Origin of the sequence: Apibacter sp. wkB309 (assembly GCF_002964915.1) — a bacterium.
Classification (GTDB): domain Bacteria; phylum Bacteroidota; class Bacteroidia; order Flavobacteriales; family Weeksellaceae; genus Apibacter.
This window is the reverse complement of record NZ_PSZL01000022.1, coordinates 403701-461371: the sequence shown is the minus strand read 5'-3', so window position 1 is coordinate 461371 and position 57671 is coordinate 403701. Positions and strand designations below refer to the sequence as shown.

The 57671-nt window shown below is 31.1% G+C and carries 50 protein-coding genes (2 of these 50 cut by a window edge); 37 read left to right on the top strand and 13 right to left on the bottom strand.

The genetic code is table 11. The annotated features are described in order from the left end of the window. The 15 genes from C4S75_RS07945 to C4S75_RS07875 form a co-directional block, all read left to right on the top strand. A protein-coding gene (locus C4S75_RS07945) for a UDP-3-O-(3-hydroxymyristoyl)glucosamine N-acyltransferase (protein ID WP_105297764.1) crosses the window boundary here: on the top strand, positions 1-66 show its 3' portion. 846 nt of this gene lie to the left of the window's left edge; only the last 66 of its 912 coding nucleotides appear in the window; the start codon falls outside the window, past its left edge; its stop codon occupies positions 64-66. Positions 67-101: 35 nt separating this feature from the next. Further along, positions 102-974, top strand: a complete 873-nt coding sequence (gene sucD / locus C4S75_RS07940; RefSeq protein ID WP_105297763.1) for a succinate--CoA ligase subunit alpha — start codon at positions 102-104, stop codon at positions 972-974. A gap of 40 nt (positions 975-1014) precedes the next feature. After that, positions 1015-1596, top strand: coding sequence for a porin family protein (locus tag C4S75_RS07935; RefSeq protein ID WP_105297762.1), 582 nt, complete (start codon positions 1015-1017; stop codon positions 1594-1596). A 528-nt stretch (positions 1597-2124) separates the two neighbouring features. Next, positions 2125-2346, top strand: coding sequence for a DUF2795 domain-containing protein (locus C4S75_RS07930; RefSeq protein WP_055424695.1), 222 nt, complete (start codon positions 2125-2127; stop codon positions 2344-2346). A gap of 97 nt (positions 2347-2443) precedes the next feature. After that, positions 2444-5776, top strand: a complete 3333-nt coding sequence (gene secA / locus C4S75_RS07925) for a preprotein translocase subunit SecA (RefSeq protein WP_105297761.1) — start codon at positions 2444-2446, stop codon at positions 5774-5776. Between the two features lie 92 nt (positions 5777-5868). Next, positions 5869-6738, top strand: a complete 870-nt coding sequence (gene prmC, locus C4S75_RS07920; RefSeq protein ID WP_105297760.1) for a peptide chain release factor N(5)-glutamine methyltransferase — start codon at positions 5869-5871, stop codon at positions 6736-6738. 346 nt (positions 6739-7084) lie between these two features. Then, complete coding sequence (bshC, locus tag C4S75_RS07915; RefSeq protein WP_158254236.1) at positions 7085-8683, top strand: bacillithiol biosynthesis cysteine-adding enzyme BshC; 1599 nt, start codon at positions 7085-7087, stop codon at positions 8681-8683. Positions 8684-8719: 36 nt separating this feature from the next. Beyond that, complete coding sequence (locus C4S75_RS07910; protein ID WP_105297758.1) at positions 8720-10453, top strand: LysM peptidoglycan-binding domain-containing protein; 1734 nt, start codon at positions 8720-8722, stop codon at positions 10451-10453. Between the two features lie 56 nt (positions 10454-10509). Further along, the gene (gene fabD / locus C4S75_RS07905; RefSeq protein ID WP_105297757.1) at positions 10510-11397 is read left to right on the top strand and encodes an ACP S-malonyltransferase; all 888 of its coding nucleotides are present in this window, start codon (positions 10510-10512) and stop codon (positions 11395-11397) included. A gap of 376 nt (positions 11398-11773) precedes the next feature. After that, positions 11774-12469, top strand: a complete 696-nt coding sequence (locus C4S75_RS07900) for an ABC transporter ATP-binding protein (protein ID WP_105297756.1) — start codon at positions 11774-11776, stop codon at positions 12467-12469. 10 nt (positions 12470-12479) lie between these two features. Beyond that, complete coding sequence (locus tag C4S75_RS07895; protein WP_105297755.1) at positions 12480-13709, top strand: ABC transporter permease; 1230 nt, start codon at positions 12480-12482, stop codon at positions 13707-13709. Between the two features lie 31 nt (positions 13710-13740). Then, the gene (locus tag C4S75_RS07890; protein WP_105297754.1) at positions 13741-14991 is read left to right on the top strand and encodes an ABC transporter permease; all 1251 of its coding nucleotides are present in this window, start codon (positions 13741-13743) and stop codon (positions 14989-14991) included. Positions 14992-15184: 193 nt separating this feature from the next. Then, complete coding sequence (locus tag C4S75_RS07885) at positions 15185-17809, top strand: valine--tRNA ligase (RefSeq protein WP_105297753.1); 2625 nt, start codon at positions 15185-15187, stop codon at positions 17807-17809. A gap of 117 nt (positions 17810-17926) precedes the next feature. After that, positions 17927-18820 carry a hypothetical protein gene (locus C4S75_RS07880; RefSeq protein ID WP_158254235.1) on the top strand — a complete coding sequence of 298 codons (894 nt, stop codon included), beginning with the start codon at positions 17927-17929 and terminating at the stop codon, positions 18818-18820. A gap of 341 nt (positions 18821-19161) precedes the next feature. Next, positions 19162-19299: a multidrug transporter gene (locus C4S75_RS07875; RefSeq protein ID WP_105297751.1), complete on the top strand. Its 138-nt coding sequence runs from the start codon at positions 19162-19164 to the stop codon at positions 19297-19299. Between the two features lie 560 nt (positions 19300-19859). Here the strand turns inward: C4S75_RS07875 and hemN are convergent. From hemN to C4S75_RS07855, 4 genes are all read right to left on the bottom strand, one after another. Continuing rightward, positions 19860-21224 (bottom strand): oxygen-independent coproporphyrinogen III oxidase, encoded by a 1365-nt coding sequence (gene hemN, locus C4S75_RS07870; protein WP_105297750.1) that lies wholly within the window; start codon positions 21222-21224, stop codon positions 19860-19862. A 236-nt stretch (positions 21225-21460) separates the two neighbouring features. Further along, the gene (gene kdsA / locus C4S75_RS07865; RefSeq protein ID WP_105297749.1) at positions 21461-22279 is read right to left on the bottom strand and encodes a 3-deoxy-8-phosphooctulonate synthase; all 819 of its coding nucleotides are present in this window, start codon (positions 22277-22279) and stop codon (positions 21461-21463) included. A gap of 214 nt (positions 22280-22493) precedes the next feature. Beyond that, positions 22494-23546, bottom strand: a complete 1053-nt coding sequence (locus tag C4S75_RS07860; RefSeq protein WP_105297748.1) for an RluA family pseudouridine synthase — start codon at positions 23544-23546, stop codon at positions 22494-22496. A gap of 22 nt (positions 23547-23568) precedes the next feature. Continuing rightward, on the bottom strand, positions 23569-24573 hold the full coding sequence (locus C4S75_RS07855) for a PASTA domain-containing protein (RefSeq protein ID WP_105297747.1): 1005 nt from the start codon (positions 24571-24573) through the stop codon (positions 23569-23571). 137 nt (positions 24574-24710) lie between these two features. Here C4S75_RS07855 and C4S75_RS07850 point away from each other — a divergent pair, with 137 nt between their 5' ends. The 9 genes from C4S75_RS07850 to C4S75_RS07810 all read left to right on the top strand — a co-directional run bounded on the left by C4S75_RS07850 (position 24711) and on the right by C4S75_RS07810 (position 33023). Further along, a complete protein-coding gene (locus C4S75_RS07850; protein ID WP_105297746.1) occupies positions 24711-25691 on the top strand; it encodes a D-alanine--D-alanine ligase in 981 nt (326 codons plus the stop codon). Positions 25692-25693: 2 nt separating this feature from the next. Continuing rightward, positions 25694-26155: a pantetheine-phosphate adenylyltransferase gene (gene coaD / locus C4S75_RS07845; RefSeq protein WP_105297745.1), complete on the top strand. Its 462-nt coding sequence runs from the start codon at positions 25694-25696 to the stop codon at positions 26153-26155. 210 nt (positions 26156-26365) lie between these two features. Then, on the top strand, positions 26366-27181 hold the full coding sequence (locus tag C4S75_RS07840; RefSeq protein WP_105297744.1) for a MotA/TolQ/ExbB proton channel family protein: 816 nt from the start codon (positions 26366-26368) through the stop codon (positions 27179-27181). Between the two features lie 81 nt (positions 27182-27262). Next, the gene (locus C4S75_RS07835; RefSeq protein ID WP_105297743.1) at positions 27263-27874 is read left to right on the top strand and encodes a biopolymer transporter ExbD; all 612 of its coding nucleotides are present in this window, start codon (positions 27263-27265) and stop codon (positions 27872-27874) included. A 36-nt stretch (positions 27875-27910) separates the two neighbouring features. Continuing rightward, entirely contained in the window at positions 27911-28447 is a 537-nt protein-coding gene (locus C4S75_RS07830; RefSeq protein ID WP_105297742.1) for a biopolymer transporter ExbD, read from the top strand. Positions 28448-28462: 15 nt separating this feature from the next. Continuing rightward, the gene (locus C4S75_RS07825; protein ID WP_105297741.1) at positions 28463-29305 is read left to right on the top strand and encodes an energy transducer TonB; all 843 of its coding nucleotides are present in this window, start codon (positions 28463-28465) and stop codon (positions 29303-29305) included. A gap of 195 nt (positions 29306-29500) precedes the next feature. After that, positions 29501-30187, top strand: coding sequence for a succinate dehydrogenase cytochrome b subunit (locus C4S75_RS07820; RefSeq protein WP_105297740.1), 687 nt, complete (start codon positions 29501-29503; stop codon positions 30185-30187). A 22-nt stretch (positions 30188-30209) separates the two neighbouring features. Then, entirely contained in the window at positions 30210-32225 is a 2016-nt protein-coding gene (locus tag C4S75_RS07815) for a fumarate reductase/succinate dehydrogenase flavoprotein subunit (RefSeq protein WP_185116743.1), read from the top strand. A gap of 21 nt (positions 32226-32246) precedes the next feature. After that, the gene (locus C4S75_RS07810) at positions 32247-33023 is read left to right on the top strand and encodes a succinate dehydrogenase/fumarate reductase iron-sulfur subunit (protein WP_105297739.1); all 777 of its coding nucleotides are present in this window, start codon (positions 32247-32249) and stop codon (positions 33021-33023) included. Positions 33024-33245: 222 nt separating this feature from the next. On the opposite strand, the gene C4S75_RS07805 is transcribed toward C4S75_RS07810, so the two are convergent. Beyond that, positions 33246-34370: a GNAT family N-acetyltransferase gene (locus tag C4S75_RS07805; protein ID WP_105297738.1), complete on the bottom strand. Its 1125-nt coding sequence runs from the start codon at positions 34368-34370 to the stop codon at positions 33246-33248. Positions 34371-34496: 126 nt separating this feature from the next. Here C4S75_RS07805 and C4S75_RS07800 point away from each other — a divergent pair, with 126 nt between their 5' ends. From C4S75_RS07800 to cysK, 9 genes are all read left to right on the top strand, one after another. Continuing rightward, positions 34497-35201 (top strand): zinc metallopeptidase, encoded by a 705-nt coding sequence (locus C4S75_RS07800; protein WP_105297737.1) that lies wholly within the window; start codon positions 34497-34499, stop codon positions 35199-35201. A 24-nt stretch (positions 35202-35225) separates the two neighbouring features. After that, a complete protein-coding gene (aroB, locus tag C4S75_RS07795; protein ID WP_105297736.1) occupies positions 35226-36275 on the top strand; it encodes a 3-dehydroquinate synthase in 1050 nt (349 codons plus the stop codon). Positions 36276-36445: 170 nt separating this feature from the next. Next, positions 36446-36787, top strand: coding sequence for a 30S ribosomal protein S6 (rpsF, locus tag C4S75_RS07790; protein WP_105297735.1), 342 nt, complete (start codon positions 36446-36448; stop codon positions 36785-36787). A 3-nt stretch (positions 36788-36790) separates the two neighbouring features. Then, complete coding sequence (rpsR, locus tag C4S75_RS07785; RefSeq protein WP_055425972.1) at positions 36791-37096, top strand: 30S ribosomal protein S18; 306 nt, start codon at positions 36791-36793, stop codon at positions 37094-37096. 20 nt (positions 37097-37116) lie between these two features. Next, a complete protein-coding gene (gene rplI, locus C4S75_RS07780) occupies positions 37117-37581 on the top strand; it encodes a 50S ribosomal protein L9 (RefSeq protein WP_105297734.1) in 465 nt (154 codons plus the stop codon). A gap of 123 nt (positions 37582-37704) precedes the next feature. Next, a complete protein-coding gene (locus tag C4S75_RS07775) occupies positions 37705-38805 on the top strand; it encodes a Nif3-like dinuclear metal center hexameric protein (RefSeq protein WP_105297733.1) in 1101 nt (366 codons plus the stop codon). Between the two features lie 307 nt (positions 38806-39112). After that, the gene (locus C4S75_RS07770; RefSeq protein ID WP_105298147.1) at positions 39113-39889 is read left to right on the top strand and encodes a zinc ribbon domain-containing protein; all 777 of its coding nucleotides are present in this window, start codon (positions 39113-39115) and stop codon (positions 39887-39889) included. A 322-nt stretch (positions 39890-40211) separates the two neighbouring features. Beyond that, positions 40212-41033: a serine O-acetyltransferase EpsC gene (gene epsC, locus C4S75_RS07765; protein ID WP_105297732.1), complete on the top strand. Its 822-nt coding sequence runs from the start codon at positions 40212-40214 to the stop codon at positions 41031-41033. 38 nt (positions 41034-41071) lie between these two features. Then, complete coding sequence (gene cysK / locus C4S75_RS07760; RefSeq protein ID WP_105297731.1) at positions 41072-41986, top strand: cysteine synthase A; 915 nt, start codon at positions 41072-41074, stop codon at positions 41984-41986. A 72-nt stretch (positions 41987-42058) separates the two neighbouring features. Here cysK and C4S75_RS07755 read toward each other — a convergent pair whose 3' ends face one another. The 8 genes from C4S75_RS07755 to C4S75_RS07720 all read right to left on the bottom strand — a co-directional run bounded on the left by C4S75_RS07755 (position 42059) and on the right by C4S75_RS07720 (position 52546). Next, positions 42059-43765: a phospho-sugar mutase gene (locus C4S75_RS07755; protein ID WP_105297730.1), complete on the bottom strand. Its 1707-nt coding sequence runs from the start codon at positions 43763-43765 to the stop codon at positions 42059-42061. A 24-nt stretch (positions 43766-43789) separates the two neighbouring features. Beyond that, positions 43790-44500: a GIN domain-containing protein gene (locus C4S75_RS07750; protein ID WP_105297729.1), complete on the bottom strand. Its 711-nt coding sequence runs from the start codon at positions 44498-44500 to the stop codon at positions 43790-43792. A gap of 2 nt (positions 44501-44502) precedes the next feature. Continuing rightward, complete coding sequence (locus C4S75_RS07745; RefSeq protein ID WP_105297728.1) at positions 44503-45465, bottom strand: glycosyltransferase family 2 protein; 963 nt, start codon at positions 45463-45465, stop codon at positions 44503-44505. Further along, positions 45431-46018 (bottom strand): DUF4199 family protein, encoded by a 588-nt coding sequence (locus C4S75_RS07740; protein WP_105297727.1) that lies wholly within the window; start codon positions 46016-46018, stop codon positions 45431-45433. The genes C4S75_RS07745 and C4S75_RS07740 overlap by 35 nt, the downstream gene beginning before the upstream one ends. A 185-nt stretch (positions 46019-46203) precedes the next feature. Beyond that, on the bottom strand, positions 46204-47382 hold the full coding sequence (locus C4S75_RS07735) for a carcinine hydrolase/isopenicillin-N N-acyltransferase family protein (RefSeq protein WP_105297726.1): 1179 nt from the start codon (positions 47380-47382) through the stop codon (positions 46204-46206). Positions 47383-47392: 10 nt separating this feature from the next. After that, entirely contained in the window at positions 47393-48085 is a 693-nt protein-coding gene (locus tag C4S75_RS07730) for a thioredoxin domain-containing protein (protein WP_105297725.1), read from the bottom strand. 13 nt (positions 48086-48098) lie between these two features. Beyond that, positions 48099-50867 carry a TonB-dependent receptor gene (locus tag C4S75_RS07725; RefSeq protein ID WP_105297724.1) on the bottom strand — a complete coding sequence of 923 codons (2769 nt, stop codon included), beginning with the start codon at positions 50865-50867 and terminating at the stop codon, positions 48099-48101. Between the two features lie 671 nt (positions 50868-51538). Continuing rightward, positions 51539-52546, bottom strand: coding sequence for a peptidylprolyl isomerase (locus C4S75_RS07720; protein WP_255410611.1), 1008 nt, complete (start codon positions 52544-52546; stop codon positions 51539-51541). Between the two features lie 740 nt (positions 52547-53286). On the opposite strand from C4S75_RS07720, the gene pheS reads away from it, so the two are divergent. The 4 genes from pheS to C4S75_RS07700 all read left to right on the top strand — a co-directional run. After that, the gene (gene pheS, locus C4S75_RS07715) at positions 53287-54303 is read left to right on the top strand and encodes a phenylalanine--tRNA ligase subunit alpha (RefSeq protein ID WP_105297723.1); all 1017 of its coding nucleotides are present in this window, start codon (positions 53287-53289) and stop codon (positions 54301-54303) included. Between the two features lie 136 nt (positions 54304-54439). Then, on the top strand, positions 54440-56176 hold the full coding sequence (locus C4S75_RS07710; RefSeq protein ID WP_105297722.1) for a thiamine pyrophosphate-dependent enzyme: 1737 nt from the start codon (positions 54440-54442) through the stop codon (positions 56174-56176). A 109-nt stretch (positions 56177-56285) separates the two neighbouring features. Next, the gene (gene aroC, locus C4S75_RS07705; protein WP_105297721.1) at positions 56286-57347 is read left to right on the top strand and encodes a chorismate synthase; all 1062 of its coding nucleotides are present in this window, start codon (positions 56286-56288) and stop codon (positions 57345-57347) included. Between the two features lie 228 nt (positions 57348-57575). Next, a protein-coding gene (locus tag C4S75_RS07700) for a thioredoxin family protein (protein ID WP_105297720.1) crosses the window boundary here: on the top strand, positions 57576-57671 show its 5' end (the start). 507 nt of this gene lie beyond the right edge of the window; only the first 96 of its 603 coding nucleotides appear in the window; it begins with the start codon at positions 57576-57578; its stop codon lies beyond the right edge, outside the window.

Genomic DNA, 57671 nt, shown 5'->3' with positions numbered 1-57671 from the left:
TATCCTGCCGAAGAAGCTAAAAAGAAATTAAAAGAAATGGCTACACTCAAAAGATTAGCCAAATAAAAATTGAATTAATTATTCATCTTTAAATTATAAATATGTCTGTTTTGGTTGATAAAAATTCCAAAGTAATTGTTCAAGGATTTACAGGTAAAGAAGGTTCTTTTCATGCAGAACAAATGATTGAATACGGAACCCAAGTGGTTGGAGGAGTAACTCCGGGAAAAGGAGGAACTACCCATTTGGATAGACCTGTTTTCAATACAGTTAAGGAAGCCATCGACCAAACAGGGGCTAATACCTCCATCATATTTGTTCCCCCTGCGTTTGCTTCTGATTCGATAATGGAAGCAGCACAAGCCGGAATAAAAGTTATTATATGCATTACAGAAGGTATTCCCGTTGAAGACATGGTTCAAGTTAAAAATTATCTTAAATCGTACGATTGCACATTAATAGGCCCTAATTGTCCGGGAATTATTTCAGCGGAAGAGGCAAAAGTTGGAATCATGCCCGGTTTTATTTTTAAAAAAGGAAAAGTCGGTATAGTTTCTAAATCAGGTACACTAACCTATGAAGCTGCTGACCAAGTGGTTAAAGCCGGGTATGGCATTTCAACCGCAATTGGAATTGGTGGAGATCCTATCGTAGGAACATCTATTAAAGATGCCTTGCAACTACTTATCGAAGATAAAGATACAGAATGTATAGTTATGATAGGAGAAATTGGAGGTCAACTGGAAGTAGATGCTGCATTATGGTATAAATCAAATAATATAACTAAGCCTATTGTCGGATTTATTGCAGGAATTACTGCTCCTAAAGGAAGAACTATGGGTCATGCCGGGGCTATTGTTGGAGGAGAAAATGATACAGCACAATCAAAAATGAAAATTATGGCTGAATGCGGTATCCATGTTGTTAACTCTCCTGCAGATATAGGAAAAACAGTTGGCAAAATATTCGTTTAGGCATTTTTTGCTCAGCAACAAACCAAAAAATTATATATTTATGAAAAAAAGCGTTCTTTTATTATTATTAATTCCGATTTTGTCTTATTCGCAAGTAAGATTTGGTGTAAGAGGAACACTTCAAAATACAAGTGTTTCCAATATACATAAAGAATCCAGCAGTAGAAATGCTGCATCTATCGGTGTTTTAGCCCAAATTCAATTAGACTCTTATAATCGGTTTTTCATACAGCCTGAGATATCATATTCCATGCAAGGGGAAAAAGATAAGATTAAGCTGTCAGGAAGTCATACGAAAGCTAAATTTTTTCAAAATTATATAAACATACCGATTTATTTTAGGGCGTATTTATCAGAATCCGAAAGCGAATTTTTTGCAGAAGTTGGACCTCAATTAGGAATATTAATATCCCAAAAAGATAAAGACTTAGAAAAAAAGCGATACGGCTCTAACCCTAAGAATCTTGATACATCCATATCTGTAGGGTTAGGATATAGTATTGTTAGAAAATCAGAAATTTTCGTTCGTTATAATTACGGTTTTATGGATATTTATGATAAATTCTACCAAAAACAAAATACATCAGTAATTGCTTTAGGTTTTGCCTATATTTTTGATTAACAAAATATAAATAAAATATATTCATGGGATTAATTTGTTTAATCCCATTTTTTTATGGTTATAACTCTCTGTGTTTTTTAAATATTTGATCTAAAATACCGACAGTTTTAAGCTTTATCTATGAAAAATTGTCAGTTATAATATATGACATTTGTGACAGAAAATTTTCAGCCATTATTTTTTTAAGATAGCAACATTTATTTTTATAATATGTATTATTTAAACTAATGACACTTTTTATAAAAATAATATTAATATTTTTATTAATAATATTTCAATAATTTATATTTTAAATACAAAAATTATCACTTTTATATATTGTCTGGCCTATATAATAATCAACTTAATAAAAATTATTAACGATAATAATCCAATAAACTAAGTGAACAAATTATCTCAAATACTATAATAATTAGATTAAAAATTGAGACAATTTGTATTAAATAGAAATAAAAAATGGGATTAAAAAATTTGGCTTGAAGTTTGATGTGTGGAAGGAAAAATTAATCATAATATAAATTTTACCTTATGTATTGGACCTTAGAATTAGCGTCTTATTTAAGTGATGCGCCGTGGCCCGCCACAAAAGATGAATTAATTGATTATGCTATCAGAACCGGCGCCCCTTTGGAAGTAGTTGAAAATCTACAGGCAATTGAAGATGAGGGCGAGATTTACGATAGCATTGAAGAAATATGGGCGGATTATCCGACTGATGATGACTTCCTCTGGAACGAAGATGAATACTAATTTATAAGCCCTAGCTCGTTTAGGGCTTTACTTTTCATAGTTCATACTAAAAAAGCTTTTTTTTAGTACATTTGTACGTACAAATTAATTACATATAATGAATATATTAAATTCAGTCCTCAAATTATTTATTGGGGATAAACATAAAAAAGATCTTGCACAATTAAATAAATATCTGGACAAAATTAAAAAGGAAGAAGAAAGTATTTCTTCTTTATCTTTTGATGATCTAAGATTTAAAACCATTGAGTTTAAAGAAAAAATATCTCAAGCAACTTTTGATCTTAAAAATAAAATTGCAGAATTAAAAGAACAAACTCAAAATGTTGATAATATAGACGAAAAAGAGCGATTATACAGCGAGATTGAGAAATTTGAGAAGGAATCCTACGAAGTAGAAGAAAAAATATTGGAAGAAATACTTCCTCAAGCATATGCTTTAATTAAAGAAACAGCCCGACGATTTGCTGAAAACAACACTATTACCGTTACAGCCACTGAGTTTGATAAAACATTGGCATTAACTAAAGATTATGTTACCATTGAAGGAGATAAAGCATTATGGAGAAATTATTGGAATGCGGCGGGTAAAGAAGTAAAATGGGACATGATTCATTATGATGTTCAGTACATAGGGGGAACCGTATTACATCAAGGAAAAATTGCTGAAATGGCAACCGGAGAGGGAAAAACCTTAGTAGGAACGCTTCCTATGTATTTAAATGCTCTACCGGGACGTGGAGTTCATGTGGTAACAGTTAATGATTATTTAGCAAAAAGGGACTCCGCATGGATGGCACCTTTGTTTGAATTTCATGGATTAAAAGTAGATTGTATTGATAATCATCAACCCAATTCGGAATCTCGAAGACAAGCTTATCTTGCAGATATTACTTACGGAACCAATAATGAATTTGGATTCGATTATTTACGTGACAATATGGCAAATTCACCAAATGACTTAGTTCAAAGAGAACTTAATTATGCCATTGTCGATGAGGTAGATTCCGTTTTAGTAGATGATGCGCGTACGCCATTGATTATATCCGGACCGGTACCTCAAGGAGATAAACAAGAATATCAGGAATTAAAACCGGTTGTTGAAACCATTTTTACGGCTCAAAAAAATGAAATTTCAAAATTATTTCAGGAAGCAAAACAATTAATAGCTTCAGGAGATAAAAAAGAAGGAGGTTATAAATTATATCAAGTATATAGAGGATTACCTAAACATAAGCCTTTAATTAAATACCTTTCAGAAGAAGGGAACAAAGCTATTTTGTTAAAAGCTGAAGCTTATTTTATATCGGATAATAACCGAATGATGCCTGAGGCAGATAAAGATTTATATTTTTCAATTGATGAAAAAAATAATCAGGTGGAACTTACCGATAAAGGAATTGAATTTTTGTCAAAAGGAAATTCCGATCCTAACTTTTTTGTATTAGAAGATTTAGGAACTGTATTTGCCGATATTGAAAATAAAAACTTATCCAAAGAAGAAGAACATAAAGAAAAAGAAGAATTCTTACGATACTTTGCCATCAAATCCGAACGTATTCATTCTTTAAGTCAGTTGCTCAAGGCATATACTTTGTTTGAGAAAGATGTAGAATATGTTGTAATTGACGGACAAGTTAAGATTGTTGACGAGCAGACCGGACGTATTATGGAAGGGCGTCGTTATTCTGATGGATTGCATCAAGCTTTAGAAGCTAAAGAAAATGTAAAAGTCGAAGCAGCAACACAAACGTTTGCTACAATTACTTTACAGAATTACTTTAGAATGTACAATAAATTGGCAGGTATGACCGGTACTGCCGAAACGGAAGCCGGAGAATTTTGGGAAATATATAAATTAGATGTAGTGGTTATTCCTACCAACAAACCTGTAATTAGAAACGACCAACAAGATTTAGTTTATAAAACCAACAGAGAAAAATTCAATGCCGTTTTAAATGAGGTGATACGTTTATCTCAAGAAGATAAAAGACCGGTATTGGTGGGAACTACTTCTGTAGAAATTTCCGAATTATTAAGCAAAGCTTTAAAATTAAGAAAAATACCGCATAATGTATTAAATGCAAAATTACATAAAAAAGAAGCAGACATCGTTGCAGAAGCGGGAAATCCGGGAGTAGTAACTATTGCTACCAATATGGCCGGAAGGGGTACCGACATTAAGTTAACAGACGAAGTTAAAGCCGCAGGAGGGTTGGCTATCATTGGTACGGAAAGACACGATTCTAGACGGGTAGACAGACAGTTAAGAGGTCGTGCCGGTCGTCAGGGAGATCCGGGATCTTCTCAATTCTATGTTTCTCTAGAGGATAATTTAATGCGTTTATTCGGTTCTGATCGAATAGCTAAAATGATGGATCGATTAGGGCATAAGGAAGGAGATGTAATTCAACATTCCATGATCACTAATTCCATTGAAAGAGCTCAGAAAAAAGTTGAAGAAAATAACTTTGGAATTCGTAAAAGATTGTTGGAATATGACGATGTAATGAATAAACAAAGGGAAGTAATTTACAGCAGACGTAAAAATGCTCTTTTTGGTGAGAAGTTAAGTATCGATATCGCTAACATGATTTATGATACGGCTGCTTTATTAGTAAGAGATAATAAACAAGATAAAAACTATAAAAATTTTGAATTTGAGTTAGCAACAGTGTTTGCTATGGATACTCCTGTAGATGAAGCAGAGTTTAACAGATTATCTGAAAAAGAACTTGTTGATAAAGTTTTTGAACAAGCAGAAGCTTATTATAAAGAAAAATTAGAAAATACGGCACAACAGTTGTATCCTATCATATCTAACGTCTTTTTAGCAAGAGGAAACACATTTAAAAATATTTCCGTTCCTTTTACTGACGGTACAAAAGTATTAAATGTAACCACCAATTTAGAAGATGCTTACAATTCTGAAGGAAAAGCTTTATTAAAAGACTTTGAAAAAGGAATTACCTTAGCATTAATAGATGAAAATTGGAAAGAACATTTAAGAGAGATGGATGAATTAAGAAAGTCTGTACAATCAGCCGTTTACGAACAAAAAGACCCGTTGGTTATTTATAAACAAGAATCCTTTGCTTTATTTAGAGATATGCTAGATAAAACCAATAAAGAAATTATCTCTTTCTTGTTCAAAGGAGGTTTACCATCTGAACCTGAAGAATCAAAAATAGAACAAGCTCGTGAAGTAAAACAAAAAGTGGTTGAGAGCAGAGAATTTGTTGAAAATGATGAAAAACAGACTCAAGAAAAGCCGGTTTCCGAACCATTACGTGTAAACAAGATCGGAAGAAATGAAATGGTACATGTGCGTAATTTGAGAACCGGAGAAGTTAAATCTTTGAAATTTAAACAAGCGCAAAGTCTTATAGAGGAGGGAAGTTGGATATTGGTTGATCAAGAGGATGAATAACCTCTAAAAAATATTAGAAATTTGAGCCGGAATAATAAAAAATTATTATTCCGGTTTTTTATAAAAAAAATTAAAACCTAAATGCATTTAGTATGAAATCATTAGCAGAAATTAGAAACCAGTTTATTAAAAATCTTTCTTCGCAATATACACTTAAAGAAATAGATATTATTTTTTATGCGTTGGCAGAAACTTATTTGCATAAAGATAAAATTACCTTAAAATTAGGATTGGATGAAATGCAAGAAGATTCTCAAATAAAGCCTACACTTTTTCAAACAGCCTTATTTCATTTAATTAGCGGTATGCCTTATCAATATGTGGTAGGTTATACGGAATTTTACGGCTGTAAAATTTCTGTAAATCCCCATGTGTTGATTCCCAGACCGGAAACAGAAGAATTGGTATCTTGGATTTGTAATGACTTTGAAAATAAAAACGAAGAGTTGAATATCATCGATTTATGTTCCGGAAGTGGATGTATTGCTATTGCATTAGCTAAAAACTTAAAAGCAAAGGTATCTGCTCTTGAAATTGATGAAAAGGCGATAAATTTGGCCAAAAAAAATGCAGAAAGCAATCAAGTTCAGGTAGATTTTATACAGTCTGATTTACTTAATACGGGGCACCTAATAAAGAATACTGAAAAGTATGATATTATTGTATCCAATCCTCCCTATATCAGAGAATATGAAAAAAAAGGTATGGAGAGTAGGGTAGTCAATTATGAACCATCCAAGGCTTTATTTGTGCCGAATGATGATCCATTGGTTTTTTACAGGAGTATAATAGATTTTTCTCTAAAAAACATGAAGCCACAAGGAAGAGTATATGTTGAAATTAATCAAGATTTAGGAGAAAAAACCAGACAACTGTTTTTGGAATACTTTAATTACGTAGAATTAAAACAAGATATATCCGGTAATTTTAGGATGATTAAGGCTAAAGAAATAGCTTTTTAAACATGTAAGTATATTGTGTGTAATTGTATTAAAAAAAATTAAAATATCTATTTTTGAAGTAGTTTTTCATTTCCCGTCAAAATTCATCATCTCAGGTTCTTAGTCAGCCAAAGTCATAGAACGTTCTTTTTCTTAAAAAGTAATATTAGATCCTCCTGCCTTTTGCAAGCCTTTCTTTTATAAGAATATAATATTAATAATTAATATATATTAATATAGATAGTGTAAATGTTTGGCACAATTATTTTATTTACAGTAAATATGGTTAAAAACTTAATCTTTGTCATTACTATTTAGATACAAAAGTGTAGTTTTTATCTGACAAAAATTATTGTAAATTTGAATTGTGAAAAATCAGATTAACATTGCCGATATTCCCGGAAATTCTCAATTAATTAAAGATTATGTTACTAAGGAGGAAAAAATCGCATCTCTTTATGGAAGAAATTTATCACCTAAATCTTTACTTAAACAAGCTAGAGAAAAAATTTCCAATTATAAACATAGGGAAAAGTTAATTGATGAATTGCAACGTCAGTTAAAAAATTTACAATTGTCTGAAAAGCAAACAATCAATCTAAAAAATCTTAGTTTAGCGAATTCAATGACCATCACAACCGGACATCAACTAAATTTAATGACCGGTCCGTTATATTTCATCTATAAAATTTTACAGGTAATAAAATTATGTGATACGATGAATGAAAGACAAGAGGAATTTAAATTTATTCCAATTTTCTGGATGGCTACGGAAGATCATGATTTTGAGGAAATAAATCATTTTAACTTTAATAGGGAATTTATAAGTTGGAATGAGAAACATCATGATTATGTAGGTGAAATTTCAACCGGTGGATTAAAAACTGTCCTATCAGATTTTTATGAAGAATTGAAATATTATCCTTTTGGAAATGATTTAAGAAAGATTATTGAAAAATCCTATTATACCGCGGATAATCTTTCAAATGCCACTCGAATTTTAGTTCATGAATTGTTTAAAGAATATGGTCTATTGTTTATAGATGGTAATACAGAGACTTTAAAAAAATTGTTTATACCGTTTATTAAAGATGATATCAAGGAAAAAAAATCTTACCGAATCATTTCAAAAACAATCGAAAAATTAAAATCGGATCATTATAAAATACAAGTAAATCCGAGAAAAATTAATTTTTTTTATCATAAAAATAAAGAAAGAAACCGTATAGATGAAACCAATGGTAAATATTATATTTTAGGAAGCTGTAAAAATTTTAGTGAAGTTGAAATACTGGAAGAAATAGATAAACATCCTGAAAATTTCAGTCCCAATGCATTAATGAGACCGGTGTATCAGGAAGTCATATTGCCTAACGTTGCCTATATTGGTGGAAATGCAGAAATTGCATATTGGATGGAACTTAAAGATTATTTTTCAGCACAAAATATTCCTTTTCCTATATTGGTGCCAAGAAATTCCTTTTTATTGATTAATGACAATCAAGAAAAAAGAATGAAAAGACTTTCTTTGAATATCAATCATTTATTTCTACCTAAAGAACAAACTATTAATACCCTAGTAACTCAAAATTCATCCTATATATTTGATTTTGCAAAGTACGAAAGTCGTTTAAAAGATATGTTTGATGATTTATTAAAAGAATCTGCTAATACAGATCCTAGTTGGGAAAATATGATTATGGCACAAAAGAAAAAGCAACTCAATGGGTTAGAAAAAATAAACAAACGTTTTTATAAAGCAAATAGATTAAAGCATAAAGAAATTGTGTACAATTTTGAAAAATTATACGAAGAACTATTTCCTAAAGGTAGTTGGCAGGAAAGGGTCTATAATTTTTCATTTTATTATGCCACAATGGGATCTGAATTTTTAGCTCGAATATATAATGAAATCAATGAATTTCAAAATATTGTAACAGTATTTAATTTAGAAAAAGGGAAATAAATAATTTAATTACATTTGCAACAAAGTTATTTAGAAATGAAAAAGCAATTTAATACGCTGCTATTATTATTTATAAGTTCCTTGATGCTTTCGCAACAGCAAAAACATACTGTTATGGCGAAAGAAACGCTTTATGGGTTAAGTAAAAAATACAATGTTTCCATTGATGATTTAAAAAAAATAAATCCTCAATTAAATAGCCGTACGCTACAGATAGGGGAAATACTTATTATACCGGATAAAAAAGCTTCTTCCAAAGCGAATGAATATTTAACTTCCAACACTGTTAATAACACACAAAATATAGAAAATACACAAAACTTGGATTACTTTTATATTACCGTTGAGCCAAAACAAACGTTGTACGGATTAAGTAAAAAGTATCATACTACAATTAAAAGCATAATAGCTCTTAATCCGGCTATGGATAAGAACGGTCCCAAAATTGGTGAAATTTTAAAAATTCCTGCCAATTCCTCATTGGAAAATTCAAATGCTTATAATCATGTTTATAGTGAAGATAAAAAGGATCAGGAAGATTTAAAAATAAATAATTCAGATTCAAAAGAAGAAATCAACATAAAAGATAAAAAAGAGTTAACTTCGGCAAAAGATGATCCAATAGAAACTAATAAAAAAGAAAATATTGAAAAACAGAATGATAAGGAATCAGATATCTTAAGTAAAAATAAATTACCTGAAAATGATTTACAGAATGATGCTAAAGATCAATCAACAAGTCAAGCCGATAGTGAATTTAGAAAAGACGGAGTAAATGTGGTTTTATTTTTACCTTTCCATACCGGAGAATCGTCCGTTAATGCGGAAAGACGTATAGCTACTCAATTTTATTCAGGAGTTAAACTTGCTCTGGATTCTTTGACCCATAGAGGAAAAAGAGTTCATGTAAAGATATTTGACACAAGTAATGATAATAAATTCAGAGAAATTGTAAATACCTATGATTTTTCGAATACCAATCTTATAATAGGACCTTTATTTAAATCGAACTTATTGACCCTAGCAGATAAAATTAAAAAAATTCCAATTATTTCTCCATTTTCTTCCAGCGATGATCTAGATGAACACGAAAATTTAATTTTATATAATACAAAAGATCAAATATTAGCTGAGAAAGTAACTGATGAAATGTTAAAAAAATATTCCAACGAAAAAATATATATAGTATATGATGAGGAACATTTTAAAACGGCTCAATTTATTCAATCATTAATTAAAGATAGAAAAAATAATGCGGAAATAATTTTAACTAAAAATGCAGAAGATATTAAACCGGATCAGAATTTAGTTACTGAAGAATATAATAAAATTTATGCCCTATTAATTTCAAATCAAGATCCGGTAATAAATAAATATTTGGATACGATAACTAGTTTTGAAACTAATCAAGTACAACCTATTTCTTTATTTTACTCTTCTTTGTTTGATAATAAAAAATACGAAGAAAAACTTATAAATTTCGGATTGTTATATTTAGATACAAATTATGTAAATGAATTTGGTTTTAATGAACAAAAAATGATGAATTTATATAAGAAAAAATATTGTCATATGCCGGATAAATACGCCATTACCGGTTTTGATGTAACATATGATATTTTAAGTCGTGTTGATGAAAAAGGGAATTTATCTAACTCAATTATGAAAGCTGAAAGCAAACAAGTCAGCAATAAATATTCTTTTAGAAGAATAAATAAAAATGGAGCTTGGGTTAATCAAGAAGCTAGAATTATTCAATTATTAAAATAACTTAAAACAAACAAAATTATATATAACAATAAAATACTTAATATTAAAAAAAATTAATGAATTCATTAGTATTTCCCGGACAGGGTTCTCAGTTCCCAGGCATGGGAAAAGAAATATATGAGAGCAGAGCTGATATTAAAGAAATGATGAACTCTGCTAATGATATATTAGGGTTTAATATCATTGATATCATGTTTAAGGGAACCGAAGAACAACTAAAACAAACAAAAGTAACACAACCTGCAATTTTTATCTATTCTATAGCTTCTGCTAAAGTTAATGAAAATGCCCGAATCGAAATGGTAGCAGGGCATTCCTTAGGAGAATTTTCTGCATTAGTTGGAAATGGAGTCCTGTCTTTTGATAACGGTTTAAAATTAGTATACGAAAGAGCCTTGGCGATGCAAGAAGCTTGTGAAGAAAATCCTTCTTCGATGGCAGCGGTTATAGGTTTAGATGATGAAACTGTCGAAAAGGTATGTCAGGAGATTTCCTCTGAAAATAATATTGTAGTTCCCGCAAATTATAATTGTCCTGGGCAATTGGTTATATCAGGGCACACAGAGGCAGTTAAACAAGCTTGTGAAACTTTAAAAGAAAAAGGGGCTAAAAGAGCAATTTTGCTGCCTGTTAGCGGGGCTTTCCATTCACCACTTATGAAGAGTGCCGAGAAAAGATTAGAAGAAGTTATTCTTAAAACTAAATTTAATACACCTAGTGTCCCAATATATCAGAATTATACCAGTAAAGCTGTTACCAATATTGAGGAAATAAAAGAAAATCTTATTAAACAATTGACCTCTCCGGTAAACTGGACAAAAATAATTCGTAACATGATACAGGATAATTGTTCGGTATTTACAGAAACAGGTCCCGGAAAGGTTTTACAAGGATTAATTAAAAAAATTGACAGTTCCGTTGAAGTTTCCTCACTTTCCAACTAAAAAAAATTTAATATAATAAAAAAAAGAGATCTTATTTAAGATCTCTTTTTTTTATGACGAATATTTTTTAATGATAAATCATTAACTTTTTTTAAACAATAAGATTTTGAATCTGTCTATAATATCACCATTTAGAATTTATGTTTATAAAAATTTTTAAAACAGATTAAACATAAATTAATTAAAGGTTTATACAGATATAATTAATTTGCTTTAGTAAAAGCTATAACTAACTAAACATTTAATTTAATTTATCGATCATTTTTAGTTTATATAGAATGTTAAACATATATTAAATAAACTGTTTCGATTTTGCGGTAATCTGTAACATTTAGTAGTTAAATTATACAAATTAGTAACTACAATTGCAAACGACATGATTTCATTGAAAAACATACATAAGTATTATGACATAGGTCATAATAAATTACATGTATTAAAAGGAATTAATCTGGAAATAGGAGAAGGAGAAATGGTTGCTATTATGGGATCTTCCGGATCAGGTAAATCTACCTTATTAAATATTCTTGGAATATTGGATTACGCTGACGAAGGAGAATATCTATTAGATGGGGTTAAAATTGAAAAAGATTTAAGCGAATCAAAAGCAGCAGATTACAGAAATAAATTTTTAGGCTTTGTTTTCCAGTCCTTTAACTTGATAAGCTTTAAAAATGCTATGGAAAATGTCGCACTTCCTTTATATTATCAAAAAGTAAAACGTTCTCAAAGAAATTCCAGGGCTATGGAATATTTAAAAAGGGTAGGATTGGATGATAGAGCAGATCATATGCCTAATGAATTGTCGGGTGGACAAAAACAAAGGGTGGCAATTGCTCGCGCATTAGTAACACATCCTAAAGTTATTTTAGCCGATGAACCTACAGGAGCGCTTGACAGTCAAACCACATATGATGTAATAAAATTTTTACAAAAAATTAATAACGAAGGAAAAACTATTTTAATAGTTACACATGAACCCGATGTGGCAAAACAATGCAAAAGGGTAGTTCATTTAAAAGATGGTATAATTGAAAGGGATGAATTTATTAATCAAGAAGTTTTAGTATAATTTATTAACTATGTTTAATATAGATCGCTGGCAGGAAATATTTTATTCCATCAAGCAAAATAAATTAAGAACTTTTCTTTCGGGTTTTACAATATCATTAGGATTATTTATCTTCATTATACTTTTCGGTTTTGGAAATGGGTTAAAAAATGGCTTTTCACAAGCCTTCATATTGGATTCCTCCAGTACAATTAATATTATTCCGGGAAAAACAACCGAAGCATATTTAGGTTTACAACAAAACAGGGATGTTACTCTTAAAAATGAAGATCTTGAACTCGTAAAAAAAGAATTTGATGAAAATTTAGAATTTAAAACGGCAACCATCACACAGCCTGAAAATGTTTCTTACAGAACATCCTCAGGAATCTATACAGTTCAAGCAACTTATCCGGATAAGCAATATATTGAAAAAGCCATTATAACATCAGGACGTTTTTTAAATCAATCAGACATTATAAACAAAACTAAATTTGCCGTTATAGGTCGATTGGTAGAAAAAGATCTTTTTAAAAATGAAAAAGCCTTAGGAAAATACATAAATATAGGCGGAATCAATTATAAAGTTGTCGGTGTTTTTTATGATGAAGGAGGAGATAATGATGAACGAATAATCTACATCCCTATATCCACTTTACAAAGTCTCAAAAAAAGTACGGATCATGTAAGCCAGATAGATGTGGCTTATCTATCGGATATGAAACCTAGCGTAGCTGTAAAATTAGGAGATGAGATTGAAAGAACTTTACGCTCCAAACTTAAAATTTCCCCTACGGATAAAACCGGTTTGGTTATTCGAAACCGAGCCCAAAATATGGAAGATACCTACTCGTTTTTCACGGTGATTTCTTCTTTAGTTATGTTTATAGGATTTGGTACCATTATGGCCGGAATTATCGGTATTAGTAATATTATGGTTTATATCGTAAAAGAAAGAACAAAAGAAATAGGAATTAGAAAAGCCTTAGGAGCAAAACCATTCAGTATTGTTTGGCTTATATTGCAAGAATCTATTTTTATTACAGTTATTTCCGGAATATCGGGTGTTATTTTAGGTAGTCTGGCTCTTTATTTTATAGGTAATAACCTTTCCACCTATCTTATAGTAGATCCTTCGGTAAGTAAAGAATTATTAATTTTTGCAACGGTATCCTTAATAACTTTTGGTACGGTAGCAGGATTTATTCCGGCAAGAAAAGCTGCAAAAATAAAACCTATAGAAGCCTTAAGTTCAGATTAAACTATTTATTGAAATTTAATATCTTATACAAATGCAAATTTTAGATAGAGAAACATGGGTTGAAATTTACCATACTCTCAGCAAAAATAAGTTGCGTACCATTTTAACAATGATCGGTGTGGCATGGGGAATGTTTTTGTATGTATTTCTTTTAGGAGCTGCTAAAGGAGCAGAAAATGGTTTTTATAAAATATTTGACGGATATGCAACCAACAGTATATTTCTTTGGGGAGGATCTACAGGCGAACCTTATAAAGGATACCCAAGAGGAAGGGACTTAGCCATACATTTGGATGATGTAGAATATTTGAAAAAACAGGTTCCTGAAATTGATTTTGTAGTACCTAGAAATGCTGCGTCTTCAGAACAAAGTGTTATAAACAGAAAAAATAAAAGTAAAAATTTTACCGTATTTGGTGATTTTGCTTCGGTATCCAAAGTACAAAAGAAACAATTGATTACAGGAAGATTACTTAATGAAGAAGATGATGTTCAGAAAAAAAAGGTTGCGATAATCGGTAAAGAGGTGTATGAACAATTATTCAATAATAAAGAAAATGCTATAGGTGAATATATCAAAATTAACGGAATTTATTTTCAAGTAGTAGGAGTTTACAGAAATCCAAATTCTGGATTTTTACAGGAAGATGTCGTATATATTCCTTTCAATACCTATCAGAAAATATACAATCAAGGAAATAAAGTAAATTGGATGGTAATTTCCATTAAGCCACAGTTCAATGTTAATGTGGTAGAAGAAAAGATCAAAATAGCTTTAAGAAAAAAATACGATGTAGCTCCTACAGATGAAAAGGCTTTCGGTGCTTGGAATTTTGCTGAGAACTTTAGAAAATTAACCAATTTCTTAAAAGGATTGCAAATACTTACTTGGTTTGTGGGAGGATTAACCATTCTTGCCGGAGTAGTTGCTATTTCCAATATTTTATTGATAACAGTGAAAGAAAGAACCTTGGAAATAGGTATCCGTAGAGCATTAGGAGCTAAACCGGGTGAGATTAGATCACAAATACTTATGGAAAGTGTGTTTTTAACTGTATTTTCCGGTCTACTCGGTTTCATATTAGGAGTGTTACTTTTAATAGGGATGAGTTCATTTATGGGCGATGCCAATCCTAAATTTCCGTTCTATAATCCAACTGTAAATATTTGGAACGTATTAGCAGCCTTGTTTTTAATGGTAAGTTTAGGTTTGTTTATTGGACTTATACCCGCTCAAAGAGCAGTACAAATAAAACCGATTGAGGCTTTGCGAACAGAATAACAGTCATATAAATTAGTTTAATTTTGGAAATTATGACTTTATCTAAAAAATCAGATAAGTGATAAAACACAAAAGCAAATGCAATGGGATTTTCAAATTTTGAAAATCCTATTTTTATATCTAGTGATATAATTTTTTTAAAAAATTTTAATAAAATACTACCTTTGTAGTCATTCTCAAAAAATAAGAATACATGTCAGAAATTACAGCAAAATATTCTCCTAAAAATGTTGAAGATAAATGGTATAAATTTTGGATGGATAACCACTTTTTTCATTCGGAACCGAATGAGAAAAAACCGTATACTATTGTAATTCCTCCACCTAATGTAACCGGTGTATTACACATGGGGCATATGCTTAATAATACAATTCAGGATGTATTAATAAGACGTGCCCGAATGTTGGGATATAATGCTTGCTGGGTTCCCGGAACAGATCATGCTTCCATAGCCACTGAGGCCAAAGTAGTTAACAAGCTAAAAGAACAGGGAATTAGTAAATTTGACATAGGAAGAGAAAAGTTTTTAGAACATGCATGGGAATGGACTCACACACATGGTGGAATCATATTAGAACAATTAAAAAAATTAGGTTGTTCTTGTGATTGGGATCGTACAAAATTCACCCTTGACGGCGATCTATATAATTCAGTAATTAAATGTTTCGTGGATCTTTATAATAGAGGATATATTTATAAAGGGAACAAGATGATTAATTGGGATCCGGAAGCGAAAACCAATATTTCAGATGAAGAAGTAATTTATAAAGAACATAACGGAAAATTATATTTTTTGAGATATAAAGTAACTCATGAAGACCATTATGTAATCGTAGCTACCACAAGGCCGGAAACTATATTCGGTGACACCGCTCTTTGTATAAATCCCAATGATGAGCGTTATCAATTTTTAAAAGGAAAGAAAGTTATAGTACCGATCTGTAATCGAGAAATACCGGTCATTGAGGATGAATACGTAGATATGGAATTTGGAACGGGAGTTTTAAAAATAACTCCAGCTCATGATGTAAATGATTATAACTTGGGTAAGAAGCACCAATTAGCTACTATTGATATTTTTAATGATAATGCTACCCTAAATGATAATGGATTGCATTATAAAGGAAAAGACAGATTCATAGTTCGTAAGGAAATAACTAAAGAGCTTAAAGAAAAAAACCTACTTGAAAAAGAAGAAAATTATGTAAACAAAGTGGGAACTTCTGAACGAACCGGTGCAGTTATTGAGCCTAAAATATCGGTACAGTGGTTCATGAAAATGAAGGATTTTGCTAAACCGGCTCTTGATGCAGTATTAAATGAAGAGCTTAAACTGTATCCGGATAAGTTTGTTACTACTTACAAAAATTGGTTGGAAGACATTCATGATTGGAATATCTCTCGTCAGCTTTGGTGGGGACATAGAATACCTGCTTATTATTATGGAGAAGGCGAAAATGATTTTGTAATTGCAGAAACAAAAGAAGAAGCTCTAAAGTTAGCTCAAGAAAAAAACTCATCCATTACACCCGAATCCTTACGACAAGAAGAAGACGTATTAGATACCTGGTTTTCTTCCTGGTTATGGCCTATTTCGGTTTTCAACGGAATCAATGAACCGGACAATAAGGAAATTAATTATTATTATCCTACCCAAGATTTAGTTACCGGGCCGGATATTATATTTTTCTGGGTTGCCAGAATGGTAATGGCAGGATATGCTTTCAGAAATGAAAAACCTTTTTCTAACGTTTATTTCACCGGAATTGTACGAGATAAATTAAGAAGGAAAATGTCTAAGCAGCTAGGAAATTCTCCGGATCCTTTAAAATTGATTGAAGAATACGGAGCAGATGGTGTACGAGTAGGGGTATTATTAAGTTCATCTGCCGGAAATGATCTTATGTTTGATGAAGATTTATGTTTACAAGGAAGAAACTTTTCAAATAAAATTTGGAATTCTTTCCGTTTAGTACAATCTTGGAATGTAGATTCGTCAAAACCTCAAACCATTGAAAGCAAAGAAGCTATATCTTGGCTAAAAAATAAAATAGCTAAAACAGTTACTTTAATAAATGGAGATTTTGAAAAATATCGAATTTCCGATGCTTTAATGAATATTTATAAACTCATTTGGGATGACTATTGCTCTTGGTATCTAGAAGCTGTTAAACCCCCATTTGGTGAAGATATTGATGAAAAAACTTATATAGAAACAATAGCGATTTTAGAAGACCTGTTAAAATTGCTTCATCCATTCATGCCATTTATTTCTGAAGAGATTTGGCAAACAATTAAAAAAAGAGAAATACAAGAAAGCCTTATTATAACTTCATCAGTCTCTGAAAACGCATATAATGAATCCATTATATCCGATTTTGAAGTAACCAAAGAAATTATTTCAAGTATTAGAAATTTCCGTTCTGAAAAAGGCCTTTCACCCAAAGAATCGTTAACGCTTATAGTTAAATCATCCGATAAATTGGAAAATATTGCTACCATAAAAAAATTAGCTAATATTTCACAAATAAAGGATCAACTGAATGAAAATGAGCCTTCATATACTTTTTTAGTTGGTAAATTGGAATTTGCCATACCTTTTACACAAACAATCGATACAGAAGCAGAAAAAGCAAAAATATTGGAAGATATAGCTTATTTAGAAGGATTTTTAAAAAGCGTAAATGCAAAACTGTCTAATGAAAAATTTGTGAATGGAGCTCCTCAAAAAGTAGTCGAAATGGAAAGAAAGAAGCAATCCGATACACTGGAAAAATTAACTATTTTAAAAGAGAGCTTGAAAAAGTTATCAGACTAGCTATTTTTATCAAATTTTAGTTTATAGAAAGAAATAAAACTATTGAAACATTTCTAAATGATTTATTTGAATTAATAAGTAAGTAGGAATAATCCTATCCATTAAATCTGAGAACGTATGATGAAACTACCTAGACTTATTTTTTGTTTTGTTTCAATAGTTTTATATAGTCAGGTAGAGAAAAATATATTAGACTTATCCGAATATCCCGAAAAATATATATTATCGTCTCAAATCAATGAAACTTCTGCACTTGAGTTTTATAATGATTTCCTATATACCTGTAACGACAGCGGAGGAGAAGCCGAAATATATAAATTAAGCACTCAGGATGGAAAAATAGTAGAAACAATAAAAATCAAAGGAGTTAAAAATGTTGATTGGGAAGAATTGGCACGTAAAGGAGATACTCTTTATATTGGTGATTTTGGAAATAATTTAGGCATTCGCAAAGATTTAACCGTATATCAAGTAGTTTTGCCTACCAATTCAACAAATATTAATGAATTAGCTATAGTCGATCAGTTTCAATTTACGTTCGAAGATCAAATAGATTATGAAAACAAAGGAAACTTTAAGACAAACTTTGATTGCGAAGCATTTATCTATTATAAAAATAAGCTACATTTATTTACAAAACGGTGGGGAGATTTTCATACCGCACATTACGAATTAGATTTAACTTCTGTATCAAAAACTAAAATTGCAAAAAAGATAGAAACTTTTAATACGGAATGTTTAATAACCGGAGCGGACATACACCATGATACATTATATTTGATAGGATATATCAAAGAAGCAGCCTATGTATGGAAATTTTATGATTTCAAAGATCATAATTTTTTTAAAGGTAAATACAAACAAACCTTGATCGGTTTAACTGCTGCTATCGGTCAAACAGAAGGTATTGCCGTAACAGATTCCAAAATATATATAACCGCTGAAGAAATGAATTATTCGCTCTTCCACGTTAACCCCACGCTCTATATTCTCAATAAAGATGAACTTTAGTTTAAATAATATTTTTTTGATTTAAATTTTTAACTTAAGATGGTTTTATTTAATATCATTTTATAGTCTATAATTTTATATCTTTTAAATTAAATAGGAGGTTACTAATGCTCAAATTAATAATTCTCAAAGTTATACCTTCATAAAAAAATAGATGTTTCTATCTGTATTTATCCTTATAATCAGTTTTTTCATTTTATATTAAAAATAAAATCTAATACTATATTTAGTGAAAATAAATATCTTTATTTTCAAAGTAATAGAAGATAAAAAAATGAAAATATATACTTTATTTTTAAAAATTATTTTATCTTTGCTTATAAATCACAAAAATTAATACTATGGCTAAAGAAAAAAAAATAGTAAGGTACAGAGATGCCGAAACTGGACACTACACCACTAAAAAATATGCTGAAGAAAATCCTAAGACTACAGTAAGGGAGACTGATCGGGTTAGACCCAGAACTAAGAAAAAATAATAGTTAATTTTGCCTTTATCTTTTTTGACATCTTATTAATAAACTATGCAAATGCTGCATTTATTAAACGAAAGTTTATTCATTTTTCCTTACTAACGTGGAAAAATCAAACCTTTGTACATTGAAAGTTATCTGATTATTATAAAATTTAATTAACAGTTAGTTTGCATAATTAGTAATGGCAAAAGTAATAGATAAAATAAAAATTAGTAGTATTCCAATACTATAATCTTAAAATCTTCGAATCTAGTTATAGTACAGTTTAAAGCTCACATTTCCTAATGTGAGCTATTTTATTTCTATTATCAACATTCTAAAAATAAGGATTTCTTATTTTAAATTTACTATGTATGTAGCTATTTTTTTACATACTTTATTTGCTAATATATAGTTTGGAACTAATTATAATTTAATCAATTAAAATATATAGAATAATGCTTGACTTAAATATGAGCCCTTTAAAAATAAATTTTACTCAATTTAACTATATATTGAATTCATATATATATTTACTTAAAATTCGTATATATTATAATAAATCAAATCAAAAGATTTAAAGATTAAACCGTCATAGAAAATAATTTGGTTTGAGGTGCATTTTTCATCATTCTCAGATCAAAAGCCATACAAATATTACGAATAAACGAACGCCCATTTTCTTTTATAACTAAAGAATTTTCCGATAATTCTATAAGACCGTCTGCTTCAAACTCTCGTAATCTTTCGATGATTTCAGGATAATTTTTTTGAATAATACCATCTTCCCAACGGGTTTCCAACAAACACATTAAATTAAGAATGTGTCTTCTAATAAACAAATCTTCCTCGCTTAAGATATGCCCTCTAAAAACAGGAAGCTCTTTATTATTAACTTTTTGGTAGTATTCTTCTATAGTTTTTACATTTTGAGCAAATGCATACCAATTATCTGAAATCGAAGAAACTCCTAATCCGATCATTACTTGAGTGGAAGAGGAGGTATATCCCATAAAATTTCTATGTATTTTTCTATTTAGCATGGATTGGTACAAAGAATCTGATTTTAAGGAAAAATGATCCATTCCGATTTCAAAATATCCCATATTTTCCAATAACTCTTTACCTTTTTCATACAATTCTCTTTTTTCCTCACCGCTTGGCAAATCTCCATCTTTGAAACCCCTTTGTCCTACACCTTTAATCCACGGAACATGAGCATATGAATAAAATGCAATTCTATCGGGTTGCATTACTTCGGTCATCTTTATGGTATGCTTCACTTTATTTAAATCTTGAAAAGGCAAACCAAAGACTAAATCATGACTTATACTTTCATATCCTATTTCACGAGCAATATCGGTTACTTTTTTAACGTTTTCAAGGGGTTGAATACGGTGTATCGCTTGTTGTACTTTAGGATCGTAATCTTGAACTCCAAAACTTACTCTTCTAAATCCTAGATTGTATAAGGATTGAAGATGTTCACGGGTGGTATTATTCGGATGCCCTTCAAAACTAAATTCTTTTTCCGAATGAATTTCTGCTTTTGAGAAAATATTTTCTAATAAATACGTTAGATTTTCAGGAGAAAAAAACGAGGGAGTTCCACCTCCTAAATGTAATTCTTTTATAATGGGTTTTTCAGGCAGTAAAGCTAGATACAACTGCCATTCTTTTAAAAGAGTTTCTATATATACTAATTCAACATTATGCTGTTTAGTAATACGCTTATTGCACGCACAAAAAGTACATAAACTTTCACAAAAAGGAAGGTGAATATACAAACTAATGCCTTCTCTTTTATTACTTTCTTTAAAAGATTTTTGTAGCGTTTGAATCCATTTTTCAGAAGAAAAATTTTTTTCATCCCAATAGGGTACCGTAGGATAACTGGTATATCTGGGACCGGGTACATTATATTTTTGTATAAGAGTATTATTTTGCATATTTCGTTTCGTTACTGCAAATTTATTGATAACAAAATATATGACTTACATAATTCAATTACTTTGAATTATGTATTTATAGATCAAACCAATAAAGTTATTTTAAATTTAATTAAGATGGTAAACCCAGGATAAAAAATTAATTAAAAAACAAAGTCAAATTCAATAACTATCAATAAAGGAATATGAAATGATTGATTTATATTGAATTAAATTAAAACATTTTCTACAAAATACTAACTGATGGCTTTTCTTATTTTTACCAATTTTTCCAACAAGTTTTCCAGTAAATCCAGTTTTAACATATTTGCACCATCGGAAAGGGCAATTTCTGGATTCGGATGAGTTTCAATGAAAATTCCATCAGCACCAACGGCAATACCTGCTTTAGCAATAGTTTCAATCATATCGGGTCTTCCTCCCGTTACACCGGTTGTTTGATTCGGCTGTTGTAACGAATGCGTAACATCTAATATTACAGGAGCATAGTTCCTCATAGTAGGTATTCCTCTATAATCTACAATTAAATCATGATATCCAAAAGAAGTTCCTCTATCAATAATTGCATAGTTGGAATTTCCTGAATCTTTTATTTTTTGAGCGGCAAATTGCATGGCTTCTGGAGACAAAAATTGACCTTTTTTTAAGGTAATATACTTTCCGGTTTTTGCAGCCGCAACTAACAAATCGGTTTGTCTTACCAAAAAAGCAGGAATTTGTAATACATCCACATATTTTGCAGCCCATTGAGCGTGTTCGTTTTCGTGAATATCGGTAGTGGTGGGTATTGAAAACGTATCACCAACTTTTTTTAATATTTCTAACGATTTTTGTTCTCCAATCGTTGTAAAGCTGTCGACTCTTGATCGATTTGCCTTTTTGAAAGAGCCTTTAAAGATATAAGGAATACCTAATTTATCTGTTATTTCAACAATTTTTCCGGCAATATCCATAGCCATTTGCTCACCTTCAATAATACAAGGTCCTGCAATTAAAGTGAAATTGTTAGTAATTGTATTTTTTATTTTTGGAATTGAATATAAGCTGTTTTTCATGAAGAATCTTTTTTACAAATTTACTATATATTTATGATCCATAGAAATTACCGATAGATCTCTTTTATAAAAGTTTGAAATTAAATTGTTTACCAATAAAAAATGATTATTTATAAAAAATATATACTAATTAAAAGACGTAAAATTGTATAAAAACATTTATAATTTTTATGAAAGTGAGTTAAAAGTACCAATTTAACAATTTACCTAAAATTTATTGCGGTGTGTTGAAATGAATATATGATCTCCATTTTTCAATCACCTGTTTCATATCCTCAGGTAAATCAGTTTCAAAAAACATTTCTTTTTTTGTTCTTGGATGAACGAAACCTAAGGTACGAGCATGCAAAGCTTGTCGCGGAAGAACTTGAAAGCAATTTTCAACAAATTGTTTATATTTTGTGAAAGTAGTTCCTTTTAGAACAATGTTTCCTCCGTATCTTTCATCATTAAAAAGAATATGCCCTAAGTATTTCATATGGGCCCTAATTTGGTGAGTTCTTCCGGTCTCAAGTTGACATTCAACCAATGTAACATAACGGAATCTTTCTAAAACTTTGTAATGGGTTACCGCATGTTTACCATGAGAACCATCAGGAAAAACAGCCATTTGCATACGGTCCCTCAAATCGCGTCCTATATGACCGTTTATAGTTCCTTCATCTTCCTCAAAATTACCCCAAACTAATGCATTATACACCCTTTTAGTAGTCTTATTAAAAAATTGCTTAGCTAAATGATTCATCGCAAATTCATTTTTTGCAATTACCAATAATCCCGAAGTATCTTTATCAATCCTGTGAACTAGTCCGGGACGCTTGTCTAAGTCTGTTTGAAAATAGGGGAGAGTACTAAAATGGTAAGCCAAAGCATTAACTAGGGTGCCTTCAAAATTTCCAAATCCGGGATGAACCACCATTCCGGCTTTCTTATTAACCACCAACAAATCTTCATCTTCATAGATAATATCAATAGGAATATTTTGTGGAACAATACTCGTATCACGAGGAGGATGTGCTAAGACAATGGAAACGATATCATTAGGCTTAACCTTATAGTTAGATTTTACAGGTATATTATTAACTAAAACATTACCGGCAAGAGCAGCCTTTTGAATTTTATTTCTTGTTGAATTTTCTATTAAATTTACAAGATATTTATCAATACGTACGGAACCTTGACCTTTGTCTACAGTGATTTTAAAATGTTCATATAATTCATCCGCATCATTATTCTGATCAGTATCTAATATATCTTGCTTTTCCATAATATTTATACATCTATCCTAACTATTCCAATATTACTCTTTTAGGTTTTTTCGGAGCATCATCTTTTGGAAGATGAACAGGTTGAGCCGAATTTTCTTGAATGTTAGAATTATTATTAATAGTGTTAGTAGTTTCGTTAGAAGAAGGAATATTTTGATGATGGTTAGAAGAATTACTAATATCATGAGAATAATTAACAGAGTTCAAAGAATCGGAATATTTATGAATGTTAAATGTTTGATCCAATTCTTTAATTTTTTCTCGTAAACTACTCAAAGGTTTATCACTAAGATATAAATCTATGGGTTGGCCTTGATCATAAATAAATGAAGGAGCAGGAACTTGATAATAAACACGATTGTTTTCTGTTTTAGCAGGATCATCATAGGTTATATTACCAATTGAAAACAGGTTTTCTGTAATCAGTTTCTTAGCTGTTTCTTCATTTAAACCAATAAAATTAGGTACGGAAACATTTTTAGCAAGACTTTTTGCCAATACAATAGTTAAAGGAGAAAAACGGGGTAAAGTTAGACCCGGTTGTACTTCTTTACCTTTATATAATAATTTTAGAACCGTATTAGTTGCCAAACTTGGTTCATAAATCGTATCGGTAACTTTTAATCCGACTAAGTCTAATTGGCTGAAAGCTAAGTATTTATATTTTCCGATAACATTGGGTACCGTTACAGGTTTCCATGTTTTGGCATTGGCTCGAATAAATATTCTTCTACCTTTTTTAACATGCGAACCTATTAGTGGATATATATCTAAAATTTGATATGATTTATATTTAGGATCATACTTAGAAGTATCAATTTCATATTCCAAGTCATTATCTTCAAGCTTAACCACCGCTTGATCCAGAGTTAAATTATTTAAATTAGGAACTTCCACTTGAACACCGTGATTTGTGTAAGCATTCAACCATAGAAAGGTTCCTTGTAAAAGTCCAAAAAATATTACTATAGCTAGAATTATGCTGACCCAAAATTGCCAAGATCCTAACAGTTTTAAGAATTTCATACTTACATTTTACAAAGCAAATATATAAATAATAAAAATATTATGGTTTATTAGTTAAAAATATGTTTAATTTTGTACGTTCTAACTCTAAATAACAATAAATAATTAATTACTATTATAATAATTGAAATTTTATGATGACAGTCGGAATTGTAATGGGAGGCTATTCTGAAGAAAGTAACGTTTCTTTAAAAAGCGGTGATTATTTTTATTCTCAAATAAATAAATCAAAATATACTGTCTTTAAAATAACCATTTTAAAAGACGGATGGAATGTCATTATAAATGATCAATCATATCCTATAAATAAAGGAGATTTTAGTTTTCAGTTAAATGAAAAAAAAATCCATTTTGATGTGTTGTTAAATACAATACATGGAAATCCGGGTGAAAATGGATTGATGCAAGCTTATTGGGAATTGCTGAATATTCCCTATTCAGGATGCTCTTTTTATAATTCTGCATTAACATTTAACAAAAGAGATACTTTATCCGTGCTTAAGAAATTTAATGTATCGGTAGCCAACTCAGTTTATTTAAATCAAGGAGATCATATTGATGTTGATTCGATTATTAAAGAAGTAGGTTTACCTTGTTTTGTTAAACCCAATCAGTCGGGATCAAGTTTAGGAGTTTCAAAAGTGAAAAAAAAGGAAGATTTCTTAACAGCCTTAGATTTTGCATTTAAAGAAGATAAAGCCGTATTAGTAGAAAGTTATTTAGAAGGAAGAGAAGTTCAAGTAGGAGTATTTAAAAATCAAGGGGAAGTGGTTGTAGTAAATACAACCGAAATAATTTCCAAAAATGAATTTTTTGATTACGAAGCCAAATATTTGGGAGCATCAGAAGAAATAACTCCCGCTCCTATTTCTGAAGAAGAAGATAAACGAATAAGAGAGGCTGCTGCCCACATATACAGATCTTTAGATATGACCGGGTTTTCAAGATTAGATTTCATAATAGTTAATGGAACACCCTATTTCTTAGAAATTAATACAACTCCCGGATGCTCACCGGCAAGTATATTTCCACAACAAGTTAAACAAGCAGGGTTGGATTTTTCGAAATTATTAGACAACGAAATTTCAATTGCATTACAAAGATTTGAAAATAAATAAACATGGAAAGAGTAGCAGTATTTCCTGGTTCTTTTGATCCAATTACCTTAGGACATTCAAATATTATTGAAAGAGCTGTCCCATTATTTGATAAAATTATTGTTGCCATAGGAAATAATTCCAATAAACAATATATGTTTCCCTTAGAAAAAAGAATGGAATGGATCCGTGAGACAGTTAAAATATTTCCTAATGTAGAAGTTGACTCTTTTGATGGACTTACGATTGATTATTGTGCAAAAAGAAAAGCTCCTTATATTATTAGAGGACTTAGAAATCCTGCAGATTTTGAATTTGAAAAAGCAATAGCACATACCAATCGTACATTGGCAAAAAAATCTGTAGAAACCGTATTCTTTTTAACATCATCCGGAAAATCTTTCATAAGTTCAAGCATTGTAAGAGAAATAATGAGATATAACGGAGATTATGAAATATTAGTGCCAAAAGCAGTTAGAATATGAATTTATTATTAAAATAATATATAACTAAGAACGGTTGCTAAGATTTTTTGTGAAATCAATATTCTTAAAATAAATATAGTTCGATTAATGAAGGAAGAATGTTAATAATATCTAGTAAAACTTAGATAAAAATTATTGCTTAGTTAATTTTTTTGTATTTATTTTACGTGATATTTTTACGAATAGTTAAAAAATTAATTTATATATCAGATGGAAAAACAACAATTACCCCAAACAAATTCAACGACTAGAATAGGAGGATTAAATCCTTTTATTACGATCATTATTTTAATAGCTATAGGAGAATGCATTTATCACTTTGTACTAGGTGCACCTTCAAATTTTAAAGGTGATACCACAGATAGCGACCCTAAAACATTTATGGGTATTATCCATAAAGGGGGTGTGATTGTTCCTTTTTTGATTTCCTTTTTACTTATGGTTATCGTATTTTCAATTGAAAGATTTTTTATCATTGGAAAAGCGGAAGGAACAGACAGCTTAACCAAATTTGTAAATGATATCCGTGTATTATTAGATAAAAACGATATCAATAATGCCATTTCATTATGTGATAAACAAAAAGGTTCTATAGGAAATGTAGTAAAAGAAGGGTTAATTTCATATAGAGCATTAGCTAATGATACAACTTTAGATAAAGAACAAAAATTAGTTTCATTAAACAAAACTTTAGAAGAAGCTACCTCATTGGAAATGCCAATGCTTGAGAAAAATATGACTATTTTAGCAACGATAGCATCAATCGGTACGTTAGTTGCCCTAATGGGGACCGTAATCGGTATGATCAAAGCATTCTTTGCTTTAGGTGAAGGAGGTGGGTCTCCGGATGCAGCTGCTTTATCAGTAGGTATATCTGAAGCGTTAGTAAATACTGCATTAGGTATTGGTACTTCAGCACTTGCTATAGTTGCTTATAACTATTTTACATCAAGAATAGATACTTTAACTTTCAAAATTGATGAAATAGGTTTAAGTATTCAACAGTCTTTTTCTGCTCACCATTAATTAAGTTTCTAATTTTCTTTAAAGAGTAAAGAAAATTAAAAAGATAAGATTAAAAATTATTTTAAAAACTTAAAAAATAATATGGCAAGAGTTAAACCAAAAAGACACGGGATACACATAGATATGACGCCAATGAGTGATTTGGCGTGGTTGCTGTTAACGTTCTTTATCTTGACAACACAATTTAAGCCTAAAGAAACGGTAACCATTGATCCGCCTTCATCTATATCTCAAATTAAAGTCAGAGATCATGGAATGATGAAGATATCTATAACTTCAGATGGAAAATACTATTTCTCAATGGATGAGGAAAAATACAAAGTTCAATTGCTCGATGCAATGGGAAAGAAGTATGGCATCAATTTTACGGATAGAGAAAAAAGCGAATTTAAAAAATTAACGGATTTCGGGGTATCAATAACCGGTCTTAAGCAATATTTAAATATTCCGGAAGGACAAAGAGAATCTGTAAAAGTTCAGGGAATACCGGCAGACAGTGCAAAACCTGAAATTACCGATTGGGTTTTTGAAGCTAGAGAAATAGCTAAGAAAAATGGCGATTCATTAGACTTAGGGATCAAAGGTGATGTTAATACGCAATATCCTGTATTTAAAAATCTTTTATCAAGATTACAGGAGAAGAATATGAATAAATTTCAATTAATTACGTCAGCCGAAAGTAAACCGGAATAATGTAATTAAATTAACCCATTAACGAAAAAGAAAAATATGTCAGCAGGCGTAGATACAAGTAATAGTGGAAAAGGGGATGGAAAGGTAAGGGCTAAAAAAATGAACCTTAATGTGGATATGGCACCGATGTGTGATTTAGGTTTCCTTTTAATTACATTTTTCATGTTTACAACCACATTCAGTAAACCCAATATCATGCATTTAAACATGCCACCCAAGGTTGAAATTCCCCCTTCTAATATTCCTGAAATTAAAACAAAGAATTCGTTAACTATAATTTTAGGAAAAGACGATAAAATATATTGGCATCAACAGGAACAACAGGATTTAAATGCTTCCACTCTGATAGAATCCGATTATTCAAAAGAAGGAATACGTAAAGAAATATTACGAGCTCAGAAACAAGCAGATCAAAATAAATTCACTGTGATTATAAAACCTACCGATGATTCAAGTTATAAGAACTTGGTGGATATATTAGATGAAATGGAAATTACTAATTCTGATCGATACGGAATTAAAGAGCTTTCTTCAAAAGAAAAAGCAGTATATAAAGAAAAAGTTAATAACTAACGAAAAATTAAAAGAATGGCAGAAAATAATATGAAGTCCTTAGACGACATAGTTTTTGAACATAAAAATAAAGACTATGGAGCCTATTGGATAAGAAATACAGAGAGAAAATATCTGACAAGAGCATTTATTATAGGAACGGCTATCTTTATTGCATTCGTTTTGTTATTATATTTTTATAACAGATGGCAAGCTAACAGCGGAGAAGTACAAAAGGCGGTGAATATTGAATTAACGGATATACAAACTCCTGAAGAGGAAAAAGAAGAAATCTTTGAACCCAAAGATGAACCGCCACCGCCACCACCGGTACAGCAAGATGAAGTAGCTCAAGTAAAAATGGTTATCCCTGAACCTAAAAAGGTTGTGGTTAAAGAAGAAACCGTTCCTAAAGTTCAAGATACCAAAGACAAGGCAATTGGATTGGAAGATAAAGAGGGAAAAAATACAACAGATGCAGCCATATCTCATGGACCTAAAAATGATGTACCTCCGGCACCACCACCGCCAATCCCTGCAGCAGATCCTAACAAAGTATTTACTCAAGTAGATCAAGAAGCCGAATTTAAAGGAGGAGGATTGAAAGAAGTAAGTAAATTTATTGCCCGTTATATGGAATATACAGATCGAGCAATTGATAATGGAACTGAAGGGAAAATAACCGTACGTTTCGTGGTAGAAAAAGACGGTAGCGTAACCGATGTTCAGGTTGCCGGTAAAAAATTGGGTGACGGATTAGATGAAGTAGCTATTGCAGCTATTAAGAAAACCAGTAAAATGTGGACTCCGGCCAAAGTAAACAATCAACCGGTAAGATCTTATTTTAGAGTACCCGTAGCATTCAGATTACCACAATAATTTTATAATTATTTACAATAATAGTAAAACTATCTCTTTCTAAAAGAGATAGTTTTTTTGTTTTTATATACAATTATATACGGATGAAATAAATTATTTAGATGCATTCTAAAAGAACGAAAGGTGATATAAGTCATAACACACAGGGTTAGACGTTTTTTAAATTTGTATTCCAAAATTAAACATTAAAGTATTATGACAAGATTTTACTCTTCCTCCATAGGAAGAAAGTTTATGATGGCTTTAACAGGCTTTTTTCTCATGATTTTTTTACTGGTGCATTTAGGAATAAATTTAACTCTATTTGCAGGTAATACAGATAATCAAGGAAAATTATTGCCTAAAGAAGAAGTGATTTTTAATCAGGCGTCACATTTTATGGCAACTAATCCCTTAATTCAGGTCATGCAATATGTACTGGCTTTTGGCTTTATCTATCACATCTTCTTAGGTATTATATTAACTTCCAGAAATCAAAAAGCAAGAGGAAAAGAACGTTATGCCGTAAATCAGTTTTCAGCAAACACTCCTTTTAATTCAAGAACTATGATTTATACAGGGTTGTTAATTTTAATATTTTTATTATTACACCTTTATAATTATTTTGTTCCCATTAAATTCGGTACGGTAGGAGATGATTATTTATTAGTGACAGAATTATTTAAAAGTCCAGTATATACCTTAATATACGTCATGGCTTTTATCTTTTTAGGTTTGCATTTAAGTCACGGATTTGCATCTTCTTTCCAGTCAGTAGGATTTAATCATAAAATTTATACTCCTGTTATTAAAATACTGGGAAAAGCATATTTTATATTTATCGCAGTTGGATTTGCCGCAATTGCAATTTATTTTTACTTCAAAGGCAATGGTTTAATTTAAATTATTTTAAGAAAATACTATTATGGGTATAAAATTAGAATCAAAAATACCGGAAGGAGATATCCATGAAAAATGGAAAAATCATAAAGATCATATGCGTTTGGTTGCGCCCAATAACCGAGGAAAAATAGATGTAATTGTAATAGGTACAGGATTAGCGGGAGGTGCAGCAGCAGCATCATTAGCAGAGATGGGGTATAATGTAAAAGCTTTCTGTTATCAAGATTCTCCGCGACGTGCGCACTCCATTGCAGCTCAAGGAGGGATCAATGCAGCTAAAAATTATCAAAATGATGGCGACAGCGTTTACAGATTATTTTATGATACAATTAAAGGAGGAGATTACAGAGCGAGAGAAGCAAACGTATACAGACTAGCTGAAGTTTCCAATTCAATCATAGACCAATGTGTGGCACAAGGAGTACCTTTTGCAAGAGAATACGGAGGATTATTAGATAACCGATCATTCGGGGGTACACAGGTACAAAGAACCTTTTATGCAGCAGGACAAACCGGACAGCAACTATTATTAGGCGCTTATTCCGCAATGAACAGACAAATAGGTAAAGGGCGTTTACAAATGTTTAATAGACATGAAATGCTTGATCTGGTAGTGGTTGATGGAAAAGCTCGTGGAATTATAGCCAGAGATCTGGTAACCGGAGAAATTCAAAGACACTCTGCTCACGCAGTTGTTATTGGTTCAGGAGGATACGGAAATGTATTTTTCTTATCAACCAACGCCATGGGATCGAATGGAACAGCAGTTTGGAAAATACATAAAAAAGGAGCTGCCTTTGGTAATCCTTGTTTTACACAAATTCACCCAACTTGTATTCCGGTTCATGGTGATCAACAATCCAAATTAACCCTAATGTCAGAATCTTTAAGAAATGACGGGCGAATTTGGGTACCTAAAAAAATTGAAGATTCACAAGCTATACGTGCAGGAAAATTGAAACCTACTGAAATAGCTGAAGAAGACAGGGATTACTATTTGGAAAGAAGATATCCGGCATTTGGAAATTTAGTACCGAGAGATGTGGCTTCACGTGCAGCCAAAGAACGATGTGATGCAGGATACGGAATCGAAAATAATGCTACAGGAGAAGGAGTTTATTTGGATTTTTCATCATCTTTTGTAAAATACGGTAAAGAAAAAGCAAATGAGTTGGATATTCACAATCCATCACAAGAAGAAATTATTAAATTAGGAAAAAAAGTAGTTGAAGAAAAATATGGAAACTTATTTACCATGTATGAAAAAATTACGGGTGATAATCCATACGAAACTCCAATGAAAATATATCCTGCAGTGCACTATACTATGGGAGGAATTTGGGTTGATTATAACCTAATGAGTACCATTCCGGGATGTTTTGTAACCGGTGAAGCTAATTTCTCTGATCATGGAGCTAACCGCTTAGGAGCGTCTGCCTTAATGCAAGGGTTAGCCGATGGGTATTTTGTTTTGCCGTATACTATTGCTGACTATTTAGCCGATGATATACGTACCGGACCGATATCAACAGACTTACCGGAATTCGTAGAAGCTGAAAAACAAGTCAAAGATCGAATTCAACATTTCCTTACCAATAAAGGAACTAAAACCGTTGATTATTTCCATAAAAAATTAGGTCGTGTCATGTGGAACAAAGTAGGTATGGCTCGGGATGAAAAAGGATTGAAAGAAGCAATCTCTGAAATAGAAGAAATCAGAAAAGAATTTTGGAGAGATGTTAAAGTACCGGGTTCCGATAATACGATTAATATGGAGCTTGAAAAAGCAGGTAGAGTGGCAGATTTCCTAGAATTAGGTCAATTAATGGCCATGGATGCATTGAATAGAAATGAATCATGCGGAGGACATTTCCGAATTGAATACCAAACAGAAGACGGTGAAACGCTGCGTAATGATGAAGAATATTCTTATGTAGCCGTTTGGGAGTATAATGGTGAAGATTTAAATAAAGAAATTCTGCATAAAGAAGATCTAAATTACAAATACATTAAAATAGCAGCAAGAAATTATAAATAACCTGTAAATAAAAATAAAAAAATGGCAGGAAAATTATTAAACCTAACACTAAAAGTTTGGAAACAAGCAGGTAGGGGACAAAAAGGAAAATTTGAAGAATATAAATTAGAAGGAGTATCTACTGAAAGTTCATTTTTAGAAATGTTAGATATGCTAAATGAGCAATTAGTAGAACAAGATAAAGAACCCGTTGCATTCGATCATGATTGTCGTGAAGGAATATGCGGAATGTGTTCGCTATATATAAATGGAAGGGCTCATGGTCCGGATCGAGGAATAACCACTTGTCAATTACACATGAGAATGTTTAATGATGGTGACACTATTGTCATTGAACCTTGGAGATCAGCAGCATTTCCTGTAATTAAGGATTTAATTGTTGATAGAACTGCATTTGACAGAATTCAACATGCCGGAGGATTTGTTTCTGTGAATACTTCTGGAAATACAATTGATGCTAACGCGATACCAATTGAAAAGGAAAAAGCAGATAAAGCATTTGCTGCAGCCGCTTGCATTGGTTGTGGAGCTTGTGTGGCTACTTGTAAAAATGGATCAGCCATGTTGTTTGTTTCTGCTAAAGTTTCTCAATATGCATTACTACCTCAAGGTAAAATAGAAGCTACCCGCAGGGTATTAAATATGGTTAGAAAAATGGATGAAGAAGGATTTGGAAACTGTACCAATACAGGTGCTTGTGAAGTTGAGTGTCCTAAAGGAATTTCTCTTGAAAATATAGCCAGAATGAACAGAGAATTTCTACATGCCAGTATTGTAAATGATATTAAGGCAGAGTAATTGTCAAATATTTTTAAGTATAATTTACAGTTCGAAGCGTACGTTTCGAACTGTTTTTTTATTTTAAAATCACATTTATTATACTAGTATTGTTTATAATTTCTAATTCGAAAACTATTTATCCCAAAAAATTTTAAAGATATATTACAAGCTTAATTGTTACGTAAACTTTAATAATCTTTCATAATTACTTTTGGTAAAATTTCAAATGAATTCAAAATATTATATTTCCTTATAATAAGTTTTCCTTCTTTTATGATTAATAGGATTATAATCCTTCCATAACAATTGAATACTTTTATTATCTGCTAATTCAGGATTAGTTTCCAAATATTTAACTCCTTTATTGTTAAACAAATCAAAGAATTCTTTCAATACAATGGCAGTAATTCCTTTCTTTTGATAATCGGGATGTATTCCTATCAAATAAAAATTAGCCCATTCATTATTTTTAGAAGCTCTAAGTAAATGATACCATCCGAATGGAAATAATTTCCCTTTCGCTTTTTGTAAGGCTACTGAATAGGAAGGCATGGTTATGGCAAAACCCACTAAATTATTACTTTCATCTGCAATACAGATGACATAATCTTTATTTATAAATGGAATGTATTTTTCCTTATAATATTGTATTTGCTTATCTGAAAAAGGAACATAAGTAGGTAAAACTTTGTAGGTATCTTCTAACAATTTAAAAATTTCATCCGCTCGCTCAATTAATTCATCTTTCGTTTTAAACTGTAAAGATTTTAGTTTATATTTTTGCTTTAATAAGTCGGAGAACCGAATAACTTTATCCGGTAATTCTTTAACTACTTCAATGTAAAATTCAACCCATTCATTAGCTTCAGTAAATCCTAATTTTTTAAAATGATCATGATAATAAGGAAAATTATAAATACCAATCATTGTAGCTAATTTATCATATCCTTTACTTAAAAATCCTGCCTTATCAAGATTAGTAAAACCAACCGGTCCTTCAACTCGTTGAATACCCTTTTCCTCAGCCATTTCATAAGCTTTATCTAAAAGTCTTTTGGTAACTTCAAGATCATCTATAACATCAAACCAACCGAATCGTAGTTTCTTTATACCGGAAAATTTTTCCTCATTTTTATTGATAATCAAAGCAATTCTTCCAACGATTTCATTATTCCTGTAGGCAAGAAATTTTTTACATGTTGAAAATTCAAAAACAGGATTTTTAGTTTCGTCGAAAATTGCCATTTCTTCAGAAATTAGCGCCGGTACATAATAAGGATTATTCTTATAGAGTTTAGTTGGAAATGTTACAAAATTTTTTAAATCTGATTTCGTAATAACCTCGTTAATACTAATTTTGTTCATGTACTGTTAGATTTACAAGTCTTTTTGGTTTTACAACTAAAAAGTTATAATTTTAGCAAATATACTTAGTATAAATTAATTTTAAAATTTACAATATTAATAAGTCTATAAAGAATTTAAACAATTATGGTAAACGATCCCATTTATTTATTAATAACAGCAATTATTTTCATAGTAAGTACGATTGTTCAGGGACAATTAAAATCAAAATTTGAAAAATATTCCAAAACAAGGTTGTCCAATGGGTTGAGCGGAAAAGAAATTGCAGAAAAGATGTTACGAGATAATGGAATAACCGATGTTAAAGTTACATCAACTCCCGGAATGTTAACAGATCATTACAACCCGGTAAATAAAACCGTTAATTTATCTGAAGGTGTATATAACCAGCGGTCTACAGCCGCAGCAGCGGTTGCAGCTCATGAATGCGGACATGCCGTACAGCATGCCGTTGGATATTCCATGTTACAATTACGTTCCCAACTAGTTCCCATAGTTAGTATTAGTTCTAAATTTCTACAATGGGTATTATTAGCAGGGTTAGCTATTATGGTATTTTCCGGAAATACAATTGTATTAGGAGTTGGGATAGGATTATTTGCCATAACTACCCTTTTTGCATTTATCACCTTACCGGTAGAATATGATGCCAGTAACAGAGCATTAAAGTGGTTAGAAAATAATCATGTCGTTCAACCCGGTGAATATGATGAATGTAAAGATGCTTTGAAATGGGCAGCAAGAACTTATTTAGTATCTGCTGCCGGGTCTTTAGCTCAATTAATTTATTTTGTCATGATATTTTTAGGAAATAATCGAAGAAATGACTAACTAATAAGCCAATCATAACGAGTTATGAATTTTATAAATCCTATATATTACGGAGTTGAAGGAATCAAAGAAATCAATAAGTATATCCAAAGTTATCATCCTTCCAAAATAGTTTTTTTGGTGGATGAAAATACGCATGAGCTATGCTACCCGAAAATTATTACTGAAATTGAAAGTTCTGCTGAAATTGAAATTTTGGAAATTGATTCAGGAGAACATAATAAAAATTTATATATATGTATAAATTTATGGGAGGCTTTAACAGAACTCAAAATAGATAGAAAAGCCTTACTGATAAATGTTGGAGGGGGAGTACTTACGGATATGGGAGGATTTGTAGCAAACTGTTACAAGAGAGGAATTCCTTTCATAAATATTCCAACCACACTTTTAGCAATGGTGGATGCTTCCATTGGAGGAAAAACGGGCGTAGATTTAGGCAGTCATAAAAATCAAATAGGTAACTTTGTTTTACCTCAATTAGTCCACGTAGATGTTGGTTTCCTTACTACGCTTCCTACCGAGCAAATTTTAAGCGGTTTTGCAGAAATTATTAAGCACGGACTAATTGCAGATAAAAAATATTGGGAAGAAATAATTCGTTTAGATGATCGTAATCCCGATTATTTAGAACCATTGATAAAAACCAGTATTGAAATTAAAAAGAAAGTAGTTTCAAATGATTTTACCGAATCAGGATTAAGGAAAATATTAAATTTTGGTCACACCGTAGGTCATGCAGTAGAAAGTTTCTTTTTAGAAAATAATACTCCTATTTTGCATGGAGAAGGAGTAGCCATGGGAATGATTGTAGAAAGTTATATTTCCATGAAAAAAGGCTTTCTTTCTTACCCCGAATACGAAGAGATTAAGCTATATATTTCCTCCTTGTATCCTAAATTAAATTTGAAGAAAGACTATTTTGATGATATTTTTTCATTCATGCAAAACGATAAAAAAAATGTGAACCGGGAAATTAAATTTGTTTTGTTGGAAAAAATAGGACAAGCAGTTTATGATATTTCTGTGGAAAAAGAACTTATTAAAGAGGCAATTTATTTATACATAGAGTAAGAAGGTTGAATATGGTTTAATTAACCAATTGAGAAAATATTATGAAATTAGCTAACTCTAATCTAATAGGTATCACTTTTTTCAATTCATATATGTAGATTTCATTTTGCAAAACCAATAAAAATCTATATATTTGCACTTCGAAAAAAATAATTAAAAAATTTTGATCTATGAATCATTACGAAACTGTTTTCATTTTAACTCCCGTTCTGTCTGATTCTCAGGTAGAGGAAGCAGTTAAATCATTTGAGGCTTTACTCAAAGAAAACAATGCAACTATTGTAAACCAGGAAAACTGGGGATTAAAAAAATTAGCATATCCAATTCAACTTAAAAGAAATGGATTTTACAATCTGATTGAGTTTCAAGCTCCCGGAGAAATTGTTAATACATTAGAATTAGCATTCAAGAGAGATGAAAGAGTATTAAGATTCTTAACTGTGAAATTAGACAAGCACGGGGTAGAATGGGCTAGAAAAAGAGAAGAAAAAGTTAAATCATTAAAAAAATAAGACATGGCAATTGATGAATTAGCAAAACAGGCAGCAGGAGGAAATGTCAGTGAAGTAAAATTCTTAAGTCAATTAGATATTGAGACAAAGACAGAAAAAAAATATTGCCGTTTTAAAAAATACGGTATAAAATACGTTGATTATAAAGATCCTGATTTCTTATTGAAATTTGTGAATGAGCAAGGTAAAATCCTTCCAAGAAGACTTACCGGAACATCTTTAAAATTTCAAAGAAAAGTATCTCAAGCAATTAAAAGAGCAAGACATTTAGCATTATTGCCATATGTTGGAGATCAATTAAAACCTTAATTTAAAGAAAAAAAGAGATCATGGAAGTAATTCTTAAACAAGACGTTGAAAATTTAGGACTAGAGTTTGACGTGGTTAGCGTAAAACCGGGTTATGCTCGTAACTTTTTAATACCAAAAGGATTTGCTTTATTAGCAACTCCAAAAAATAAAGCAGCATTAGAAGCTACTTTAAAAGAAAGAGAAGCAGAAGAAGCAGCTCAAGTTAAAGCAGCTAACGATATCGTTGCAAAATTAAAAGAAGTAGTAGTTTCTATTCCTGCAAAAGTAGGTGCCGGCGATAAATTGTTCGGTTCTATTAACAATTCAGACCTAGCAGAAGCATTAGCAAAAGCCGGAGTTAATGTAGATAAAAAATACATCAAAATTCCCGGAAATACTATTAAAAGATTAGGAAAATATACAGCAAAAATTCGTTTACACAGAACCGTTGAATATGACTATTCCTTTGATGTAGTTTCCGATGGAGTTGCTGCAGAAGAATAATATACTTGTAAAAAGTAAATACAATAAAAAAACTGTCAGTTTAACTGACAGTTTTTTTATTGCTTAAATTCTTGGCTTATTTTATTTCTTATCTTATCTTTGATAAGAAAAATTATTTAAAATATGAAAGTAACAGATGTTGCAGAACTTTTAAAACAACTAGCTCCTGAGTCCAATGCAGAAAACTTTGATAATGTTGGTTTATTAGTTGGAGACCTTCAAGCTGAAATATCAAGCATTTTAATAACTCTGGATTGTTTAGATGAAGTAGTAGACGAAGCAATTCAAAAAAATTGCAATATGATTGTTACCTTTCATCCCATAATTTTTTCGGGTATGAAATCAATTACCGGTAAAAATTACGTGGAAAAAGCAATTATTAAAGCCATCAAAAATGATATAGCAATCTATGCCATTCATACGAATTTAGATATAGCTAAAGAAGGAGTTAATTATGAAATATGTAAGCGTTTACATATTAAAAACAGTAAACCGTTAATTCCTAAAATTAAAAGCATTAAAAAGCTGCAAACATTTGTTCCTTTGACGCATTTTACCCAAGTGCAACAAGCATTATTTAAAGCCGGAGCAGGAGAAGTAGGGAATTATAAAAATTGCAGTTTTAGAGTTGAAGGAACCGGAACATTTTTACCAACAGATAATTCAAATCCTTTTATTGGCAAAAAAAATGTTATTGAAGAAGTACAAGAGGTACTGATTAGTGTAATATTTGAGGATTTTAAACAAGCAACCGTTTTGGAAGCATTACGAAGATCTCATCCTTACGAAGAAATTGCTTATGAAATTTTCACTTTAGATAATGTAAATCAAGAATTAGGAATGGGTAGAATAGGAGAATTGGAAACCTCATTATCTCAAGAACAATTCTTATCATATCTTAAAGAAAATTTGCCTACCTCATGTATTCGCCATACCAATTTAAAAAATAAACAAGTCAAAAAGGTAGCAGTTCTAGGGGGAGCAGGTAGCTTTGCAATAAAAAACGCGTTAAATGCCGGAGCAGATGTTTTTGTGACGGCAGATATAAAATATCATGAGTTTTTCCAAGCAGAAGGAAAAATTCTTCTGGCAGATATAGGACATTATGAAAGTGAACAGTTTACTAAAAATTTATTGCATAATTATTTACGTGAAAAACTAAATAATATCGATATTTTACTCTCTGAAATAAATACAAATCCGATAAACTATTACTTTAAATAGTCAAATTTTATAACTCCTTTTTTTATAAAATTGTGACAATTAATTTACATCTATCATAAAATATGATATTGCAGGATTAATCAACTATACTGTAAATAATAGATGCTAAAAGAATAATTTTTTTCCTTAAGCATATTTTTAATATAAAGTAACTATATTAAATAATAAATTAATAATTTAATTAACTAATGAATGTTTGTTAAGCAAATGCCTTATGCTATTGAAACATATTATAAAATTTAGTAACTTTGTAAACTTTAATAAGATATAAACATAAATTCCAAAAATAATTATAATCAACCCTATGATAAAGAAAAAAGCAGATAATACTACTGTTGAAGAAAAGTTGAGAGCATTATATGATTTACAAATCATAGATTCCCGCCTGGATGAATTGAGAAACTTAAGAGGAGAATTACCTATTGAAGTGGAAGATTTAGAAAACGATATAGCCGGATTGGAGAAACGAATAGGGAAAATGGAAGATGAAGTAGTTCATCTGAATAATGAGATTAAAGTAAAAAATGAATTAAATAAAAATTCAGAAGCTCAAATAAAAAAATATAAAGTACAGCAAGATAATGTACGTAACAATCGTGAATTTGAAGCATTAACAAAAGAAATTGAGTATCAAGAATTGGAAATTCAATTACAAAATAAAAAAATAAAAGAAATTAATGCTAAAATTGAGTTTAAAAAAACTCAGATAGAAGAACAACGTACCAAATTATCTAATTTCCAAGAACATCTTAAATTTAAAAATTCCGAATTATCTAATTTGATAAAAGAAACTGAAAAAGAAGAAAATTTCTTATTGGAAAAATCGGAAGAATTTGCTTCTAAAATTGACGAAAGATTATTAAATAGCTATCGTCGTATTAGAAAAAGTTCTAAAAACGGTTTAGCTATAACCAGCATTGATCGTGGTGCTGTGGTAGGATCATTCTTTACCGTTCCTCCTCAAAAACAAGTTGAAATTGCTTCCAGAAAAAAAATTATTTTAGACGAACACAGCGGAAAGATTCTTGTTGATGAATATTTAGCAGGAGAAGAACAACAAAAAATGAAAGACTTATTAAAATAAGATAACAAATATCTTTTAAATAAAAAGGCCTATTTCAATTGAAATAGGCCTTTTTTTATTTTAGATAAAGTTTTAATTGAAAGAGATTAAAATGTAAAGAAAATAATTTTTTAAACGTAAAATAGTGGATATTTAAACATTAAATCTTATTTTATATTTTATTTATAAAATATATTGGTCTATTATTTGACAATAATTAAATATTATAAAAAAATAAAATAGGTTTTAAAATATTTTTATAGATTTGTTTATCGCAATAATAGGATAGCAAAGATTTATTTAAGATTCTCTTTCATAAATCAACTATAATCCAAAAATAGTCATGAAAAAGAAAATAAATGAACTTATTGATCGATTAGAACTTCATCCAATCTGTTTACCTATAAATAAAAAAGAATTAGAGCAGGTAGTAAAAATACTATTTTCCAAAATGTTTCCGGTCTGTGAAAGAAAAAATCGACGTAAAATAGAGCAAGAACTTACAACCGTTTATAATATCTTATTGGAAAATATTTCCAAAATTATTAATACTAAGACTGCAGAATCAATAGTAAATACTTTTTTTGATAAAATACCTTCGATTCAGGAAGCACTATATAAGGATGCAAATGCCTTTTATAAGAATGATCCGGCAGCAGATTCATTGGAAGAAGTCGTATTGGCATATCCCGGTTTTTTTGCGTTGGCAGCTTATCGTATTGCCCATGAATTTCACAGGTTGGAGGTTCCTATAATACCTCGTATTTTTTCTGAATATGCACATGCTAAAGTAGGTATAGATATACATCCCGGAGCACAAATAGGAGAGAGTTTTTTTTTAGATCATGGTACGGGAACAGTCATTGGAGAAACAACCATTATCGGAAACAATGTTAAAATATATCAGGGAGTAACTTTAGGAGCTTTGTATGTAACCAAGAATCTGTCTAAAGTTAAAAGACATCCTACCGTTGAAGATAATGTGGTGATTTATGCAGGAGCTACCATTTTAGGAGGAGATACAGTTATAGGCCATGATTCGATTATCGGAGGTAATGTATGGATAACAAAATCCATACTTCCTTACACATTGGTGTATTATTCTTCGGAAATGAAAATTAAAACCGTGAAGGATTTTAAAGAACCTATTAATTACGTAATTTAAAACATATAATAACCATAAAATTTCAAAAGCATATTGTCATGAAAATAAATAGTATTTTAGAAGCCATAGGAAATACTCCTCATGTGAGATTACCCAAAATATTTCCTGATCATGAAGTATATATTAAATTAGAAAAACAAAACCCCGGAGGAAGTATCAAGGACAGAATTGCTTTGGCAATGATAGAAGATGCTGAAAAAAGAGGAATTCTTAAGCCCGGTGGAACCATTATAGAACCGACTTCGGGAAATACAGGAGTGGGATTAGCATGGGTTGGAACGGTTAAAGGATATAAAGTAATACTAGTTATGCCGGAATCCATGTCTATTGAACGTAGAAGACTTGCAGCAGCTTATGGTGCTGAATTGGTATTGACTCCCAGAGAAAAAGGAATGAAAGGAGCTATTGAAAAAGCGGAAGAGTTACAAAAAAATACTCCAAATTCATTTGTTCCTCAGCAATTTAAAAATCAAGCCAATCCTAAAATACATGCACTAACAACCGCTAAAGAAATTGTTCAGGATTTTCCGGATGGAATAGATGTTCTAATTACCGGAGTGGGAACAGGAGGACATATAACCGGAGTAGGCGAAGTATTAAAACAAAAATTTCCTTCTGTAAAAATCTTTGCAGTAGAACCTACTGAATCTCCTGTTATTGCAGGAGGAAATCCCGGACCTCATGCAATTCAAGGAATTGGTGCAGGATTTATACCGGAAACTTTAGATACAAAAATTCTTGACGGTTCCATACAAATTACAAAAGATGAAGCATTTAATTATGCAAAGCTTTTAGCTAAAAAAGAAGGAATTTTAGGTGGTATATCTACCGGAGCTTCTTTGGCTGCTGTTGCTAAAAAAATACAAGAATTGAATCTTCCTTCAAATGCTAAAATTTTAACATTCAATTACGATACCGGAGAAAGATATTTTTCCGTAGAAGGTTTATTTTAAAACGTTTTAATCAAAAAAATAAATGCAAAAAAAATTCCGATAAATACTTATCGGAATTTTTATATAAATTTTTTAGTTTTCTAAAAATTCTTTAATCTTTTGAATTTTATTTTGAGCATGGCTCAATTTGCTTTCAAATTCATCTTTAGAAGATAACGTATCTTGCACAGAGAAATAGAATTTAATTTTCGGTTCAGTTCCTGAAGGTCTACAAGCTAATTTAGTTCCTTTATCTGTAAAGAAAATTAATACATTTGATTTGGGAATATCAATTGGTGTTTTTTCACCCGTAATCAAATTTAAAGAGGTGGAAGATTGATAATCATCTAATTTAACAATTTTTTCACCAACTAATTCTTTAGGAGGATTACTTCTAAATTCTTCCATCATTTTCGCGATTTGTTCAGCTCCATCTTTACCTTTTTTAACGATTGAAACCAATTCTTCATAATAGTAACCTACTTTGGTGTATATATCAATCAGTTTATCAAATAAAGTTTTACCTTCATTTTTAGCTTCCTGAGCCGCTTCACAAGCAACTAAAATTGATGAAATGGAATCTTTATCACGAACATAGTCACTTGGCATAAAACCGAAACTTTCCTCACCGCCGCAAATAAATTTTTCTTTACCTTCAGCTTTTCTAATCAAATCGGCAATCCATTTAAAACCGGTTAAACCTACTTTACATTCGACACCATAATATTTAGCTAAAGGAAAAAATATGTCAGAAGTAACAATAGTTGAACCGATAAATTGTTTACCGTCTATTTTACCGTTTTCTTTCCATTTTCCTAAAATATAATCAGTAATAACCGTGTTGGTTTGATTACCGTTTAAAAGTACTAATTTACCGTCTAAACCGCGTACGGCTACTCCTAAACGATCTGCATCGGGGTCGGTACCGAATACGATATCTGCATTTTGTTCTTCGGCATATTTTAAAGCTAACGATAAAGCTTCCGGTTCTTCCGGATTCGGTGATTTTACAGTAGGAAAATCTCCATCGGGATTTTTTTGTTCCGGTACAATAAATACATTTTCAAAACCTGCTTCAGCCAAAGCATCAGGCAATATTTTTATAGAAGTTCCGTGTAAGGAAGTATAAACTATTTTTAAGTCTTTTTTACCTTTTAAATAGGAAGTATTTTCAACCGCGGCATGGATAAATTTTTTATCTTCCTCTTCCCCTAAATAGGTAATTTTGGAATCATCACCGTCAAATTTTATGTCAGCAAAATCAACCGAACGAACTTCTTTTATAATAGCAGAATCATGAGGAGGAACAATTTGGGCACCGTCATTCCAATATACTTTATAACCGTTATATTCCGGTGGATTATGAGAAGCTGTCAAAACAATTCCCGCATCGCATTTTAAATTACGCACGGTGAAGGACAATTCCGGTGTGGGACGAAATTCTTTATATAGATAAACATATATACCATTGGCAGTAAGAACATCAGCTACCAATTTAGCAAACGTGTCGCTGTTATGTCTCACGTCAAAAGCTATGGCTACTGTAATTTTTTTATCAGGAAATTGCTGATGCAGGTAGTTAGCCAAACCTTGGGTTGCTTGACCATAGGTATATTTATTCAACCGATTTGTACCTATACCCATAATTCCACGCATTCCTCCCGTTCCAAATTCGAGGTTTTTATAAAAAGCATCATCCAATTCTTTTGGATTAGAATTAATTAAGTTTTGTACAGCCTTTTGAGTTTCTTCATCAAAAGGAGGTTGTAACCATGTTTTTGCAATTTCTAATGAATTCATATAATAAAAATGTTAATTTTATAATTATTTAAAATTGATAACCGCAAGATCTTTTTGTTGAATGTTCTTAGCGGGATTACCAATTACTGTTATTTTCGTATTGTCAGATATTCTTCCAACCAATTTGCTTTTTACATTTATTTCTGCAGTGGCAACATCGGAAAGCTCAACATTTGCTTCAGATACTTCTAAGAACGGCGCAGTAAAATCACTGGTATCACCGGCAGTTAAATGTAATGTATTACTTGTCCCTTTTAAATTTATCTTGGAAACATCGCTCATATTTACATTTAATTCATCGGTAATAACTGTGTCGGCTATAAGTTTAGAAACATCATTTAAATTAATGGATAATTTTGAAACTCGTAATTGAGAATTAATGTCAACATTGACAAGATCATGGATATCAAAAGTTTCGATCTGAGGATTGTAAACATAAACATTATAGAGATCAGGATCTTTAACGTTATCGATTTCAGAGATAGTTAATTTTCCGTTGGAATCATCAATTTTTAAATTATCGATTAAGTTCTTATAAGATTCTATTACAATTCTCGGATTATTGCTGTCATATAAATAAATCAATCTATAGGAGCCATTGGCTAAAATTTCTTTTACGGGACTAATCTTTAGTTCCTTGGTGGTAACTTCTCCTTCTCCTTTAATAGAACGAGAACAAGAAAGTAAAACGACAGATAGTATACATAAAATGCTATAATGTACTAATTTTTTCATGTTTAATTAATATTTAGATATTGTGAAACCGTATAATCATCTTTTTTTCCTCGTTTTAATTGTACGATTAATTCTCCTAAAAATCCGGCAATAAATAACAAAGTACCTAAAATCATCATAGTTAAAGCTATGTAAAACAAAGGATCATTAGTAACCAGTTGAGCAGGAATTTTTTTCCATACTTTTATCAATTTATTAATGCCTATCCAAGCGGAGGATATAAAACCGATAATAAACATTAAAGTACCAATAAAACCAAAAAAATGCATAGGTCTTGTTCCAAAGGTGGACATAAACCAAACGGTAATTAAATCTAAAAAACCGCGTACGAATCGATTGGCACCAAATTTTGATTTTCCATATAGTCGCGCTTGATGAGGTACTTCCTTTTCAGTTATTTTAGTAAATCCCTCATTTTTCGCCAATACAGGAATGTAACGATGCATATCACCGTGTACGTCGATGGCTTTAGCTACTTCATTTCTATAAGCTTTTAACCCATTATTAAAATCATGCAATTTAACCCCTGAAGTTATTTGAGCGGCTTTATTAAATAATTTAGAAGGAAGGTTTTTTGTTAGAACATTGTCGTATCTTTTCTTCTTCCAACCGGAAACCAGGTCAAAACCATCTTCAACAATCATTTTCCTAAGTGCAGGAATTTCCTCGGGAAAATCTTGTAAATCCGCATCCATAGTTATGATTACTTCTCCTTTAACTACTTTAAAAGCAGCATTTAAAGCTTGAGATTTTCCATAATTTTTAGCAAATTTAATACCTTTTACTTCCGCATATTGTTGGCTGAATTCTGAAATGATTTTCCAGGATAAGTCCGTGCTTCCATCATCTACGAAAATGATTTCATAAGTATAGTTTTCTTTTTCACATACGGCTTGTATGCGATTAAATAATTCTTGCAATGATTCTGCTTCATTGAGCAGGGGAATGACTATAGATAGTTGCATTAGGTTTTCTGGTTCTAAAAAATATTGACAAAAGTACGGATATTATAAAGTAAAAAAAGTATAGTACACTTAAAATAATGCAGGAATTTTTGATTGTGAAAAAAGATTCCTTTTCCGTTATTCTTGTTTTAATATTGTTTACGTATTCCTTATATTTTAAGGTAATTTCTTCAGTTGGGTGTTCAATGGATGCATATTCGGAAGTAAGATTTTCCAACATTTTATTTAATCCTTGATTTTGCAAAAGTTGTTGCGCATCTTGATCTATATAATTGAAAAACAAAGCTATAAAAAGGAAGGAAAGAGTGCCTCCTATAAACATCGTCGTAAATGAATATAGTAAACACGTTAGAAAAGAAAGTTTTTCATAATTAGTCAGTTTATATAGTAATAGTATCGATGCTAACGTATAAAGAGCAGGAAGAACAAAAAAATTTACCTGAATACTAATTATATAATAATTAAATCCTATAAAGTAAAAATATACAGCAAAAAATAAAATAAGAGTAATTGCTGCCAATAATAATCCGTAATGCGTAGGTTTATTTTTCATATCGATATGAAAGCAAATTTAAAGTTTTTTGCCATAATCGAAAAAATATCCTTTATTTATGCTTATAAATCTATTAGATTCCTTAAGATAAAAAATATACACCTGTAGAAATTTTCAATAAAATTTTTTAAAAATTAAAACAGGTGTAATAAAAAATAATTAGCCGGATTGAAAAAAAGTGGTTTTTATCGTGTTAACGGATAATATTTATCATGGATGTATTTATCAATCCAAGTGTAAAAATTAATTAATTCCTTAGTATTAATTTTACCCTCATTTCTCCATTCATTGAGAAGTACGACCGTTTGTTCCAATATTTCATTTTCAATCGATATGAGTTTAGGATAAACCGATACTAAAGTAGGAACATGAATATAATCTGAACCTTCTCCTTTTTGTATGGGAAATAATTTCTTTTTTATTGTAGTGGCCCATTCATCCATTGGTGTCGAATTATTTGAATCAGCGGTTAAAACTTTGGGAAATATTTGATTAGAATTTAACCATAAAGGAATACATACAGAGCCCAGCGAAGAACCTAAAATAGTCCAGGCAGTAGTTAACAAAGGCGTTTCATTAGGTTTAACTCCCTGAATAACTACCACGGATGCAGTATAATAACGAGGTATAAAATCTCTGAAAGCTGAAAATTGCTCAGAGTATTTGGTCAAGTCAACTTTAGTCAAACCATGAACTAAAGATCTGGAAACATTTTGTAAAAAGTATTTCGGAGTAAGAGAATTAGTAAGAGAGGCAGAATACAACAATTCCTGTGCGCGAAGAAATCTACTATATCCTTTACCATCTTCAGGTTTGCCTGAAAAAGAATAATTCGTACGAATCAAATATCCAAAGGGTGCCACATCAGGATTATTAGCATCGTATTTAACAAATCCCTGATTTCCTGTTTCATAATAAGCAGCACCACCGTGTGCATCAATAACTCCGAAATTGGAACTTAAGCGCAAGGGCTTAGGAAGATGAGAAAGTAAGTTTTCAAAGTCTTCAAGCGTGGAACAAGTTTCCAGTGCAATTCTCATGATTTCTCCATCTTGTCTTTGATCCTCTTTCAATTCTGGATAGTTGAGGTTATAGCTGTCAGAATTCATGATGGCAAATCCGGCACTATTATGTCCGTTCAGTATATTTTTATTGTCTTTATCCTCGGGGTTAGTCATTCCTATAAAAGAATATTTTCCACGATTGGAATAAACCATTCGACTATGTAGGGTGGTAGTGTCCCTGTTTTTATATAATAAAGGTCTTCCGTCAGGAGTGGCTTTACCGGATATCACGGCAGTTGTACAACCGGATCCTATTGCCATTGAAAAAATTAAAATAATTATAAGAAAATATTCTTTCATAGGTAAGATTTTAATTAATTAATTTTTCAATACTTTGTATAAGATCTTCTTCATCGATCAATCCTACTTTTTCCCATTGCGTTTTTTGGTTTTTATAAGCTATTAATTTTGGAAAACCATCTTTAATATAGGGTTTAGCTAAATTTTTATTTTCATCGCTGTTTATTTTAATAATCTTTACTTTGTTTCTATATTTTTCGGCTAAATTTTTAAACATAGGTTCCATTTTCAAACAAGGTCCGCACCACGGAGCATAAAAATCAATTAAAACTATGCGATCAGAAGAAATCATTTTTTTAAATTCTTCTTTAGAAATTTTGTCTTCGGCTTCGCCCACCACCGGTAGATTTTCAGTTTTCCAAGCATTGATTCCCCCTTTAAGGTCGTATAGATGAGTAAACCCTAAGTTTTTTAGAGAGTCAACTGTTGAAGCGGAACGTTTTCCTGATCTACAATAAATCATGTATGTTTTAGAAGGGTCCAGCTTACGAATTTTATCACTAAAAGAAGCATTTCTGTAATCTAAGTCGATAGCATTTTTGATATGTCCGGTTTCGAATTCTTCAGGTGTGCGGACATCAATCAATATACTATTTGAATTTTTTAATTTTTGTAAAAAATCTTTGGGCTCTAAAACCGAATTCACTTGTGCGGATATATACAATCCGAAAAGTATGTTAATGGTTAAAATAATTTTTTTCATGGTTTTATTATAATTATAGATTAAAATTTAATCGAGTAAAAATATAACGACCATTAAAACCAAATTGACTGACATATCGAGAATAAACGAATTGTCCTTGGTTACTGTTGGCTTTTTTGGCTACTTTTTCGGGGTAGCAATTAAACAAATTATTTGCTCCTACGGTAAGTTTTAAAAAATCAGTTAATTTATAGGCTATAGAAGCATCCGTAATCCATCTTGGATTATAGTATTGTTGATTTGAAAGTATATTAGAAGGTTCCGTTACCCCTCCAAAATAATTATTTCGTAAAAATAAGTTCCATTTTTGGATAGCATAAGTAAGTGAAATATTAAATTTCTGATTAGGAATTACATTTTCTAAATACACTTTACTGGAGTTGCTGAAATATATATCTTTTTTATCTTTTAATAAACGGGAAGTATGAATCGAACCCACTTGTTGTGTATAGGAGATCGTTCCGGCTAAATCTATAAACAGTTTTCCATTTCCTAAAAGAGTATTATAGGAAAGGACAGCATCTATACCTTTAGTTTCCGTATCAACAGCATTGGCAAAAAATCGGGCTTTTTGAGCTCCTGCTTGTTGCAATATTTGATAGATTTCTTTTTCTGAAGAGGAACCGTTTGGATCTCCGCTAAACAAATCGGTATATACAATTTTATCATTAATTCGAGTAAAATAGCCGTCAAGGCTGAAATGGAATCTCCCAACCTTAGCCGAAAGTCCCGCACTTAAACTTCGCGATTTTTCAGGTTTGAGCTTGGGTATACCTAAAAGTTGAGCTACTTTACTGTCATTCGTAAAAGTTCCTACCTCATACATATTTCCATTGACATAAGAAGTGCCCGTACTGGAATAGTAACGTTGTTGTAAGGAAGGAGCACGAAATCCGGTACTTCCCGAACCTCTTAAATTAAAAGAATTGGAAATTTTGTAACGAAGAGCTATTTTACCGTTAACGGTCGATCCGAAATCATTGTAATATTCATACCTTCCGGCCAAGTCCACCAGGAAAGATTGGTTGAAATTGATTTCAACATCTGTATAAGCGGCGAGAGAGTTTCTTTGAGAGTCCGTTGCATTTTGCGGAGAAAATCCTGCATTTCCTTGTGCTCCTCCAGGTATCGGTGTTTTACCGTCCGGTCCGAACTTCATAGGTATAGTACCATTAATATCAGGTACGAGGGAAATACTGCCATCGGAATTGACTATTTCTCTGCCCATAGCATAATTGGCATAAGAAGCTTCTTCACCGGCAATAATTTGGTATCTTTCATATCTGTATTCACCTCCCCATGCTATTCCTACGTCGGAAAGCCAATTAAATTTTTTAGACATATCTACATTGACCACATTTTGTGTAAATTGTAATTTTCCCCCACGGAAGGAGGTTGGAGACTGTTCGCCTAAAGAAGCATTTAACGTGTTTTTCGCTTTATTAGTAAATGTATTTTGCCCGAAAGTATTGCTGACTTCCATTTTCCAACCGATGAACATACCTTTTACCCCGAGAGTGGCAGATCTGTCATAAATGCTTACTTCGGCTTGGGGTCTAAAACCTAAGGGATATATGGAAGGTACATTATTTTCAGAATTTGGATATCTGTAAAATTGAGAAGCTGTGCTGTTTCTATATCCGAAAATTCCAAATGAATATACTTCCGTTTGAGTATTTAAGGGTAAAGAGGCATTATAAGCAACTTGCCCGTTTAATGCCTTAGATTGGCCGATAATTAAACTATAATCGCGACGATTGGTATGTGTACTTTCTAAAAATTCATCGGTTTTATCGACAGGAATACCAGAAGTATACTCTTTATAAATACTACCTTGATACATTCCGCCTCTGTTTGTCGGATTTCTTCGGTCGAATGTTGCCGAAAAGTTGATATATCCTCCTTTTTCACTCAATGGAATACCATAATTTAAACCCACCTGTACAGCTTCTCCGTCTTTGGAAGTTTTACCTTGAGCGCTGTTTTTACTTAAATATTCGCCGCCTGTAATCGTTGCACTAAATTTATTAATGGAAGTTTTTAAGATAATATTAATTACTCCCGCTACGGCATCACTCCCGTATTGAGCAGCAGCTGCGTCTCTCAATATTTCGATTCGATCAATTGATGAAACAGGAATTGAATTTAAGTCAGTACCGACTGTACCTTTGCCAAATGTTCCGTTGACATTTAATAAAGCAGTATTATATCTACGTTTGCCGTTTACTAAAACTAACACCTGATCCGGAGTTAAACCTCGTAAGGATATGGGATCTGTCATATCAGTTCCGCCTCCTAACGATTGAGTGGTAGAGGTAAATGAAGGTGCTACATAATTTAATATTTGATTGACACTAACTTGTGCTCCGTTTTCTGCTATTTTTTTAACATCAATAATGTCCACAGGAGTGGGGGATTCCAATAAAGTTCTAGGTTTAGATCGTGTACCCGTTACTACAACATTCTCAATCGTAAATGTTTTTATGGTAAAATCTACAATTTTTTGTTTTTCATTATTGATAGGTATTATTTCCGAAATTTCATCATGATCGGGCGTGGTAATAATAAATTTATATTTACCATTCGGTAGGGTGATTTCATACCTTCCATGATCATCAGTTGATGTTTCCATACCTATTTCTTCCACATTAATTTGTGCTCCTTTTATTTTTTCTTTTTTATCATTTTGTACCGTTCCTTTAACAAGGGTTTGCGCAGATAGAAACGAATAGAAGATACTAATAACCGCTACCAATGTCTTACTAGTTAATTTTTTTTTCATGAAAAATTAAAATAATTACTACACTAAAAATATTTCCTACTTAACAGGTAGGAATAATGTCAAATGTAAAAAATTTATTTTATATTATTATATCTTTGTAATTAAAATTTTATATTATTTTATTATTATTGATATATATAGCTGATAATCAATTGTATATATCTGTTTTAAAATATTATTATTTATTTAAATGATTTAATTTTAAATATTTGTAAAAAATATAATTATAGTATGTATTTATGGTAATAATAACTATTTAAATAATTTTATTCTTTTATTTAAACATGATATTTAATCCTGAAAAAATGAGTATAATAAAAGAGTTGAAAATTTTATATTCTTTTTGTTATATCTGATGATACGAAATTTTTAAAGTAAACGAATGTTTACGATTTCGTTTATTAATAATTTGAGAGAGTAATAATAGTATCTGATTTATGAAATCTGTGGTAACTATTTTTTATATACTATTTTTTTAATTAATTAAAGGTATTGGTTGTGATACTTAGGAAGAAATATTTAACCCATAACAGGTTTCAATAACAAAAGGAAGAATTTTTTAGAATCAAATTTGGTGTATACATAAAGAATCAAGGAATAAAAATAATACTCAATTTAAATAAAAAATCCGGTTACGATCTAACCGGATTGATTTATAAAATAAGATTTTTTTATTTAGCTTTCACAAGTTCTACTTTGAAAATAAGCCAAGCATTCGGAGGAATAACTCCACCGCCGGCCCCTTGAGCCCCATAACCTAAAGAAGGTGGAATTAAAAAAGTAGCTTTATCGCCTTCATTTAATAATGAAATACCTTCTTCCCAACCTTTAATTACCATTCCTTTGCCCAAAGGAAATTCAATAGGTTCATTTCTTGCAAAAGAAGAATCAAATACACTTCCATTAGCTAAAGATCCTTCATAATGAACGGAAACAGTATCACCCGATTTTGCTTTTGCTCCTGAGCCTTTTTCATTAATTTTATAAAATAATCCACTAGGCGTTTCAGTCATATCGGCTTTTAATTCATCCAACTTGGCTGCAATCTGTTTTTGTTTTTCTTCCAGATATTTTTTATTTCTTTCGGAAATTAAATCTTTATTGTCTTTAAAAAATTGTGCAGCATCATAATTTTTATATTCGTCCCCTTTAGTAATAATAGAAACTTTTTCCATAATTACAGGATCAATCGGTTTATCTTGAGCTCCCGTTTTAACACTAGCAATAACGTTAACGGTTTCTAAACCTTTAATAACTTCCCCAAAAATAGTATGTCGTCCATCCAACCACGGGGTAGGGACTTCTGTTATAAAAAACTGACTTCCGTTGGTATTAGGACCGGAATTAGCCATTGATAAAATACCTGTTCCGGTATGCTTTAAATCGTTTTTCTCGTCTTCAAATCTGTATCCCGGGCCTCCCATTCCTGTTCCTTGAGGGTCTCCGGTTTGAATCATAAAATCTTTAATGACTCTATGAAATATAATACCGTCATAGAAGGGTTCTCCCGGTTTTTTGGCATCATTAGGAATTTTACCTTCTGCCAATCCTATAAAGTTAGCAACAGTTACCGGAGATTCATGATCAAAAAATTTAACCAACATATCTCCTTTATTGGTTTTAATATTTGCATATAAACCGCTTTGCAGCCCGTCATACGTTTGTTTGTCTATTTCCAATGTTTTACAATTTATAAAGGTTAGTATTAATAAACAATATAATACGATTTTATGTATCTTACGTATACTGTTATTTAGAAAATTCAAATTTACTAAATTAATTAGTATCTTATATTTTAAAGTTGATAAGAACGGTAATTCTTCAGCCATATGCACGAATTCAATATATTATTTATTTATATAAACGGCTATATTAACAAAATTTATTTTATACGATATTTTTTTTCGATCAATTAAACACATAAAGTCATTGAAAAACAATATAGATAAGATAAATTTCTATGTAGTCATTGACTGTAAAAAAACAAATTGTTTAGAAAAATAAACATTTTGCTATATGAAAATAGAAATATAATAATATAAAATTACTTTATTGTTATAAACTTATAGCAATATTAATATAATTGACATTTTAATTAAATAATTTTTAAAAATTAAAAATAATAAAATAGGATAAAACTAGATAAATGGTATGGTGTTTGTTTATTAAAACAATGATTACAAACACACTAAAATAGTTTATATTAAAAAAGGCATTATTTTAATGTTTATTTAGTTTTTATTTCTTTAAAAACCTTGGCCTCTGTAAAAGGAGGCTTTTTTATTGAATTTACTTTCTGTTTAATTGATCTAAAATTATTTATGATATCTTTTATTTAAATTAATAATAGTATTTTTGTTTTATTATTTTTGCAAGAAGATAAAAATCTTTATAAAATAGAAAATTTTAAAGATAACTAATGATTAATACTATCAAAAAATATTTAGAAGAAGTAGAATCTTTTACTTCTCAAAAAACTGAGGATGTTGAACAGTTTAGAATCAAGTATTTAGGTAAAAAAGGAATTTTGAATGATCTGTTTCAAAAATTTAAAGAAGTACCTAATGAAAATAAAAAAGAATTTGGACAATTGATCAATAATTTAAAACAATCGGTTGCTCAAAAAATAAATACGTTAAAAGAGAATGTCGGCGAGTCTGCAAGTGCCGGTTTGCAAGAAGATTTAACCCGTCCGGGACTAGCCTTAAATTTAGGCAGCAGACATCCCATTAACATTGTTAAGCATAAGATCATAAACATATTTAAAAAAATAGGATTTTCAGTAGCTGATGGTCCTGAAATTGAAGATGATTGGCATAACTTCACCGCCTTAAATATGTCTGAGTACCATCCTGCAAGAGATATGCAAGATACTTTTTTTATCGAGAAAAATCCGGATAGGGTATTGAGAACTCACACTTCTTCTGTACAAATACGGTATATGGAGCAAAATGAGCCGCCTATTCGTATATTGTCTCCCGGACGAGTTTACAGGAATGAAGATATATCGTCTCGATCTCATTGTATGTTCCACCAAATAGAGGGGTTATATATTGATACGGACGTATCCTTTGCAGATTTAAAACAAACCTTACAATATTTTACTTCAGAATTATTCGGTAAATCCGAAATTCGAATGAGACCTTCATATTTTCCCTTTACAGAACCCAGTGCAGAAGTAGATGTATATTGGGGATTGGAAACAGAAACCGATTATCGCATCACTAAAGGAACGGGTTGGTTGGAAATTCTTGGATGCGGAATGGTTGATCCCAATGTTCTAAAAAATGTTAATATAAATCCTGAAAAATACAGCGGTTTTGCCTTTGGTATGGGTATCGAAAGAATTGTCATGCTGATGTACCAAATTGGCGACATTCGTATGTTTACAGAAAACGATATACGAATGCTACAGCAATTTAAATATGAATTTTAAATTAAGCTAAATTTATAACTATTTGTAGATGTATCATATAAATAATAATTTTTAAAATTATTAATAAAGTATATTTACCTGGAACAAATTTTGTGCATTTAGTATCTAAATATACTTTATAAATTTAAAAATTATTATGGAAAAAAAAGTAGCAGATCAATTAGTTGAAATACTAGTTGATGCCGGTATAAAAAGGATTTATGCTGTAACAGGCGATAGTTTAAATGAGCTTAACAGGGCCATTAAAAAAAACGGAAAAATACAATGGATCCATGTTAGGAATGAAGAAGCCGGTGCTTTTGCTGCCGCAGCCGAAGCTGAATTGGAAGGCATTGCTTGTTGTGCCGGTAGTTCCGGTCCCGGGCATGTACATTTAATTAATGGATTGTATGAAGCAAATAGGGCTAACGTACCTGTTATCGCTATTGCCTCCACCTGTGGTACAAGAGAATTTGGGACAGATTATTTTCAAGAAACTAATGTAACCAAACTATTTGATGATTGCAGCGTATACAACCAAATCGCAACATTGCCCGAACAAGCCCCTAGAATGTTACAAAGAGCAATTCAAAATGCTATTTCTAAAAAAGGCGTAGCCGTTTTCGGGTTACCCGGTGATTTAGAATCAAAACCGGCGGAAGATATTTTAAGTTCTTTAAAAGTTTATCAAAACGAACCTATTTTAAGACCATCCGATAAAGAACTACAAGAGTTGGCAGATGTTCTTAATGAACATGATAAAGTAACTATTTATTGCGGTATCGGTGCTTCTAAAGCTCACAAAGACTTGGTAAAACTTGCAGGTAAATTGAAAGCTCCTGTAGGATACTCTTTTAGAGGTAAAATGGGCATACAATATGATAATCCTTATGAAGTGGGCATGACCGGATTGTTAGGGTTGCCTTCTGCTTTCCAAAGTATGCACGAAGCGGATGTAGTACTACTTTTGGGTACAGATTTTCCGTATGCGAATTTTATGCCTTCCAATAAAAAAATAATTCAGATTGACGAAAGGGCAGACCGTTTAGGCAGAAGAGCTAAAGTAGATATGGGATTCTGCGGTAAAATTGAAGATACTTTATCTGTATTATTGCCTTTGATTGAAGAAAAACAAGATGATTCTTTTCTTAAAAAACAGCTGAAAAAATATGATAAAGTTAAAGAAGATTTAGATGTATATGTTAAAGATCCGGGAAAAGAAAATTTAATTCATCCCGAATATGTAGCCTCAGTTATCAATAATCTAGCAGCTAAAGATGCCATATTTACCGTAGATACCGGTATGTGCTGTGTATGGGGAGCGCGATATATTCATGCCACAGGTGAAAGAAAAATGTTAGGTTCTTTCAGTCACGGTACGATGGCTAATGCCATGCCGATGTCCATAGGAGCATCGTTATCTCATCCTGACAAACAAATTATAGCTTTTTGCGGAGATGGTGGTATTTCAATGCTTTTAGGGGATTTAGCAACTATATATCAATATAAATTGCCTGTCAAATTATTTGTGTTTAATAATCGATCGTTAGGAATGGTAAAACTTGAAATGGAAGTGGATGGTATACCTGACAATGAAACCGATATGGTAAATCCTGATTTTGCTATGATAGCAATGGCTATGGGCTTTAAAGGAATAAATGTCAATAAGCCTGAAGAGGTTGAAGGAGCTGTAAAAGAAGCATTTTCAACGGAAGGTCCGGTTTTAGTTAATGTAATGACCGATCCAAATTCACTTGCTTTACCGCCTAAAATTGAATGGAGCCAAATTAAAGGTATGACTACTTCCATGACTAAAATGATGCTTGGTGGAAATATTAAAGAAGTGGTTGACACAATTCAAAGCAATATTAAACATATAAAATCCTTAATTTAAAGGATAAGTAACCGAATATCTTAATGAAACAGAAAATCTAATCTAGATTTTCTGTTTTTATATTTAACGCTAGGTATACATTTACTTTATTTCTTACATTTGTAAGCATATGTTCAACGAATTCGGTAAATTTATAAAGCTTACTACCTTTGGTGAAAGTCATGGACCTGCACTGGGAGGCGTAATTGATGGTTTTCCTGCTGGATTATCCGTTAATTTTGATGAAATACAAAAAGAATTGGATCGAAGAAAACCCGGACAATCAAAAATTGTAACTCAAAGAAAAGAAGACGATAAGGTAGAATTTCTTTCCGGCATTTTTGAAGGAAAAACAACAGGACAAGCTATTGGATTTGTTATTAAAAATACCAATCAAAAATCCAATGATTACGATCATAATACCGGTATTTTCAGACCTTCACATGCAGACTTCACTTATTTTCAAAAATATGGAATCAGAGACCATCGAGGCGGGGGGAGAACCTCAGCAAGGGAAACAGCTAACTGGGTTGTTGCCGGAGCTTTAGCTAAACAAGTACTATCCTCAATATCTATTCATGCATTTGTTTCTTCAGTAGGGGAAATTACTTTGCAAAAGAATATACATGAACTGGATTTAAGCCAAACGGAATCCAATATAGTCCGATGTCCTGATTGGGAAACTGCTGAACAAATGATTCAGAAAATAGCTGAAATTAAAAAGGATGGAGATACAATTGGCGGAGTAATAACCTGTATGATTAAAAATGTTCCAATGGGTTTAGGCGAACCGATTTTTGATAAATTATCTGCCAGATTGGCTCAAGGAATGATGAGTATAAATGCGGCTAAAGGTTTTGAAATTGGCAGCGGCTTTGCAGGTACTCGGTTAAAAGGTTCCGAACACAACGATATTTTTACTCAAGGAGGAAAAACATTGACGAATAGTTCGGGAGGTATACAAGGGGGAATATCCAATGGTATGGATATTGTTTTTAAAGTTGCCTTTAAGCCGGTTGCTACCATTATGAAAGAGCAACAAACGATAGATGAAAACGGAAATGTATGTTCAATTAAAGGGAAGGGAAGACATGATCCTTGTGTAGTTCCCAGGGCAGTTCCCATTGTAGAAGCTATTGCAGCTTTTATTTTGGCTGACTTTTGGTTGATGAATAAAGTTAGAAAAATTTAATTTTTATCTTTAAAATAAACCTTTCCATACAATTTACAGTAACTGTCCTTTTACCGCTTAAAAATACTATTTGAAAATATCTTTCGTTTAACTAACCAAGAACACACATAATTATATTTTCAATTGATTAGCTAAATAGAGAATTACATAAAATTATGTATTTAAAAGCATAATTTTACAATTTATATAAAACAAGACTATAGAACGGTAACAGATAATAAATATACGATGGATTCAATAAAATTAGAAAACTATTGGGACAAAGGAGTATCTTACGCTGAATATAAAGATATTATAGAAATTCAAGCAAAAGAAGGTTTACTT

Excerpts from the sequence above, each read along its gene's own strand:
- sucD (WP_105297763.1), top strand. The coding sequence starts at position 102 with ATGTCTGTTTTGGTTGATAAAAATTCCAAAGTAATTGTTCAAGGATTT.
- C4S75_RS07935 (WP_105297762.1), top strand. The coding sequence starts at position 1,015 with ATGAAAAAAAGCGTTCTTTTATTATTATTAATTCCGATTTTGTCTTAT.
- C4S75_RS07930 (WP_055424695.1), top strand. The coding sequence starts at position 2,125 with ATGTATTGGACCTTAGAATTAGCGTCTTATTTAAGTGATGCGCCGTGG.
- secA (WP_105297761.1), top strand. The coding sequence starts at position 2,444 with ATGAATATATTAAATTCAGTCCTCAAATTATTTATTGGGGATAAACAT.
- prmC (WP_105297760.1), top strand. The coding sequence starts at position 5,869 with ATGAAATCATTAGCAGAAATTAGAAACCAGTTTATTAAAAATCTTTCT.
- C4S75_RS07910 (WP_105297758.1), top strand. The coding sequence starts at position 8,720 with ATGAAAAAGCAATTTAATACGCTGCTATTATTATTTATAAGTTCCTTG.
- fabD (WP_105297757.1), top strand. The coding sequence starts at position 10,510 with ATGAATTCATTAGTATTTCCCGGACAGGGTTCTCAGTTCCCAGGCATG.
- C4S75_RS07900 (WP_105297756.1), top strand. The coding sequence starts at position 11,774 with ATGATTTCATTGAAAAACATACATAAGTATTATGACATAGGTCATAAT.
- C4S75_RS07895 (WP_105297755.1), top strand. The coding sequence starts at position 12,480 with ATGTTTAATATAGATCGCTGGCAGGAAATATTTTATTCCATCAAGCAA.
- C4S75_RS07890 (WP_105297754.1), top strand. The coding sequence starts at position 13,741 with ATGCAAATTTTAGATAGAGAAACATGGGTTGAAATTTACCATACTCTC.
- C4S75_RS07885 (WP_105297753.1), top strand. The coding sequence starts at position 15,185 with ATGTCAGAAATTACAGCAAAATATTCTCCTAAAAATGTTGAAGATAAA.
- C4S75_RS07880 (WP_158254235.1), top strand. The coding sequence starts at position 17,927 with ATGATGAAACTACCTAGACTTATTTTTTGTTTTGTTTCAATAGTTTTA.
- C4S75_RS07875 (WP_105297751.1), top strand. The coding sequence starts at position 19,162 with ATGGCTAAAGAAAAAAAAATAGTAAGGTACAGAGATGCCGAAACTGGA.
- hemN (WP_105297750.1), bottom strand. The coding sequence starts at position 21,224 with ATGCAAAATAATACTCTTATACAAAAATATAATGTACCCGGTCCCAGA.
- kdsA (WP_105297749.1), bottom strand. The coding sequence starts at position 22,279 with ATGAAAAACAGCTTATATTCAATTCCAAAAATAAAAAATACAATTACT.
- C4S75_RS07860 (WP_105297748.1), bottom strand. The coding sequence starts at position 23,546 with ATGGAAAAGCAAGATATATTAGATACTGATCAGAATAATGATGCGGAT.
- C4S75_RS07855 (WP_105297747.1), bottom strand. The coding sequence starts at position 24,573 with ATGAAATTCTTAAAACTGTTAGGATCTTGGCAATTTTGGGTCAGCATA.
- C4S75_RS07850 (WP_105297746.1), top strand. The coding sequence starts at position 24,711 with ATGACAGTCGGAATTGTAATGGGAGGCTATTCTGAAGAAAGTAACGTT.
- coaD (WP_105297745.1), top strand. The coding sequence starts at position 25,694 with ATGGAAAGAGTAGCAGTATTTCCTGGTTCTTTTGATCCAATTACCTTA.
- C4S75_RS07840 (WP_105297744.1), top strand. The coding sequence starts at position 26,366 with ATGGAAAAACAACAATTACCCCAAACAAATTCAACGACTAGAATAGGA.
- C4S75_RS07835 (WP_105297743.1), top strand. The coding sequence starts at position 27,263 with ATGGCAAGAGTTAAACCAAAAAGACACGGGATACACATAGATATGACG.
- C4S75_RS07830 (WP_105297742.1), top strand. The coding sequence starts at position 27,911 with ATGTCAGCAGGCGTAGATACAAGTAATAGTGGAAAAGGGGATGGAAAG.
- C4S75_RS07825 (WP_105297741.1), top strand. The coding sequence starts at position 28,463 with ATGGCAGAAAATAATATGAAGTCCTTAGACGACATAGTTTTTGAACAT.
- C4S75_RS07820 (WP_105297740.1), top strand. The coding sequence starts at position 29,501 with ATGACAAGATTTTACTCTTCCTCCATAGGAAGAAAGTTTATGATGGCT.
- C4S75_RS07815 (WP_185116743.1), top strand. The coding sequence starts at position 30,210 with ATGGGTATAAAATTAGAATCAAAAATACCGGAAGGAGATATCCATGAA.
- C4S75_RS07810 (WP_105297739.1), top strand. The coding sequence starts at position 32,247 with ATGGCAGGAAAATTATTAAACCTAACACTAAAAGTTTGGAAACAAGCA.
- C4S75_RS07805 (WP_105297738.1), bottom strand. The coding sequence starts at position 34,370 with ATGAACAAAATTAGTATTAACGAGGTTATTACGAAATCAGATTTAAAA.
- C4S75_RS07800 (WP_105297737.1), top strand. The coding sequence starts at position 34,497 with ATGGTAAACGATCCCATTTATTTATTAATAACAGCAATTATTTTCATA.
- aroB (WP_105297736.1), top strand. The coding sequence starts at position 35,226 with ATGAATTTTATAAATCCTATATATTACGGAGTTGAAGGAATCAAAGAA.
- rpsF (WP_105297735.1), top strand. The coding sequence starts at position 36,446 with ATGAATCATTACGAAACTGTTTTCATTTTAACTCCCGTTCTGTCTGAT.
- rpsR (WP_055425972.1), top strand. The coding sequence starts at position 36,791 with ATGGCAATTGATGAATTAGCAAAACAGGCAGCAGGAGGAAATGTCAGT.
- rplI (WP_105297734.1), top strand. The coding sequence starts at position 37,117 with ATGGAAGTAATTCTTAAACAAGACGTTGAAAATTTAGGACTAGAGTTT.
- C4S75_RS07775 (WP_105297733.1), top strand. The coding sequence starts at position 37,705 with ATGAAAGTAACAGATGTTGCAGAACTTTTAAAACAACTAGCTCCTGAG.
- epsC (WP_105297732.1), top strand. The coding sequence starts at position 40,212 with ATGAAAAAGAAAATAAATGAACTTATTGATCGATTAGAACTTCATCCA.
- cysK (WP_105297731.1), top strand. The coding sequence starts at position 41,072 with ATGAAAATAAATAGTATTTTAGAAGCCATAGGAAATACTCCTCATGTG.
- C4S75_RS07755 (WP_105297730.1), bottom strand. The coding sequence starts at position 43,765 with ATGAATTCATTAGAAATTGCAAAAACATGGTTACAACCTCCTTTTGAT.
- C4S75_RS07750 (WP_105297729.1), bottom strand. The coding sequence starts at position 44,500 with ATGAAAAAATTAGTACATTATAGCATTTTATGTATACTATCTGTCGTT.
- C4S75_RS07745 (WP_105297728.1), bottom strand. The coding sequence starts at position 45,465 with ATGCAACTATCTATAGTCATTCCCCTGCTCAATGAAGCAGAATCATTG.
- C4S75_RS07740 (WP_105297727.1), bottom strand. The coding sequence starts at position 46,018 with ATGAAAAATAAACCTACGCATTACGGATTATTATTGGCAGCAATTACT.
- C4S75_RS07735 (WP_105297726.1), bottom strand. The coding sequence starts at position 47,382 with ATGAAAGAATATTTTCTTATAATTATTTTAATTTTTTCAATGGCAATA.
- C4S75_RS07730 (WP_105297725.1), bottom strand. The coding sequence starts at position 48,085 with ATGAAAAAAATTATTTTAACCATTAACATACTTTTCGGATTGTATATA.
- C4S75_RS07725 (WP_105297724.1), bottom strand. The coding sequence starts at position 50,867 with ATGAAAAAAAAATTAACTAGTAAGACATTGGTAGCGGTTATTAGTATC.
- pheS (WP_105297723.1), top strand. The coding sequence starts at position 53,287 with ATGATTAATACTATCAAAAAATATTTAGAAGAAGTAGAATCTTTTACT.
- C4S75_RS07710 (WP_105297722.1), top strand. The coding sequence starts at position 54,440 with ATGGAAAAAAAAGTAGCAGATCAATTAGTTGAAATACTAGTTGATGCC.
- aroC (WP_105297721.1), top strand. The coding sequence starts at position 56,286 with ATGTTCAACGAATTCGGTAAATTTATAAAGCTTACTACCTTTGGTGAA.